Below are 56,874 nucleotides of genomic sequence, written 5' to 3' on the forward strand. Positions count from 1 at the left end.
GTGTCTTACGCGTACTGGCCGGGGCGGCGGCGGCGAGGGCGCGCGGGTCAATCGGGCGACTGTGCTGATCGCGGACCAAAGCGGCGCGAGAACTCGCTGCGCCCAAACACCTCGCGCCTGTTCCGTTGATCCGCTGCGATGCTCGGCACGCTCTACGGCTCGGGCAGGAGGAGCAAAATGCAACGGCAACGGCAACGGCAACGGCAACGGCAACGGCAACGGCAACGGCAACGGCAACGGCAACGGCAACGGCAACGGCAACGGCAACGGCAACGGCAACGGCAACGTCAGAGGTACTGCTTGTAGGTAGCGGGATTCAGTTGACAGTTCCGCAGGCAGGAGGATGCTTGCAGGGTCTCCGTCACCGATGCCTTTGCCATGCCCGGGCTGTTTACCCGCCTTGCCGCCTGTGCGGCCATCGTTGCCATTGTCCTGCTCTGCCAGCCACGGCGGGATGCCCCGGCGGTGACGGTCAGTGCCGGGGTCAACCTGCGGGAGGCGCCGGACGTGCGCGCGGCCAAGGTGGCCGTGCTGCCGGTGGGGACCGAAGTGGAACTGGGCACCTGCCTGGTCGACCGCAGCTGGTGCCGGGTCAGTGCCGGCAGCCAGAGTGGCTGGGCCTCGGCGCGCTACCTGAGCGCGGCCACGGACAATGGCCGCGTGCGCCTGGCCGAATCGGAGGAAGACCTGCGCGTGGCGGTGGAGCCGGGCAGCCGCACGGAGTGAGGCGACCCTTGGCAGGTATGAAAAAAGCCCGGCATGACCGGGCTTTTCAGTACTGCCAGATGGCGTCGGCTTACACGCGGCCGAGCACCAGGGTGGCGTTGGTGCCGCCGAAGCCGAAGCTGTTGGACATCACCACGTCCAGCTTGGCGTCGCGGCTTTCGCGCAGGATCGGGAAGCCTTCGGCGCGTTCGTCCAGGGTCTCGATGTTGGCCGAGCCGGCAACAAAACCGTCGCGCATCATCAGCAGGCAGAAGATCGCCTCGTGCACCGAGGCTGCGCCCAGCGAGTGGCCGGACAGTGCCTTGGTCGAGGAGATCTCCGGCACGTTGTCGCCGAACACTTCGCGCACCGCGCCCAGTTCGGTGACATCGCCCAGCGGGGTCGAGGTGCCGTGGGTATTGAGGTACTGCACGGTCGGGTTGCCGGCATTTTCCAGCGCCTGGCGCATGCAGCGCACCGCACCTTCGCCGGACGGGGCGACCATGTCGGCACCATCACTGGTGACGCCGTAGCCGAGCAGCTCGGCATAGATGGTGGCGCCACGGGCAACGGCGTGCTCGTACTCTTCCAGCACCAGCATGCCGCCGCCGCCGGCGATGACGAAGCCATCGCGGCTGGCGTCATACGGGCGCGAAGCGGTGGCCGGGGTGTCGTTGTAGCTGGTGGACAGCGCGCCCATCGCGTCGAACAGGCAGCTGGTGGTCCAGTGCAGGTCCTCGCCGCCACCGGCCAGCACGATGTCCTGGGCGCCGTGGCGGATCAGGTCGGCGCCGGCGCCGATGCAGTGGGCGCTGGTGGCGCAGGCAGCCGACAGCGAATAGCTGACGCCCTTGATCGACAGCGCAGTGGCCAGGTTGGCCGACACGGTGGAGCCCATCGTGCGCGGCACCATGTACGGGCCGACCTTGCGCACGCCGCGCTCGCGCATCAACGCGGCCGATTCCACCTGCCAGTGGCTGGAACCACCGCCGGAGCCGGCAATCAGGCCGGTACGCGGGTTGCTGACCTGCTCGGGCGTCAGCCCGGCATGGGCCACCGCATCGCGCGCGGCGATGTAGGCATAGGCCGCGGCCTCGCTCATGAAGCGCTTGAGCTTGCGGTCGATCTGCGCGTCCAGGTCGATGTCCACGCGGCCGCCAACCTGGCTGCGCATGCCGACTTCGGCGTGGTCTTCCAGCCGGGTGATGCCGGCGCGCTGCTCGCGCAGGGCGGCCGAGACGGTGTCCAGATCATTGCCCAGGCACGAGGTGATGCCCATTCCGGTGATGACGACGCGCCGCATCAGAAGTTCTCCGTCGAGGTGAACAGGCCGACCTTCAGGTCCTTGGCGGTGTAGATTTCGCGGCCATCGACCAGCATGCGGGCATCGGCCTGGGCCATCACCAGCTTGCGGTTGATCACCCGGCTGATTTCCAGCTCGTACTGCACCAGCTTGGCGTCCGGACGCACCTGGCCGGTGAACTTGACCTCGCCGCAGCCCAGCGCACGGCCGCGGCCGTTGGCACCGATCCAGGTCAGCCAGAAGCCGGTAAGCTGCCACATGGCATCCAGGCCCAGGCAGCCGGGCATCACCGGGTCACCGATGAAGTGGCAGCCGAAAAACCACAGGTCCGGCTTGATGTCCAGCTCCGCACGGATGTAGCCCTTGCCGTAGGCACCGCCCTCATCGCGGATGTCGGTGATGCGATCGAACATCAGCATCGGGTCATTGGGCAGGCGGCCCTTGTCGGGGCCAAACAGTTCGCCTCGTGCACTGGCCAGAAGGTGTTCACGATTGAACGCATGCAAACGGGTCATCAAGGGACAATCCAGACGGTTGGTTCGAGCGAGGAGAATGCGTCAGGGATCCGATTCAATCAATCGTTTCAATTGAACGGTGGCGTATGTTAACCGCTGTTCGCCGCCGTTTAGCGGATGTTTGCGCCGCATCGTTTGGCGACAATTGTAAGGACAAGTGTGCATTTGCCGCATTGAGGCAACATGTTGGCGACATTTCAGGATTGGGCAGTGAACTTCCAGCGCAAGATCATCCATGTCGACATGGACGCCTTCTACGCCTCGGTCGAGCAGCGCGATGATCCGGCTTTGCGCGGGCAGCCGGTGGTGGTGGCCTGGCGTGGCGCGCGTTCGGTGGTCTGCGCGGCCAGTTACGAGGCCCGTCAATACGGCGTGCGCTCGGCGATGCCGGCACTGCGCGCGGAGCGGCTGTGCCCGCAGGCGATCTTCGTGCCGCCGGATTTTTCCCGTTACAAGGCGGTGTCGCAGCAGATCCGGGCGATCTTCCGGCAGTACACGCCGCTGGTGGAGCCGTTGTCACTGGATGAGGCGTATCTGGATGTCAGCCACAGCCCGTGCTGCGGCGGGATTGCCACCGAGATGGCCCGCAGCATCCGCGAACAGATTTTCGCCACTACCGGGTTGACCGCCTCGGCCGGGATTGCGCCGAACAAGTTCATCGCCAAGATCGCCTCGGACTGGCGCAAGCCCAATGGCCAGTTCGTGGTTCCGCCGGGCCGCGTCGAGGCGTTCTTGACCGACCTGCCGGTGGCGCGGATTCCCGGGGTCGGCAAGGTGATGCAGGCGCGGCTGCAGCGGCTGCAGGTCAGCACCGTTGGTGAGCTGCGCAGCCTGCCGCTGGCGCAGCTGGAGGCCGAATTCGGCAGCTGGGGCCGGCGCCTGCACGAGCGCGCGCGCGGCATTGACGAACGTGCGGTGGAGCCGTTCTCGCCGGTGCAGTCCATATCCAGTGAGGACACCTTCGCCGAGGATCTGCGCCTGGAACAGCTGGAGCCGCCGATCATCGAGCAGGCCGCACGCACCTGGGCGGCGCGCGGCAAGACCGAGCGGGTGCCTCACACCGTGGTGCTCAAGCTCAAGACCGCCGACTTCCGCATCCTCACCCGCAGCTTCAGCCCGGAAACGCCACCGGCCTCGCAGGCGGTGCTTACCGAGATCGCACTGGCCCTGCGCGAGCGGGTCAACCTGCCGGCCGATACCCGCTACCGGCTGGTCGGGGTTGGACTGTCCGGTTTCCAGGACCCGGCGCCGATGGCGGTGCAGGGCGAGCTGTTTGCCAGCCCGGGCGAGCGCTGATTTTCCGATCGCAGCTAGACTGGCGGTTTTTTGCAGGAGCGGGACATGGCCATCGATGCGCTGGTGTTCGATCTGGACGGCACCCTGGTCGACAGTGCCGCCGATATCGCCGAGGCGGTCAACCGGCTGTTTGATGCGCTGGCCCTGCCACGGGTGGACGCGGCGCTGGTGCGTGGCTGGATCGGTGATGGCGTCAGCGCGCTGGTGGCCACTGCGCTGGCCCATCAACGCAGTGCGCTGGCACTGGAACAGGCGTTGCCGGTCTTCATGGCCGGTTACCACGATTGCCTGCTGCGCAGCCCGCAGCTGTATCCCGGGGTGGCCCCGGCCCTGGCCAGCCTGCAGCAGGCCGGCGTGCCGATGGCCATCTGCACCAACAAGCCGGTGGAGCTGGTGCCGCCGCTGCTGGCCCACCTGGGCATTGCCGGCCATTTCCCGGTGATTGTCGGCGGTGGCTCGCTGCCACAGCGCAAGCCGGACCCGGCACCGTTGCTGGCGGCGGCGCAGGGGCTTGGCGTGGCCGTGCAGAACTGCCTGATGGTCGGCGATTCGGCCACCGACCATGCCGCGGCCATCGCGGCGCAGATGCCGGTGGCGCTGGTGCGCTATGGCTACCCGCGTGGCCTGGATCTGGAGGCCGTGCCGAGTGTGGCGGTGGTGGATGATCTGCGCGCGCTGCTGCCACTGCTGGGGATCGCCGGGGCGGATGAGCTGCCTGCTGGCCGCTGAGTGCCTGCCCGGTGGCGCTGCTGCGGTCGGGATGGATGCCGGTGTCGGCGTCGTTGCGCTGTCTGCGCTGGCACTGGTGCAGCGCACGGGCGCCCTGGCCAGAACGCGGCCGGCGACTGGCCGCTGCACCGACAACGCGCACTGGCCCGGCATGGCGGTTGCCCCGGGCGGGCGGCACTGGGCAGCACCCTTGCGCGGCTGCAGCGAGGGTCATCGGTGCGGACAGCCGCAGTCGCGATGGTCGGCGCGATAGAATAGGCGCGTTCATCCATCACCGGTGCTTGTTGATGTTGCAGTTGGAAATGCCTTGCCTTGTGCGCGCGCGGCGCCGGGGCGTCCGGTGATTATCGATCTACTCTGCCACGCCGCCACCGGCCGCGACGGCTATCTGGATGGGCGCAAGGCGGTGGCACCGCTGCCCGGTGCGCTGGACGCGCTGTGCCGTGGCCATTGTGGAATCGGCTGGAGTGCGGTGATCAGTGCCCCCGGGCAGGCCTGTGTGGACAGCGCGCAGGCACTGGTGGCCGGTGCCGGCCTGGCCGTCACCGTCGATGCCGACTGGCGCGAGGTGGATTTTGGCGACTGGGACGGGATGCCGATCGATGTGCTCGACCCGGAGCAGCTGGCCGCGTTTTTTGATCCACCGCACGAGGCGGTTCCCCCCGGTGGGGAATCCTGGCAGGCGCGTGATGCGCGCCTGGAAGCGGCATTGGCCCGTCTGCTGGCCAGCGCACAGCAGGTGGATGGGATCAGCCTGCTGGTCGCCCAGCCCGGGCCGGTGCGCTGGCTGCTGTGGCGGCTGACCGGCGTGCCGTTTGAAGCCCTGTGGGGCCTGCGCATTGCCGAAGGCAGCCGCCTGCGTCTGGATGTGCGCTGTGGCAGCGACGGCGCGTGGGCCGAACTGGTCGAGCTGCGGCAGAGTCCGCCACTGCCGGGCTGAGCCCGGCAAGGCCGGCAAGCCGGGTTCAGCCCAGCGTGGCGACCCAGGCGGCGGCAATGGCCTCGATGCCGGCCTGATCGTCGGCATCAAAGCGTGCCGGCAGCGGGCTGTCGATATCGAGCACGCCGACCAGCTGGCCGTTGTGGACCAGCGGCACCACGATTTCCGAGCGGGAGGCGGCATCGCAGGCGATATGGCCGGGGAAAGCGTGCACGTCATCCACGCGCTGGGTCTGGCGGCTGCTGGCCGCCGCACCGCACACGCCCTTGTCCAGCGGGATGCGCACGCAGGCCGGCAGGCCCTGGAACGGCCCCACCACCAGCTCGGTGCCGTCAAAGAAATAGAAGCCGGCCCAGTTCAGGTCGGGCAGGGAATTGAACAGCAGCGCTGACAGGTTGGCCGCATTGGCGGTGCGGTCGTGCTCGCCGTACATCAGGCCACGGGCCTGCTCGAGCAGCTGGGCGTACTGTTCCGGCTTGCCGCCGGTAAGCGTGGAAGCGGTAAACATGGTGGTCGGTTCAGGGTTCTGGACGTGGAGGAGGCTGCGGCAATCGCCCGCCGGGCGGGTCTGGCACCGGCACAGGGTGGGGGCGTGCCTGCACGGATCAAGGGTGCCGGTTGTGCGCGCCGGCAGCATCCTCAGTTCACCGCACTGGCGATGCCGGCACTGACGGCGCTTCTGCCCCAGAGGCTCAGGCAGCGCCCGGGCCGAGGTAGCGACAGCCGGAGGTGCAGGTCTCGAAGATCTCCACCGCGCTGAGCTGTGGCAGGGACGGCTGCAGCTGCTGCCAGATCCAGATGGCCAGGTTCTCGCTGGTCGGATTTTCCAGCCCGGGAATGTCGTTGAGGTAGTTGTGGTCCAGTTGCGCGTAGATCGGCGCAAAGGCGGCCTTGATGTCGCCGAAATCGATGATCCAGCCGGTCTCGGCCGCCGGCTCGCCGCGTACCGCGATGCGGATCCGGAACGAATGCCCATGCAGGCGGCCGCACTTGTGGCCGGCCGGCACGTGCGGCAGGCGGTGGGCGGACTCGGCGATGAATTCTTTGAAGATTTCCATGCCGGCCATTGTAGCGGGGCCGGTGGGGGCGGCTGTTGGTTGCATTTGAAATACTTGTCCATCGCGATGGAGCGATATATATTTCGTTATATCCGTATGAAGCGATGTAATTGGCAGCCCCGGCTGCCGACATTGCCCAATACGGTCCTCTCCCCCGGTCATTGCGCTCTCTCCCCATGCCTGTACACGCCCCCCTCGTGCTGGCGGTCGCCGCCAGCCTCGCTGCCTCTTCCTCCATTGCCCATGCCGCCGACGTGCTGGCCGCTGACGCCGGCCCCGGACGCACCCTGGATGCGGTGCAGGTCACCGGTTCGAACATCAAGCGCACCGACACCGAAACCGCCAACCCGGTGCAGGTGATCGACCGCGAACAGATTGCTGCCTCCGGCAAGCAGACCACCGCCGAGCTGCTGCGCTCGATCTCGGCCAACACCGGTGGTGGCTCCAATGAAACCCAGAACTCGGGCTGGTCGTCGGGTGCGGCCGGCATCGGCCTGCGCGGGCTGAGCAGCAAGAACACCCTGATCCTGCTCAACGGCCGCCGCCTGGCCAACTACGGCTTCCCCAACGGCGGGTTGTCGGACACCTTCGTCAACATCAACGCCCTGCCGCTGGTGGCGGTGGAGCGCATCGAAGTGCTCAAGGACGGCGCCAGCGCGGTGTACGGCTCCGATGCGGTGGCCGGCGTGGTCAACATCATCACCCGCCAGGACTACCAGGGGCTGGAAGTGGGCGGCACTGCCGGCGTCTCCGGCGAGGGCGACATGGGCACCCAGAGTGCCAAGGTGGTCGGCGGTTTCGGTGACCTGGACGCGGACGGCTGGAACGTGCTGTTCTCGCTGGAAGGCTACAACCGTGAGCGCCTGGACCATGACCAGCGCGAGCTGACCGCCAGCGGTGATTACCGCCAGCTGCCCGGTGGCAGCCGCAGCGGTTGGTCGGCCAAGGGCGCCCGCCTGCTGGTCGGTGGTGCCTCGGTGCCGCTGCTCGACGCCAATGGCAACTGCCCTGAAGGCACCGTGCTCACCGCCAGCAAGCCGATTGATGGCCGTAACGGCGATACCTGCGCCTTCAACCTCAATGATTCCTCCACCTTGATCCCCTCGACCAAGCGCTGGCAGGCCTATGTCACCGGCACCAAGCGCCTGGGTGACAACGTGGAAGCGTTCGGCGAACTGCTCTACAGCGACCTGGAAGGCACCTCGTGGTTTGGCTCCAGCCCGTACTTCACCCTGGAATCTGGCCGCTTTGCACTCAATGCCGACACCGGCCTGGCCGAGCCGGTCAGTGCCATCCTGCCGGGCGCCAATCCGTACAACCCCTACGGCGTGGACACCGCGCTGGAATACACCTTCTTCAATTTCGGCCAGACGCTGAAAACCAACCGTTCCAAGGCCTTCCGTGCCTTGGCCGGTTTGCGCGGCAACACCGAGAACTGGGGCTGGGAAGTGGCCGCCTACCGTGCAGGCAGCAGCGAGCGCGAGCGCGTTTCCGGCGGCTTTGCCAACCGCTGGACGCTGGCCGATGCCCTGGCCAGTGGCAGCTACAACCTGCTCAACCCGTCGGCCACCCCGCAGGCGGTGATCGACAGCATCGCCCTGTCCACGGTGCGCCCGGCCGAATCGCGCCTGCTCGGCATCGACGCCAAGGCCACCCGCACCCTGGGTGAATTGACCCATGGCAGCGTCGGCTTTGCCACCGGCTACGAGTTCCGCCGCGAGAACCTGGACTCCTACAATCCGTGGCAGATCGATGCCGGCCTGCAGATCCGCCCGGCCATTGCCGAGGCCCATGGCGTGCGTGATGTGCATGCCGCCTACGCCGAGATCGTGCTGCCGCTGGCCCCGGGCCTGGAAGTGGACGCGGCCGCCCGTTTTGACCATTACGACGACTTTGGTGATGCCTTCTCGCCCAAGATCGGCATCCGTTACCAGCCGGCCGAGTGGGTGGTGCTGCGTGCCGCCGCCTCCAAGGGCTTCCGTGCCCCGAGCCTGTCGGAGAATGCGTCCTCGACGATGATCTCCTACACCACTTCCGGGGTCATCGACCCGTATGACCCGGACCAGCCGGGCCTGCGTGTCAGTCCGACCTTCTTCACCATCGGCAACACCGAGCTGGCTCCGGAAAAGACCCAGACCTTCAATGCTGGCGCCGTGTTCTCGCCATGGGAAGGCGGTTCGCTGAGCGTGGATTACTACCGAATCGAAGTGGACAACGTGATCGGCTCGGGCAACACCACCACGCTGATTGCCGAGAACAACCCGGCCAACGTGCTGCGCGATGCCAATGGCAAGCTGCAGGCCGTCTACAACCGCTACCAGAACCTCTCCGAGCTGCAGACCTCCGGTATCGACATCGAGGCGCGCCAGCGTTGGGACACCAGTGCCTACGGCAGCTTCGGCATCAGTACCGCGCTGAGCCATGTCATTGCCTACGAGCGCCCGCAGGTCATCGGTGGTGCGCTGGTCGATTACGCCGGCTCCAACCGCGGCTCGACCCTGCCCGACACCAAGGCCACCACCACCGCCGACTGGTCGCATGGCAACTGGCGCACCGCCCTGACTTGGTACTACACCGCCGGCTATCAGCAGCGTGCCAGCGCGGCTGCCTCCGCCCTGCAGGAAGACGTGGCCAGCTACAGCCAGCTGGACTTGTATGTGGGCTACACCGGGTTTGAAAACCTGAGCCTGTACGCCAAGGTGCAGAACCTGGGTGACCGCACCCCGCCGTTTGATGCGTCCTACCCGGGTATCCGTGCACCGTATGACTTCGGCCAGTACGACCTGCGCGGCCGCTACGTGACCATCGGATTCGACTACCGCTTCTGATCCAGCCAGCCCCGGCGCACGCAACGCCGGGGCGTTCCTGCATGGCCCGCCCATGCTGCAAGGGGGAAACCTGTGACGTTGTGCAAACACCTGGCCCGCGTGGCCGCACCGGCCGCGCTGGCCCTGGCCCTGCTGGCCACACCGGCGCTGGCCCAGCCCCGTCCGAGCGTGGTCGACCCGGTCGGCTACTACTTCCCGCAAGGGGCGAGGCTGGATCCGGCCATTCCCAGCCCGCAGCAGTTCCTGGGCTATCCGGTCGGCAGCCGCTACACCCGGCATGACCGCCTGGTGGCCTACTTCGAGCAACTGGCAAAGGTGTCTGACCGGGTGCAGCTCGAGCACATCGGCCAGAGCTATGAAGGCCGCCCGCTGCTGCTGGTGACCATTTCCTCGCCCGCCAACCTGGCCCGGCGGGAGAGCATCAAGGCCCAGCGCCAGCAGCTGGTGGACCCGGCCGCGCCGATCCCGGCCGATGCCCCGGCCGTGGCCTGGCTGGCCTACAGCGTGCACGGCAACGAGACCTCCGGTGGCGAAGCGGCGCTGCTGACGGCCTATTACCTGGCCGCCAGCCAGGACGCCCAGACGCAGCATTGGCTGGACAACGCGGTGGTGGTGATCGACCCGGCACAGAACCCGGACGGCCGCGACCGCGCGGCCAACTGGCACAACGCCTGGGGGTCAAGCCCGGCTTCCAGCGACCCGGCTGACCGCGAGCATGTGGAGCCGTTCCCGGGCGGGCGCTTCAACCACTACCTGACCGATCTCAACCGCGACTGGCTGGCCATTGGCCAGGAAGACACCCGGCCGAAGATCAATCACTTCCACCAGTGGTATCCCAACGTCCAGATCGATTTCCACGAGATGGGCAAGGACTCGACCTACTACTTCGAGCCGTCCCCGGAAAGCATGGAGTCGCCGCTGCTGCCCAAGAGCAGCTTCCAGGCCAACCACTGGCTGGCCCGCTTCCATGCCCAGGCACTGGATGCGCTTGGCTCGCTGTATTACACCGGCGAAACCTTCGACAACTTCTCGCCGATCTTCGGCTCCACCTACCCGGATTTCCACGGCGCGGTGGGGGTGACCGTGGAACAAGCTTCCTCGCGCGGCCTGGTGCAGGAATCGGTCAACGGGCCGCTGCATTTTGATTTCACCGTGCGCAACCAGCTGGCCATTGGCCTGGCCAGCGTGCGCGGCGCCGTGGAAGACAAGGATCGCCTGTTCGCGCTGCAGAAGGATTTCTACAAAAGTGCCCTGAAGCAGGCGGCCGATTACGGAGTGCGTGACTGGGTATTCGGTGATGCCAGTGATCCGGCGCTGAGTCGCCGCTTGCTCGATCGCCTGCTGGCTCACCGCATCGAAGTGCGCGAGCTTTCGCGCGAAGTGACCATCGATGGCAAGCGCTACCAGCCGGGCAGCGCCTGGGTGGTGCCGGCGCGGCAGCCGCAGTTCCGTTTGGCCCATGCGATCTTTGAGTTCACCCCGCCGGTGGAAGGTGATGTGTTCTACAACGGTACGTCCTACGCGGTGGCGCCGGCCTATGGCCTGCAGTACGCGGCCAGCCGCTCGGCCTTGCCCGCCGGTGCGGCGGTGACCGCGGTGCCGGCCGCACAGGGCGGTGTCGTGGGTGGTGCGGCGGGCTATGCCTACAGCGTGGACCTGCGTGACTTCGGTGCCTACCGTGTGGTCGGCGACCTGCACCGTGCCGGTGTGCGCCTGCGTGCGGCCTTTGCCCCGTTCCAGACCGGCGGTGATATCGAGCATGGCCACGGGACGGTGGTGGTGCCGGTGGCTGGGCAGGCCCTGGATGCTGCCGCGCTGCATGCGCGCATTGACGAGTTCGGCCGCCAGCACGGCGTGCGCATCCACTCCCTGGCCACCGGGCGCAGCAGCGCCGGTGTGGACCTGGGCAGTGACAACGTACGTGCGCTGCGTGCACCGGCCATCGCCCTGGTGATGGGCGAAGGGGTGAGCGCGCCGGAAATCGGCTCGGCCTGGTTTGCCTTTGACCAACACCTAGGCCTGCCCAGCAGCAAGCTCGAGCCGGCCCAGCTCGGCCGTGTCGACCTGTCGCGCTACACCTCCATCGTGCTGGCCGGGGGCAACTATGCCGCTGTGCCGGAAGCCGCGGTCAAGGCACTGAAGGACTGGGTGGCGGCCGGTGGCTCGCTGGTCACCTGGGGCAGCGGCGCGCGCTGGGCGGTGGAGCAGGGCCTGGCCACCGCGGCGATCAAGCCTGGCGACAAGCCGGCGGTCGAGCGGTTGGATTTCGGCAGCCAGCGCGATGTGTTCGCGCTGCGCCGGGTCAGCGGCAACATCCTCAGTGCCGATATCGACCTGAGCCACCCGCTGGCCTTCGGCCTGCAGCAGCGCGCCATCCATGTGAACAAGGAAACCGGGCTGGTGTTCGAGGCCAATCCCAATGCCTACCTCAACGTGGTGCGCATCGACGACAAGCCGAAGGTCAATGGCTACCTGAGTGCGCCCAATCTGGCCCGGGTGGCTGGCTCCACCTTCGCCCAGGTGGTGCCGGTGGGGCAGGGCAACGTGGTGGTGTTCGCCGATGACCCGGTGCACCGCAAGTACTGGCACGGTACCGAGCGTCTGCTGCTCAATGCCGTACTGTTCGGCAACCACCTCAACCCGATCCGCCAGCGCGGGGAGTAGGGCCGGCGTTGCAGCGGCCCCGGCCGCGACCAGGAACCGCAAAGGCCGGGCATTGCCCGGCCTTTGTCGGTTTTCGTGGTGCCGCCACTTGTTCTGGCCCATGGCCGCGGCCGTGGCCGAGCATGGACGCCGGGCAGGAAACCGGCTGATGTGCATGAAGCAAGGAATGCGATTGTGGATCCTCGCGGGGGCGGTGTTGTTGCTGCCACTGCTGGCCTGTGGCGAGCGCAAGGCGCAGGCACAGACGTCGGTGTCGATCACCCAGACCAATGAGCCGGGCTGCACCCGGCAGCGCAGCCTCGGCCCGCAGGACCCTTTCCAGAACCCGCCGCCGCTCAAGCAGGCCTGCGTCGGGCCTTATCTGCTGGAGATCCCACAGCACCTGTTTTACCGCCAGATGGGCACCGAGTTTGATGGTAGTTTCGGCCTGGTGCTGCAGTATCCGGGCCTGCAGCCGTTCGCGCCGGGCGAGCGGATGAACCTCAAGCTGGACGTGTCCATGCGCACGGTGGCCTTTGATTACCGCTATATCGACCGCATCGAGCTGCACCAGGCCATGCGCAATGCCTATATCCCGATCTGGGGCGACCCAGAAGATCCTTCAAGAACGCTGGAGGGGCGCATCGTCGGCGAGTCGGTATACGGTCTGCTGCCTTACTACGCCGACCTGCCGCGTATCCGTGCCTACAAAGCCCGCCAGGGCATGCGCGCCGATGCTCCGGTGATGAAGGCGGACTGGCACCAGGATTGGTTCATTACCCGCGATGCGGCCGGCGAGGTGGACCGGTTGATCCGCTGCACCTCGCGTGAGGTCGGCGGCACCGGGGTGGTGTTCCGTGATGGGCTGATGTATCGGGATCGCGGCACCCCGTATTCCGAATGCACGCATCAATTCATGCTGCCCGAGCACAGCACGCTGGTGCGCATCACCTACGTAAGGCTCGGACTGAAGGACTGGCAGCAGATCGAGGACAAGGCGCGCGCCCTGTTCTTTGACCACTTGGTATCACCCGTGCAACGCCCGTCGTGACCCGCGGATGGCCTGGATCACCGGCAACTGGCAGCAAGATGTTGATGGTCTGGTGCGACCGTGCCTGCAGGCAGGTTCTGGGCGTTGGCAACAGAAAAGGTGGCGCACGTGACCCCGGCTGAACCCGCAGGACGGGGCATGGCATTGGCGTGAGCCCGTCTTGCCGCAGGCTGGCAACGACAAAGGCCGGGCATTGCCCGGCCTTTGTCTGTTCAGCAGCGTGACGCGTTGGCGCGGCAGCTGTCAGCCGGCGGTGCGCGGACCGCGGTTGCCGCCATTGCCGCTGCTGCGGCCACGCGGGGCGCTGGTGCGCTGGCCGCTGCGCGCGGCCCCCTCACGGCGTTCGCCGCGCGGGCTGCCCGGCTGGCCGGCATGGGCGGAGGCGCCACCGGCACTGCGGCGCTGGCCCGGCTGGGCATCGCCACGGCCGCGGCCGCTGCCTTCATGCCCGCGGCCACGGCCGCCGGCCGGGCGTGGGGCATTGCCGCCGTTGCCGCGGCGCGGTGGACGTTCGCCACCGGCCACTTCGGCCTTGCCCGGTGCGCTGTTGCCCCAGCGGATCGGGGTCTGCGGCACGAAGCCCGGCACATCGCTGATGTCCATGTCCTTGCCCAGCAGGCGCACGATCTGGCGCAGGTACTTGGCATCTTCCTGGGCAACCAGCGAGATTGCCTCGCCGGTGGCGCCGTTGCGGCCGGTACGGCCGATACGGTGCACATAGTCCTCGGCCACCATCGGCAGGTCGTAGTTGATGACCTTGGGCAGCTCGTTGATGTCGATGCCACGGGCAGCGATATCGGTGGCCACCAGCACCGTCACGCGGCCGGCCTTGAAGTCACCCAGGGCACGCAGGCGCTGACCCTGGCTCTTGTTGCCGTGGATCGCGGCCGTCTTGATGCCGCTTTTTTCCAGGAACAGGGCCAGTTTGTCGCTGCCGTGCTTGGTCTTGGCAAACACCAGGGTCTGCACGCGCGAATCCTCGGCCAGCAGATGCAGCAGCAGGTCGCGCTTGCGCGCGGTGTCCACCGGGTGCACGCGGTGGGTGATGGTCTCGGCCACCGTGTTCTTCGGGGTCACCTGGATCTGCACGGGGTTGCGCATGAACTCCAGCGCCAGTTCCTTGATCGGCTCGGCGAAGGTGGCCGAGAACAGCAGGGTCTGGCGGTTCTGGCGCGGCAGCTTGGCCAGGATGCGCTTGATCGAAGGCAGAAAGCCCATGTCGAGCATGCGGTCGGCCTCGTCCAGCACCAGGATCTCGATCCCGGACAGGTCGATCGAGCGGCGCTCCAGGTGGTCGATCAGGCGGCCCGGGCAGGCCACCAGCAGGTCCACGCCACGGCGCAGCACGTCCAGCTGGTTGCCCATGCCGACACCGCCGTAGATCACCGCGCTGGGGATGCGCAGGTACTTGGAGTAGCTGCGCAGGCTGTCATGCACCTGGGTGGCCAGCTCGCGGGTCGGGGCCAGTACCAGCACGCGCGGCTTGCGCGGACCGTTGCCCACGACCTGCGGCGAGGTACCCAGGTGCTGCAGCAACGGCAGGCCGAAGGCGGCGGTCTTGCCAGTGCCGGTCTGGGCGCCGGCGAGCAGGTCGCGGCCTTCCAGCGCCAGCGGGATGGCCTGCTCCTGGATCGGAGTCGGGGTGTCGTAGCCCTGCTCGGCCAGCGCACGCAGCAGGAAGGGCGCAAGGCCCAGCGATTCAAAGGACATGGGAGTTCCAATAGGGGTAACGCTGGCGCCGGATGGCGCAGCGTGTGGGCCGTATGGCCGCGGCCGTGGCAGCGTTCCCGTGAACCGCGCTGCGGGCTGGTGAAGGCAGCCGGCGCGGACGCGCAGCGGCTGGGTTGCGGACGAACAGCGTCGGAGTGGGGGCGGGCGCTGGAGCTTGGGCTCCACGGCGCCGGCGGTCCCGGCAGGGAAACGGACGGCCGTTGCAAACCGGGCAAGTGTACCGGAAGTTGTCCCCTTTCACGACTGCTGCGCTGCAGAGGGCGATTTGCCGTTCATCTGGTTACACTTGAAACCTATTGATCGATCAGGCCGGAGGGGCGATGAAACTGGGTTCGTTGAAGCAGGGTGGGCGCGATGGCAGCCTGATTGTGGTCAGCCGTGACCTGAGCCGTGCGGTGTCGGCCGCTGGCATTGCCGCGACCCTGCAGCAGGCGCTGGACAACTGGGCTACCGCCGCCCCGCAGCTGCAGGCGTTGTACGAGCGGCTGCAGGCCGGCAGCGCCGAGGGTGCGTTCGACCTGGACATGACCGCGCTGGCGGCGCCGCTGCCGCGTGCCTACGAGTTCGTCGATGGCAGCGCCTACCTGCCGCACGTTGAACGTGTGCGCCGCGCCCGTGGGGCCGAGGTGCCGGCCAGCTTCTACACCGATCCGCTGATGTACCAGGCCACCAGCGCCGGTTTCTACGGCCCGCGCGACCCGGTACAGGTGCCCAGTGCCGAGTACGGCATCGACCTGGAAGCAGAAATCGTGGTGATCACCGATGACGTGCCGATGGCCGTGAGCGCCGAACAGGCCGCTGCGCATATCCAGCTCATTGGCCTGGTCAATGACGTGTCCCTGCGCAACCTGATTCCCGGCGAGCTGGCCAAGGGCTTTGGTTTTCTGCAGTCCAAGCCGCGTTCGGCGCTGAGCCCGGTGTTTGTCACTCCCGACGAGCTTGGTGATGCCTGGCGTGACTGCAAGCTGCACCTGCCGTTGCTGACCCACATCAATGGCAAGTGGTTCGGCGCGCCCGAGGCCGGGGTGGACATGCAGTTCAACTTCGCCCAGCTGGTGGCGCATGCGGCCAGGACCCGTCCACTGACGGCCGGCACCATTGTCGGCTCGGGCACCATTGCCAATGAGGACACCGGCAAGGGCGCCTCCTGCTTTGCCGAGCAGCGCGTGGTGGAAACCCTGCGCGATGGCCAGCCCAGCACGCCGTTCATGAACTTTGGCGATGTGGTGCGGATTGAAATGCTCGATGCGCAGGGCAACAGCCTGTTCGGTGCGATCGAGCAGCAGATCACCCAGGTGCCGTCGGCATGACCGCCCCGGCGCTGGTGCTGCATGGTTACTGGCGGTCCAGCGCCGCCTACCGGGTGCGTATCGGCCTGGGCCTGAAGGGCCTGGTCTGGCAGGACCGGCCCGTGCACCTGGTGCGCGATGGTGGTGAACAGCATGGTGCTGCGCATGTGGCGCTCAATCCGCAGCAGCTGGTACCGGTGCTCGAGCACGCTGGCCGGGTGCTGACCCAGTCATTGGCGATCCTGGAGTATCTGGACGAGGCCTTTCCCGGTACCCCGGCGCTGTTGCCGGCCGACCCGGCAGGCCGGGCGCAGGTGCGCGCGCTGGCCCAGCTGATTGCCTGTGACGTGCATCCGCTGAACAACCTGCGGGTGATGCAGTACCTCGGCCGTGAGCTGGCCGCAGATGAGGCCGCGCGTGCCCGCTGGACCGCGCACTGGATGGAGGAAGGCTTTGCGGCGATGGAAACCCTGCTGGCACAGCGCTCGCCGCCGGGGGACTTCTGTCATGGCGACCGCCCCGGGCAGGCTGATTGCTGCCTGGTGCCGCAGCTCTACAACGCCCGCCGTTTCGGGGTGGACCTGGGCCGCTACCCGCGCCTGCTGCAGATCGAACAGGCCTGCCTGGCGCTGCCGGCCTTTGCCGCGGCCGCGCCCGAGGCCCAGCCCGACGCGGTAGCGGTGTGATGTGACAGTCAGGCCCGGCCCCGCGTAAGCGAGGGCCGGGCCAGGACAGATCGCGCTGGCGGCTCGCTCAGAACCCGCTGCCGAACTTGATGCCGCCGGCACCGGCGGGGGCGTCATAGTCGGCATACGGGTCATGTTCGGCATCGGCGCCCTCGGACAGGCGGAACTTCAGCGCCAGGCCGTCGCGCGAATCGGCGGCATTCAGGGCGGCCTCCAGTTCGATCAGGCCCTCCTTGACCATCCGGAACAGGCATTGGTCGAAGGTCTCCATGCCCTGTTCCAGCGAGGTTTCCATCGCGGCCTTGACCTCGTGGACCTCGCCCCGGCGCAGCAGGTCACGGATCAGCGGGGTGTTGAGCAGCACCTCGGTGGCCGGCCGGCGACGACCGTCCACGCCCTTGATCAGACGCAGGCTGATCACCCCGCGCAGGTTCAAGGCCAGGTTCATCAGCACGTTCTTGTGCGCGCTTTCCGGGAAGAAGTTCAGGATGCGCTCGATCGCCTGGTCAGCGTTGTTGGAGTGCAGCGTCGCCAGGCACAGGTGGCCGGTTTCGGCAAATGCAATGGCTGCCTCCATCGTGGTCGCATCCAGGATCTCGCCGATCAGGATCACGTCCGGGGCCTCACGCATCGCGTTTTTCAGTGCGTTGTGGAAGGCATGGGTGTCCAGCCCGACCTCGCGCTGGTTGACGATGGACTGCTTGTGCTTGTGCAGGAACTCGATCGGGTCCTCGATGGTGAGGATGTGCCCGGTCGAGGTGGAATTGCGGTGGTCGATCATCGAGGCCAGCGCGGTCGACTTGCCCGAGCCGGTCGAACCGACCACCAGCACCAGCCCGCGCGGGGACATGATCACGTCCTTCAGCACCGGTGGCAGGTTGAGCTCTTCGATCGTCGGGATCTGGCTCTTGATCGCACGGATCACCATGCCCACTTCGCCACGCTGCTTGAACACGTTGACGCGGAAGCGCCCGGCCTCGGCCACCGAGATGGCCATGTTGAATTCCAGGTCGCGCTCGAACTGCGGCACCTGGCCTTCGTCCATCAGCGAGTAGGCGATTTTCTTGACCATGCCCGGCGGCAGCCCGGTGCTGCCGAGCGGGTAAAGCTTGCCTTCGATCTTGATGTACACCGGCGCGCCGGTGGTCAAGAACATGTCCGAGGCGTTTTTTTCGGTCATCAGCTTCAGGAAGTAGCCGATATCCATGCGCAATGGTTCCCCAATGAACTGCCTGTTGCCGTTGCATGCACGGGCAAGGCTTGACGACAATGGCCACGACTGGACTTCAGCCACGGCTCCCCTAATGACTGTTAGCTTCGCATACTTGTCCCGATCGCTGTGTGCGGTCGCCTGCGCTTTGGCGCTCAGCCTGCCGGCAATGGCGCAGGACGCCGGCGCCGAGCTGGCCGCTGCGGCAGTGGCGGTACAGCGCGCCACCGATGCCGATGCCGACCAGTATGCGTTCGAGCTGATCGCCACGGCCCGCAATGGCCTGGCGGCGGCACAGGCCGCAGCGGCGGATCGGCGCCAGCGCAAGCAGGCGCCCCTGCTGGCCCAGCGTGCGGCGGTGGAGGCCGACCTGGCACGGGTGCTGAGCGAGGAGGCGGTGGCCAATGCCGACCTGCAGCAGCGCCGGGCCGAGATTGTCCAGCTGCAGCGCAGCCTGGGCGGGGAGGGTGCGCGATGAAGCCGGCGCTGCTGTTGTTGAGCCTGGCCCTGGTGTTGCCGTTGTCGGCCCGGGCCGCCGGGGACAATGCACTGGCCGCCGCGCTGGGCCAGCGCCTGGCGGCGCTGCAGGCCAACCCGGCCACGGCCGACCAGGCACCGCTGGAACGGTTGCAGGCCCAGCAGGCGATTGATGCGCTGGACAAGGCGCGCAAGCGCGATCTTGAGCATGTGGCCTACCTGGCCGGCCGTCGGGTCGAGGTGGCCGAGGCCGCCGCGCGTGCCGCCGCCGCCCGGCACCAGGTCAATGCGCTGGACCGCCAGCGCGCCGAGCTGTTGATCGAGGGCAGCCGTCGTGAGGCCGCGCGCGCGCGCGCCGAGGCCGAGGCGCTGCGGCGCCAGGCCCAGCTGCAGGCCGAGGAGGCCGAGCTGCTGCGCCAGGCTGCCGAGGCCGAGCTGCTGGCCCGCCAGGATGCCGAGCTGGCCCTGGCCACCGCCTCGGGCAACCAGGCCGCGCGCCTGAACGAGGCTCAGCGTACTGCCGCACGCCTGGCGCGTGAGGAGGCCGAGCTGGTCTCCGGGCAGCGGCTGCCGGAGTCGAAGTTCGAGACCCGCGGGGAAGTGTTCAGCCTGGGCAGCAATGCCTTTGGCAATGGCAATGCGCAGTTGACCGCTGCTGCGGCCAACCAGCTCAAGGCGGTGGCCGAATATCTGGCCATCACCAACAAACGTGGCCGCATCCGGATTGAAGGCTATGAGCGCGCCGCCGGGGTTGGCCAGCGCCGCGCCGAAGCCATCCGTGATGCCCTCGGGGCGGCCGGGGTGGCGGCCAACCGGCTGCAGGTGGTTGGCCGTACGGCCGCTGCCACCCGTGCCCGTGCCGCCGAGATTGTTATCGCTCCGTAAATCCAACAGGCTGAATCTGCTGGTTTTTCCGTGCGGTCCGGGCGTACTTGAACGTCAGCCCGACCTTCACCCAGGCAACTGCGCGCTGCCCCTTGCAGGCCGGACGGCAGCGGCGTAGGGTCAGTTGTCCGGGCAACATTCCGCTGCCCGGGCAGCGCAGGAGGAGGGCGGCATGGTCACAACGTTGCGTGAAGCGGTCATGTCACGTCCGACCATCATCGATGGTCCGGCCGTCGCCGGGCCTGATGTCGTGGTCTGCTCCTGGTTGTTCCCTCACGCCCTGTGCCATCCGGCCGGGGCGTTGTTGTATCCGTAGACGGAGGTTGATCATGTTTGAAGGGCACCCGCAGGAAACGGTGGACTCGTTGTTGCACAACGATGTGGAGTTTCGTCAGCTCTATCACCGACATCGCAAGCTCAACCGCCAGTGCATGGACGCCGAACTGGGCGTATTGGCCGTCACTGACGCGACGCTGGGCCAGATGAAACGGGAGAAACTGGCGGTCAAACAACGGTTGATGCGGATGTTCGAAGGCAAGACGAGCCATTAGACCGCTGCTGCCGCCAGGGCAGCCGGTAACGGTTGTTGCCCCCATCAGCGCCGGGTGCGAGTGTGATCGCCCCGGCGTTTTTCTTGCTGCGCCCTGAAGCGTGGCTATGACAATTGCGGCTGCGCGGTCGATAATCCACGGTCCAGCCGTTCGTGCGGCGCTCAAGAAGCAGTCATGGCCATCCATTCCTCCGTCCTGGAACTCGTCGGTAACACTCCCATCGTCAAGGCGCGCAATCTCGATGCCGGTTGCTGTGAGCTGTACCTGAAGCTGGAGAGTTCCAACCCGGGTGGATCGATCAAGGACCGCATCGGCATGTCGATGATCGAAGCGGCCGAGAAGCGTGGCGAGCTCAAGCCCGGCGCGACCCTGGTCGAGGGCACCGCCGGCAACACCGGTCTGGGCCTGGCCCTGGTGGCCCAGCAGAAGGGCTACAAGCTGATCCTGGTGGTGCCGGACAAGATGAGCCGGGAAAAGATCTTCAACCTCAAGGCGATGGGCGCGCAGGTGGTGATGACCCGCTCGGACGTGGCCAAGGGCCATCCGGATTACTACCAGGACCTGGCCGCGACGATTGCCGCGCAGACCCCGGGTGCCTACTTCATCAACCAGTTCGGCAACCCGGACAACCCGGCCGCGCATGAATTCGGTACCGGGCCGGAAATCCTGGCGCAGATGGCCGAAGTGGGCGGGCTGGATGCGATCGTGTTCGGCTGCGGTTCCTCGGGCACGATGACCGGGCTGTCGCGCTGCTTTGCCGAGCACTCGCCGCACACCGAACTGGTGCTGGCCGATCCGGTCGGCTCGATCCTAGCCGAGTACATCAACGAAGGCACGCTCAACGACAAGTCCGGCAGCTGGATGGTCGAAGGCATCGGCGAGGACTTCCTGCCGGGCATCTCGGATTTTTCGCGGGTGACCAAGGCCTACGCGATCAGTGACAAGGAAAGCTTCCTGACCGCACGCGAGCTGCTGGAGAAGGAAGGCATCCTCGGTGGCTCCTCCACCGGCACCCAGCTGGCCGCCGCACTGCGTTACTGCCGCGAGCAGACCACGCCGAAGAAGGTGCTGGTGCTGGTGTGCGACACCGGCAACAAGTACCTGTCCAAGATGTACAACGACTTCTGGATGGTCGACAACGGCTTCATCGAGCGCGAAAAGACCGGTGACCTGCGTGACCTGATCGTGCGGCCGTTCTCCCAGCGCGACACCGTGGTGGTCGGTCCGAATGATCTGCTCACCGTGGCCTACCAGCGGATGAAGCTGTACGACGTCTCGCAGCTGCCGGTGATGGATGGCAACGCGCTGGTCGGCATCATCGATGAAAGCGATGTGCTGCTGCATGTCTATGGTGATGAGGCGCGCTTCCGCGACCCGGTGGCCACCGCGATGGTCGGCAAGCTGGAGAAGCTGGATGTGCGCTCACCGATCGAGGCCCTGCTGCCGGTGTTTGATCGCGGCCAGGTCGCCATCGTCACTGACGGTGAGCAGTTCCTGGGCCTGATCACCCGGATCGACCTGCTCAATTACCTGCGCCGCCGCGTGCAGTGATTCCAAATGGCACTGCGCTGCATCGCCGATGGTGATGGAGGGTGGCTGAAATTGAAATTTTGACAAAACAAACTGGACGTCGAACATGAGCAATCGAGTGCGCAAGGCGGTTTTCCCGGTGGCAGGGTTGGGTACGCGCTTCCTGCCGGCGACCAAGGTGGTGGCCAAGGAAATGCTGCCCATTGTTGACCGGCCACTGATCCAGTATGCGGTGGACGAAGCCATCGAAGCCGGCTGCGACACCCTGATCTTTGTCACCAATCGCTACAAGCATGCGGTGGCCGACTATTTCGACAAGGCCTATGAGCTTGAGCACAAGCTGGAGGCTGCGGGCAAGACCGAGTTGCTGGAACTTGTGCGCAATGTGGTTCCGGCCCATGTGCGCACGATTTTCGTTACCCAGCCCGAGGCACTGGGCCTGGGCCATGCCGTGCTGTGTGCCAAGCCGGTCGTCGGTGACGAGCCGTTCGCCGTGCTGCTCGCCGATGACCTGCTGTGGAACCGGCAGGGGAGAGGGGCGCTGGGCCAGATGGTTGACCATGTGCACCAGCACGGGGGCAGTGCGCTTGCCGTGGAGAATGTGCCGGCCGACAAAACCAGCAGCTACGGCATTGTTGATGTCGAGCAGTTTGATGACCGTGTTGGCCGTATCAGCTCCATTGTTGAAAAGCCCAAGCCGGAGGCGGCGCCCAGCACACTGGCCGTGGTCGGGCGTTATGTGCTGGATTCCAGGGTTTTTGATTACCTTGAGAAAACCAGTCCGGGGGCCGGTGGTGAAATCCAGCTCACCGATGCCATTGCACAGCTGCTGCAGTCGACCACGGTGAATGCCTACAAGTTCCGGGGGACGCGCTTCGACTGTGGCAGTCACCTTGGCTTTGTCGAGGCAACGATTCGTTTTGCACTTGAAAATGAAAAGCTCAGTGACAGTGCTGCTGCCGCCATGCAGAAGGCTCTGGATGAACTGGGTGTTGAAGAGCGCTGATGACTTCCCGGCGCAGATTCAATTTCTGAATTTCAAAGGATTAATGTTATGAACCCTGACACCAAGTTGCAGCTTGCCACCCTAGCCATCCATGGCGGGCAGTCGCCGGACCCGAGCACCGGTGCGGTGATGCCGCCGATCTACGCCACCAGCACCTATGCCCAGTCCAGCCCGGGCGAGCATCAGGGCTTTGAGTATTCGCGCACCCACAACCCGACCCGCTTCGCCTACGAACGCTGCGTGGCCTCGCTGGAAGGCGGCAGCCGCGGCTTTGCCTTTGCCTCGGGTATGGCCGCCACCTCCACGGTGATGGAGCTGCTCGATGCCGGCAGCCACGTGGTGGCGATGGATGACATCTACGGCGGCAGTTACCGCCTGTTCGAGCGCGTGCGCCGGCGCACCGCCAACCTGGATTTCAGTTTCGTTGACCTGACCGATCTGGCGGCGTTTGAAGCGGCGATCCGTCCGGATACCAAGATGGTCTGGATCGAGACCCCGACCAACCCGATGCTCAAGATCGTCGACATCGCTGCCGTTGCCGCGGTTGCGAAGAAGCACGGCCTGATCGTGGTGGTCGACAACACGTTTGCCTCGCCGATGCTGCAGCGTCCGCTGGAGCTGGGCGCGGACCTGGTGCTGCATTCGGCCACCAAGTACCTCAATGGTCATTCGGACATGGTCGGCGGCATGGTCGTGGTCGGTGACAATACCGAGCTGGCCGAGCAGATGGCCTTCCTGCAGAACTCCATCGGTGGCGTACAGGGTCCGTTTGATTCCTTCCTCGCCCTGCGCGGCCTGAAGACCCTACCGCTGCGCATGAAGGCGCATTGCGCCAATGCGCTTGCGCTGGCCCAGTGGCTGGAAACCCATCCGGCCATCGAGAAGGTGATCTACCCGGGCCTGCCATCGCACCCGCAGCACGAACTGGCCAAGCGCCAGATGGCCGGTTTCGGCGGCATCGTCTCGATCGTGGTCAAGGGCGGCTTCGAAGGCGCCAAGCGCTTCTGCGAAAAGACCCAGTTGTTCACCCTGGCCGAATCGCTGGGCGGTGTGGAAAGCCTGGTCAACCATCCGGCCGTGATGACCCACGCCTCGATTCCGGTTGAACGTCGCAATGCCCTGGGCATCACCGACGGTCTGGTGCGCCTGAGTGTGGGCGTGGAGGCTGTCGAGGATCTGAAGGCTGATCTCCAGACTGCTCTCTCGTGATGAATCTGAGCGAGGGAATGGGTCGATGAGTATTTCCAATACGGCAGAATTGGTATTCCAGCTCGCCAGGCGCGAGGTTTCTGCGCGTTACAAGGGTTCCGTTCTTGGAATCTTCTGGTCGTTTGTGAACCCGTTGCTGATGCTTTGTGTCTATACGTTGTTCTTTTCGGTGATCCTGAAGGTTCGCTGGGGAGATTCTCCGCAAAGCAGGTCGGAATTTGCAATGCTGCTGTTCGTCGGGCTGATGATGCATGGCTTTCTTGCCGAATGTATCAATCGTGCCCCTGGGTTGGTGGTTGGGAATGTCAATTATGTGAAAAAGGTTGTTTTCCCGATTGGCATCCTGCCGGTGGTTTCCATCTGCTCTGCTCTTTTCCATTGGGCAATCAGCATGGTGGTGCTTGCCCTGGCACTGTTGGTGCTCGGGTATGGCTTGCCGCCGACTTTCCCTTTGATTTTTGTGGTGATGCTGCCGCTGATCCTGTACGCACTTGGCCTGTCCTGGATGCTGTCAGTGCTGGGGGTTTTCCTGCGCGACATCAACCAGGTGGTCGGTGTTTTTTCCCAGATCCTGTTGTTTCTTTCTCCGGTGTTCTTCCCCATCAGCAACATTCCGCTCGAGTACCGCGGGATATTCATGGCCAATCCACTTACCACCCTCATCGAGCAGGGGCGTTCCGTGGTTATTGCCGGTCAATTTCCTGACTGGGGGGCATGGTCGGTGCAGTTGCTGGTTTCGCTGGCTTTCTGCTTTCTGGGGTTTTCCTTCTTCCGCCGGACCAAGGGCGGTTTTGCCGATGTATTGTGAATCGGAGTCTGATCTATGAGCAGGATAAAAAGCTGGCTGTTGCGTCAGCCTTTCTTCTACGCGCTGATGGGCCTGAAATACTATCTCGGCAATAATTTGGTGGCGCATTTCCCCAATGAGCGTTTGCGTTCCTGGTATTTGCGGCGGATCCTCAAGGTTTCCATTGGTCATGACACACATGTCAGCATGCGCTGGTTTGTCACGGGCTATCCAGTAAGGTCGCACGTATCAATTGGCAATAATTGCGTCATCAATCGGGAGGTCTATCTGGATGGGCGTACCGGGGTGATCATCGGCAACAACGTCAATGTTTCATTCCAGACCTGCATTCTCAGCCTGCACCATGACCACAACAGCCCGGATTTCAAGGCGATTGGTGATGTGGTGAAGATCCATGATCATGCCTGGATCGGTGCGCGGGCGGTGATTCTTCCCGGGGTTACCATCGGCGAAGGTGCGGTGGTGGCTGCCGGTGCGGTGGTTGCCCGTGATGTGGCCCCGTACGACGTGGTCGGTGGGGTGCCAGCAAAGAAAATTGGTGAGCGCAACCGCGATATCCAGTACCTGACCAAGTTTTCGCCCTTCTTCGATTCGGATGTATTTGATGAAACCGCAGCGTAAAAAACAGGTCCTGGTGTTCATGCTGGCCCCGTCGCTGCCAGCAGTCAGTGGTGGCGACATCTATGCCGTCAATGCCCTGATTCCTTTCGCGGACCAGGTTGACTACCACTTGTTCTGTTATATCGGTGGTGACGAGGACAGGGAGAAGGTCCGTCAGCACCAGGCACTGTATGACTCGGTTTTCCGCTCTGTTCACTTGGAAATGCGGCCGCTGATGCCATTTCAGCTGCCGAAGGTCCGGCGTGCGCTGAAAATGGCCGTACAGGCCCTGCAGGGCTTGCCCTTCATTGATGCCAGCTATTGCAGCCGATCGGCCGTTGCCGCTGCCCGGCGCCTTGCGCGGGAACACCGGATTGATGCCATCGAGGTGAACTCCGCGCACCTGGCCTTCTTCCGGAAGTTCCTGCCAAAGGTGCCCGGGGTGTTGATCAGCCACAACATCGAAGGTGACATCTTTCCTTTCTGGATGCCGGCCGGCCTGAGTGGCTGGAAGTTGCGTTTCATGCAGTGGATTGCCGAGCGCAGCCGTGCGGCAGCGAAGGCTGTTGAAATCGAAAATGCCTTCGGTTTTTCAGCAATGACCTTCATTTCCGCCAATGACCAGGCGCGGGTCACTGCCGATGTACCCAAATACCTGATGCCGTTGCACTTTGTGCAGAGCGGGGCGGCATATGCCGAAAAGTCCAAGGATGTCTTCAATGTGCTGTGGATGGGCGGCTTTGGCTGGTATCCCAATGCGGAAGGGGTGCGCTGGTTTGCCAGCGAGATCTATCCTTTGCTGCGTGAGCGGCTTTCACAGGCTGGCATTGTTCTGCATTTCTGCGGTGGGAGTCCGCCCGAGGAGTTGAAGGCACTGCACGATGGCCAGCAGGTTCATGTGCATGGGTTTGTACCGGACCTGCAGCAACTGCTGGATGAGGCACATCTGCTGATGGTTCCCCTGCTGTCCGGTGGTGGCATCCGGGTCAAGATTGTCGAGGCGATGTCTGCAGGCATTCCCGTGCTCAGCACCAGCAAGGGCTGTGAGGGCATTGGCGCCACCGACGGTATGGACATCATCGTGCGCGATGACGCGGCCGGGTTCGCCCAGGCGTTGCTTGATTGTGCAGCCGATCGACCGCGCTTGGCCGGACAGGCCGAAGCTGGGCTGGCCTTGATGGCGCGGGATTATTCAATGGAAAAAAGCCTGGATGCCAAGCGCCGGGCATACCGGGATGCCGGAGTAGTGCTATGAGCGATATGCCTGCGATTGCGTCCCGGAGCCCGGTAGTGAGTGTGCGCCATGTCGGCAAGTCATTCCGTATCTTCGACAAGCCGGTACAACGCCTGCTTCTTCCCATCACCAACAGGCTGCGTTCGGCCATTGGCGTGATGCCCCGTCAAGTACATACGTTCCAGGCGCTGGAGGATGTCAGCTTTGATATCCATTCTGGTGAGACTGTGGGCATCATCGGGCGGAATGGCAGCGGAAAGTCGACTTTGCTGCAAATCCTGGTTGGAACGTTGCAGCCCAGTGCAGGCAAGGTCGCGGTGAACGGCCGGGTTTCGGCCCTGCTCGAGCTGGGTGCGGGTTTCAATCCGGAATTCAGCGGGCGGGAAAACGTCTATCTGGCCGGAGCAATCATCGGGCTCAATGCCAACGCCATGGCGGAGTTGATGCCGAAGATCGAGGCATTTGCCGATATCGGTGAATTCATTGATCAGCCAGTCAAGACCTACTCCTCGGGAATGTATGTGAGGCTGGCGTTTTCTGTGGCCATTCATGTGTCTCCGGAAATCCTGGTGGTTGACGAGGCCCTGGCTGTCGGGGATACCGCTTTCCAGACCAAGTGCCTGACCCGCATCCGGCGCATGCAGGCCGAAGGCGTCAGCATCATTCTGGTCACGCATTCGACAAATACCTTGCTGGAATACTGCGACCGCGGCATTTACCTCAAACGTGGCCGGGTGGTTTTGGATGGCGCGTGCAGGGATGTGGTGAAGCGCTATGCCGATGACCTCGTGGATGAAGAAGGTGGCCAGGTTCTTTATGAAAATGCGGTGGCCGAAACGGCTGCCGTAAGCAAGAAGGAAGAACCCCAGACCAGCCAGGAAGGCCCGGCCAGCGAGATCACCGATGTGCAGATCCTGGATGCGCAAGGCAATGTGCGCACGGTATTTGCCTATGGTGATGAGTTGGTCATTCGCTTGGAAATCACGGTGAACCGTGAAATTTCCCTGCCCTGTTACGGGGTGCAGATCAAGAGCGTGGATGACATTGCCTTGTGGGCAGGAACCACGCAGAACATGAATCTGGAGCCGGCTGCAACGCCGCCGGGGCATTACACTTTCCAGTGGCGGTTGACACTGAACCTCGCCGGCAACCGTTATGTGATTGCGCTGGGAGCCGGCGATATCGATTCCGGTGAATACAAGCGGCATTCCCGCGTTCCGTATGCCGGGCATATCGATGTGCTGCCCCTGCCACATGCCGGCCATGGCTGGCTTGCTCCCCACCCACGCTTTGAGGCTCCGGCTCCGGTGCGCGTATGACTGCTAGTGCTGCTCCCTCTTTCCGTGCATTGCTGGTGGGCTTTTACGGCGCGCCCAATGTAGGTGATGAAGTTCTGCTGGATGTGGCGATACATCGGGTACGCGAACTCGGTGGCGAGCCGGTGGTGGCCAGTATCGATCCCACAGTGACCTCCGCGATGCACGGTGTGGAAGCCGTGCAGTTTGCCAATCTGGGCCGGGTGGTTTCCGCGCTTGCGCACTGTGACCTGTTGATCATGGGCGGCGGCGGCATTTTCCAGGATCATCATCCCTTCCACCTGGAAGGGGCCTATCTGCCTTATGCCAATGACATTGCGGGCTATGCGCGCCCATTGCTGGCGGCTGCCCAGTTGGGTATTCCCAGCGTCATCTGGGGGCACGGGGTCGGTCCGTTGCGACGCCCGGACGCTAGGATGCTGGTGCGCGAAATTTTCCAGCAGGCAGCCAGGGTCAGCGTACGCGACCCGGATTCCCATGCATTGCTCACCCAGGTCGGTGTGAACCGCCCGATCCTGGTTGCGCCGGATCCTGGTTGGCTGTTCTCGCATTATCACCCACTGCCCGCAGCGACGGAGGTCCAGGCAGAGGCATCGACACGTGTTCTGGCAGTTGTGGTGCGTGAATGGGCCAAGGGCAGCTGGAAGGAGCCCTTGGCTGCAGCGCTCAAGGCTGTGGTGCCTGCGGGCTGGCGGATCTGCTGGGTGTCGTTCCAGAGCCCGGCTGCCGAATCAGCTGTCATTTCTGATTTGCCCTTGATTGATGAATTGCGTGCAATGGTCGGCGACGGTCATCAAAGCGAGGTGGTCAGCCCGCCAACGCCTGAAGCGGCCTGGGAGCTTCTGGCCGGGTGTGATGCCGTATTTTCCATGCGGCTGCATGCCAGCATCCTGGCCATCCAGGCCGGTGTGCCGACCTGCGGCCTGGAATATGACGACAAGTTGAGCCAGGCCCACCTGATGGCGGGCATGCCGGATAGCATGCGCTTGGCCATCGGCGACAGCTCCGAGCGCTATGCGCGGGCGTTGACACAGGCAATCAATGGCCACTGGGTGCCTTCGCGGGAAACCCTGGAAGGCTTGCAGGATCAGGCGCAGATACATCTGGCCATGCTGGCAGATGCCGCGCAGCTGGCCAGGCCTGCCGTGACCTTTGATGCGGCGCGTATGGATTGGGTCACCGCGTGGCTGGAGCAATCACTGCGTGAGCTGGATGAGGTGAGCCAAAGCAGCCAGCGTGCATACACGCTGCTGGAATACCGTGATTACCAGATCGGCCAGCTTCAGGCAGAGCTGGATCAGGCGCAGGCTGTGTTGCAGCAGCTACGTGCCGAGCACGCTGAAGAAATGGCCGTACAGGCTGCGGCTATGGAAAATGATGCGGCGGCTCGTGTCGCAGCCTTGAATGACACACTTGGGCAGGCACATGCGGCATTGGATGACTTGCATGTGGTGCACCAGGAAGAGGTGGCCGCGCAGGTGGCTGCCATGAATGAAGTGCTGGAATCGAAGAGGGAAGCAATGGAGCGGGCAGAACAGCAGGTGAGCGATCTTGAGCAGCGTCTGCGGGGGGCCGAAATTGCGCTGGCAGACGCGCGTGATGACCTGCACCAGAAGGGGGAGTACATCGCCGACAAGGAGGTGTACATCGCCCAGTTGCTGCAGCAGACGGCCGAGCTGGAGGCTGCACTGAAGCACAGTCAGCAACAGACCGCAGAGGCTCTGGACCTATGGCGGCGGTTGCGCCTTGCCCTGGGAATCGTCCGTCGTGATCTGCTGCGTGCCTTTGCCGCTCCGTTCAAGCTGGTGTCGGTATGGCGTCGTTATGGCTCGAAGATCGCGCTGCAGCAGATCCCGCGGCGGATGAAGACCGTCGGCCAGATCCAGTTGGATCAGGTCGCCCCGGCGCAAGCTTCCGCCGCTCCTGTTGATCAGGTGCGGTACCTGCGTGCCGAGCGCCTGCTGGTGCTGGCGTCGGCTGCTATTGATGCCGGTGGCTGGCCCACACGTCCCCTGCAGCTGTGCCTGGGGGCAGATCGTGCCGGCTTTCTGGCCAGGCTGCACGCAACATCGCCACAGGCCGGCGCAGACGTCTGGACGGCTGATGAAAGCCTGAAGCGTTTGCTGGTCGATACCGGTGCATGGCTGGCACAGGTCAATGGCGCTGCAACCCGGGTGCTGCTGGCCGATTCCAATGAGTCTGCCGTGGCGTTGGCCGAGCAGGCGCACGCCCGTGGTGCTGAAATCATTGTTGATTTCGCCTGCCTGCCGGATGTGCAACACAGTCCGCTGTGGCCGCGCATACAGGCCATGGCCAGCCGCAGCATCCATGATGGCCGTGCACCTTCGGTACCAGGCTTGCCGACGCTGTTGCTGGCAGAGGCCGGCGACAACGAGATCTTTGATTCCTACCGTACCCATCCGAAGCCGTCTGCCTACAGCAACAGCCGTGGCAATGTCCTGGTGCTGGACCTGGCTGGCGGCAGCGACGCATGGTTGAGTGCTGCCCTGGCAGCCCGCCACGACGCACTTTTCCATGTCGCACGGCTTGATGGGCAGTCGCCGCAGGCCGAAGACCGGCGGGTCCGGCCTTTTGCCTGGACGCGCTCGCGTACCGAATTGGCCGGCCTGATGGCGGCGGCCGATGTGGTGGTCCTGCTTGGGCACGATGGCCAGCACCGCGATGAATTGCGCAGGCTGGCCATTGCAGGGTTGTTGCTGGAGCGTCCGGTTGTTGTCCAGGCAGACGGGCTGGAGCTGGAATCTGCCAACCTGCATCAGCTGGATGAGGGCGCACTGGGCTCACAACTGGCTTTGACCGCGGTGGAGGACTACCGCTTTGTTGCATCCAATGCCTGGCTGGGGCGTGCGGAAGTGCTGATGGCGCCGGCCTATCCTGCTTCGGTATCGGTGGTTGTCCTGATTTACAACAACCGTCGCATCATCGAGCGCTGTGTGCGTACCATCCTCGATCACGCAGGTGAGTGGTTGCACGAAATTATTGTTGTTGACAACAACTCGGTGGATGGGGGGGCAGAACTGGTCGAGCAGTTGTTCGCCGATGAGCCCAAGGTGAAGTTGGTGAGGAATGCAGAGAATGGCTGCTCCTCGGGGCGTAATCTCGGCGTCAAGCACTCCACTGGGAAATACATCGCGTTCTTCGATTCGGATCAATGGCTGACTTCGCCCACCTGTTTTGTCGAGGCGGTAAACATCCTTGAGTTGGGTGAGGGTGTGGGCACCATTGGCTGGAATGCAGGCTGGTTTGATGCAACCCGTGACGACCTGGGTGGCCCGATCTCTGACTATCTGCCCAATCGTGGGATGAATGCAGAGGCCCAGATGAAGGGCTACCGCGATGACGTGGGTTTCCTCGGTACCAGCTGCATGTTCATCACCCGTGAGCTGTTCGAGTCCATGGAGGGTTTCGATACCTTCTACGATCCGACGTGCTTCGAAGACACCGACATCTGCTTCCAAGTCAAGAAGGCCGGTTATTCGGTCGCATTTCGTGACCTTGCCGGTGTACGGCACCAGCCTCATCAGACCACCGGGGCAAGCGAAGGCAGTGAGCGCTACCGTAAGCTGTTTGCCCGCAATGCCAACTATTTCCGTGAGAAGTGGAAGGGATCACCGGAGTTTTTTGTTGATCTGAAATCCTGGTACTGAGACGGCGGGAGATGGTTATGCGGTGGCAGGCTGGCAGGCAGCGGCTGCTTGAGTTGGTGCTGATGCTGGCGCCGCAGCTGTACGGGAAATTGTCCGCTCTGCGCGGAAGTATCGGCTCACCGGCACTTCCGCCACCCGGGCGCCCGCGCGTCCTGCTGGTGGACCACGATTTTCCCGAGCCGGACAGGGATGCAGGCTCGCGCGCCATTGCCTGCTTTGCCGGTTTGCTGCGCGATGCAGGCATGGAGGTAGTTTTCTGGGCAGCAAGTACGCAGGCGTCAATGGCTGGTCGCCAGTTATTGCAGCAGCAGGGTGTGGTTGCACTGAGCAGGCAGGATACCGGCAGCCTGCAGCGCTGGCTGCAGCAGGAGGGCTTGCACTTCTGTGCATCGGTATTGAGTCGCCCTTTGATCGCCGCGATGTATTTGCCGGTGGTGCGTGGGAAAGTACCCGGGCCGGTGATCTACTACGGGCATGATATTCATCACCAGCGTCTGTTGGCGATGGGGGCAATGTCCGCTATGGATTTGGCAACGCGCTGGGAGCTGTACTTGATGCGGGTGATAGAGCGCCGGCACTGGCGCTTGGCCGATGTTGTGCTGTACCCATCCAGCGAGGAAGCGGCCTGGGTCAACCGTCATCTGGCAGTCAGCGGTCGGGCCGAAAATGCACAGATGTTCCCTCTGTGGACGGTGGATGCCAGTGCTACGCCGAGGTCATCGGATCCGTCAGGGCGCTCGGGCTTGCTGTTCGTCGGCAGTGCATCGCATCGCCCGAACATTGATGGGCTGGATTGGTTTCTGCATGAGGTTTTCCCTTTGCTGAAGCAAGAGGGAAACGTCCCCATATTGACCATTGTCGGCTCCGGAATGGAGCGGTATCAAATACCGGTGGATGCTGCCGATCGCGTTCGTGTACTTGGGCGGGTTGATGATGCCGATCTTGTTCGCTGCTATGCGCAGGCCCGTGTGGTGGTTGCTCCGTTGCGTTTTGGTGGCGGTGTGAAAGGCAAGGTTCTTGAAGCCATCGACATGGGCGTTCCATGTGTCCTGACAGCGGTGGCGGCACAAGGATTGGATGGAATCGAGCTAGCCCTGCCGGTTGTCGATGATCCGATCGACTACGCACGCTCATTGGAGCATCTGCTGGCTGATGACCAGACATGGAGTAAAGCCTCCGTCGATGCGCTGGAGTTCCTGGCCCTGCGATATGACCACGACATGCATGTGCGTCGCCTGCGTGAATTCATCCTGTGAGTTGAGTGGATGTATTTTCTTGACCGGTAGGCTGGATTTTTCTGGATTTTTCTGGATTTGTGGGTTCGTGTTGGTCTTGGATATGCAGTTGAACAGATTATCTTCTTTTCTTGTTATTTTTAATTTTTAACTCTTGGATGCCCCTGGAGGAGATGGCACGACGCCCGGTTGTCATCGAGGCTTACGGTGATTCCACCACCTTGGGGGCGCAGACTGTCAATGGATTGTTGACAATCACTAGTAAAAATGAGGCTCATCGCAAGATGCCGGGGAAGGTGGCGCGGATTTTCAGGAAGAAATATTCCTGATCTCGGTAGCCGTAGGCGCGGCGTTTGATGACCTTGATGGTGTTGTTGATGCCTTCCACGATGCTGGTGTTGAGCCGGTGCCGGCAGCGGGACAGGATTCCGTGCAGATAAGCCTTGAGCTTGTGCGCGAAGTGCACCAGGGCCGCAATGCCGCTGCCCTGTGCCTGCTGCAGCCAGTGCTGCCAGGCGCGCCGGGCCCAGCCTGGATGGCGGTAGAACCACAGCCGCTTGAGCTCATCGCGCATCAGGTAGGCGGTGAGCAGGGGCTGGTTGGCCTGCAGCAGCTCGTCCAATCGCACCCGCTGGGGGTGTTCAAAGTTGCGGCGATTGCGCAGCAGCAGCCAGCGGCTGGACTTGATCACCCGGCGCGCGGGCTTGTCGTGGCGCAGTTGATTGGCCTGATCCACGCGCACCCGGTCGATCACTTCGCGGCCGTACTTGGCCACCACATGGAACAGGTCGTAGACGATTTCGGCATTGGGACAGTGGGCCTTGATCTCCAGCTCGTAAGCGGTGGTCATGTCGATGGCCACCGCCCGGATCTGCCCGGCAACGCCGGCAGGCAGCTGCTCGAAGAAGGTTCGCGCAGTCCCGCGTGAGCGACCATTGCCGACCCACAGCACCTGGCGGCTGATCGGATCGACCACCACCGTGGCATAACGATGTCCCTTGTGCAGGGCGAACTCATCCATGGCCAGGTAGTGGATCCGGCTCCAGTCCGGCGCGGCCACGCTCTGCCGCAGCCAGGCCTTGTCCAGCGCCTTGACCGTATGCCAGCCGAGCCCGAAGAAGCGCGCGGTGGCCAGGATGTTGCTGGAAGCCAGCAGCTGGTTGACCGCCTCGGCCAGGCGGTTGGTCACCCGTTGATAGCGCCCCAGCCAGCTCAGCTTTTCCAGGCGCGGCCCGCCGCACTGCTCGCACCATACCCGTCGGCGCGGCACCACCAGGGTTACCTGCAACGCCATCAACGGCAGCTCCCGGACCCGGCGCAGACTGGTTTCATGCACCTGCCGGCAGCGACTGCCGCATTGCTCGCAATGCATCCTGCGGGCCGTGGGCACAAGGTGGATGGTGACTGTCCGGCTGCCGTCGCTGGGCCAGACGATGCGCTGTACCCGGTAGCCTTCCCAGCCGCCAGCGCGGCAATCATCTTGCGATCCAGCATGATCTCTCACCCTTGAGCTCTGAAATCAGGCCTCAAGCGTAAGCGCAACCGCGAAAAGCTCCACTCTGATCTGCGATGAACCAAAAATGAACCCCGCAGGCTCCAAGATATGCTGCAGGAGCGCTTTGGTGGTCACGTATATGTGATCAATTACGGAGTTGGTGGAACCCAGTCTCATCAGCTGTTGAATGGGACCGAGGGCAGGAAAAAGCCTTGGGGGCTGCAGATGAAAGGTTCTGCGGCAGATATTGTCCTTATAAACTATGCATTGAATGATCATTTTTACAACGCGAAGCCTGCACCTGGCCTGTTCCAGGCGACCCCAGAAACGTATGCGCAGATAATTCGGGATCTGGTGCAGATCGCGAGGGGCGAAGGCAAGTATGTCATTTTGCAGGAGCCTAATCCAACCGTGTATCAGCCCGGGGTTGGGAATCTGTACCGATTCGTGACCGCCTTGCGCGAGGTCTCCAAGGAATTGGATGTTCCGTTGGTTGCACAATACGACGCACTTCAGGAAGTCGCAGGTTGGAAGGGGATGCTCAGTGACAGTGTGCATCCAGGTGAGCTGATGTACGAGCTCAAGGCTGCAAGAACGTTCGAGAGGCTGGTGCTTTTAGTTGAGGCCGTATTGGCAGACGAGTGATCCCGGATCGTTCGGAGTGCTGGTTGCAGGGTGGGCATAGCTGTATGGCCACGGCTGGCAGGCAATGTTGATGGTCATACGCCGCAATCAGTATTATTTACTGGAATGCGAACGGCTTTTCCGTGATGTTCTTCTGGTTGTTGTAATCAGAAGATGGAAAAGGCATATGCCATGCTTGCATGGATTGCTGTAGTCCGGCCTGCTGGCGGCAGGCCGGATACTCACATCATCACTCGTACGTCAGAATCCAGAGTGGATTGAAAGGGCGTTGCAGGCATGGGCTGGAGCAGCTGCAGCTGCCTGTCTTAGGAGACGTTTTCCTCGATCTTGGCAGATATCAGATTGATCTCGGGGCATTGCTGCGGGGCGCAGTTATTGATGTGGAAGTCGATGGAGACGGGCTTGCCGGTTGTTGCCGAGCCTATGTCATCCGGGATCGGAATGATGACGGTTGTCGCTCCATCAACTTCAACGTTCGTACGCGTGCCCATGCTCGACTCAAGCTGCACCGAGGCAGCCTGATTGCTGTTCATCGTCAGGCTGACGGCGGACTTGGTCAGTGGCGCTTCCGGTGTCTTGAAGCGAATTGTTGCGTTCCTGGCGTTGGTCCGGGTACCGGCCGTGCTGTCAAACTTCCAGCCGCATGAGATGTAGCTCATGGCCAGCCCCGTCGAGGAAAAGTCAATTTCCTCATCGACCGGCATGGTATTCAGGGTGGGGAGAAGCTGGTAGTTGTTGATCTTCAGCTCGGCTCCCGGCGAGGCGTAGGCGCGCACCTCGGCGAGATTGACATCCGTTTCGAAAAAGTAACGGGCAACAGCAATTTCGCCGGAAATACGGTCATTGATGGATACCTGGTCGTATCTTTTGTTTCCGTATTCGGAAACCATGTCAATCCAGGAGCCTTCGGCGTTTGAACTTTCTCCATTTATATGCAGAGTGTATTCGCCTGCGCACAGATTCTGGTGTGGGCCATACAGGATGATCCCCTCCCTGCCGGTAGAGATGATGGACTCATTCACTACCGAACCATATACCGTGTCCTGCTCCATGAAACCGGATTTGATGATGAAATCCTTGCGCAGCGAGCTGTACGGAATTGAATCAGCTGCCTGGGCGAGAATTCCTGACAATGAGTTGATCTGCTCCTCCTCCGGCAACAGGGCTGCCTTCGGGGCACCGTCAGTGTCTGACCAGATACACCAACTGGCGGGGTCCTGATCGATATCGAAAGCGACGCAGCGATCGACAAGGGTGATCCGATCCCCCTGATTCTTCATTTCGATGTCGGAGTGGATGCCGCGCGTTCCCACTTCGGTTATCCGGCCGGCAGGGTCAGAGACGAAAATCGCCGGCGGCGTATATTGTTGGTCGCCGATATGCAGTTTGTTCGAGGCAAGCCTGATGCCATCGTTGATGTCGCCGAGGGCCCACAGGGATTTTGAGTAATTCAGCACTGCACGCATGCTGGGCGCTTCATGGTTGTCCGCAGCGCCTTCGTAAGTGATGGACGGCTGCCGGGTATTGCCCGGAAGCTGGGATCTTGAGAACGCAATCGCATTGCCACCATGCAGGAGGTCAAGCAGGGTGGCAGCCGTGTCCAGGGTTGATGCCGGTGCATCCACCACTTGCGCCTGCTGCTGATTGTCAAAGATCATCACCGTGTTCTTCCTGGGGTGATTGCTCAGGATTTCATGGACGTCATTGGGCATTGCTACATGATCAGAGACGATTGCCAGGACCGTGTTGTCCATGTGCGGGCTGGAGAGCACTTTTTCAGCGAAGGACGCAACAAGACGATCCGAACAGGCGACGGCATCAAGCAAGGACTTTCTTGCCCCGGCGCCCTGGTAGTTGATGTCGAGACAGCTGTTGGCAATATGTCCACTGGGGTGGTGGGTATCCAGGGTCAGGCCGACCAGTGCGAATGGGCTGCCCGCATCGGAGAGCTGGACAAAGTCCTGCCACATGCGTTCAAGCAGGATGTCGTCATGCACGCCCCAGGATGAAAAATGCTTTTCAGCAATATCCGAATTTTTGAAATCGGACTTGTCAATAATGGTGTGGAAGCCGTGGTCCTTGAGGAACTGCCCCTTGCCGGCGAACTCGGACGTTGCCCCGCCGACGAACTGCAGGTGATAGCCGTTGGTGGCAAGGATGTCGGTAAGACAGTTGGCCTTTGGCATGAACCGGCCGATGCTGCCATAGCCATTGGCATCATTGTTCAGTGACAATGGCGTACCGCACAAAGAGCTGACCATGCCTGCAATCGTCCAGGTACCGCCAGGGCGGGAATCCACGTTGACGAAGTCGAGGCTGCGCTTGCGTAATGAATTCAGGTTCGGGGTAAGACCTGGAAATACGTCTTCGTTATAGTAGGTTTGCTCGAAACTTTCCAGATAAAGGACGACAAGGTTTTTCTTCTTGCCTATTTTTCCTGTTGGCTCGATGAAAGATACGGCTGCGTTTTCGATGTCCTTTCCTGAAAAGCTGCTTGCAGCAAGCCTGGCTATGTCCCGGGTCAGGGGATTGGCCGCTGTAATGGCAGCAAGTGCGAGATAGAAGATGGTGGACGACCTGCGCTGGCTGATCAGCTGCCGGCGGCAGATGTAAACAGAAAATGCTGCGGTTGCGAGGATATAGGCGACCAGTGGCGCTATTTTCCAGGTGAATTCACTGATGCCGGCGCCCGATACGCCTGTGTGCATGTGGTAAAGTACCGAGTCGTCAATGCCGTTTCCGCTGAGCTCGTTGATGAATATCCAAGCAGCAGTGAGAAGTGATGCGGCTGCGGCAATCGATACTTTTGTTATCTTTCTTGATCTGCTTTTTGCGGCAATGATTGATATCGCGCTGTAAATGCAGAAGGAAATAAGTAATGCTATTTTCATAAGGTGATTCTTGATGAAGTTTTTTTCGATTCTTGCCGTTTTGCTTTTTTCAATGGCATGGGGGGCTAATGCTTCCGGCCGATTGAGTTCTGATGGTTTTATCCTTGTGGCGCATGCCGCTGGCGCAGTTGATGGAAATGCTTACACCAATAGCCGGCAGGCAATTGATTTGTCGCTCGATACTGGTTTTTCCTACCTGGAGTTGGATTTTTCCAGATCGAAGGACGGGCAGTGGTACTTATTGCATGATTGGCCCTCATGGGCAAGCCGGACCGGGTATCAAGGCGAGTTGCCACCTGTTGCCAATGATGTCGTGCAGCGGCTGGGTGGCTATGCAGCTGCGCCGTCCATTCATGGGGTGAAGTCGTCCTACTCGACTGTTCCCTTGGGCGATCTTCTGCGCATCCTGGACCAACGCAGTGGGTTCAAGGTCGTCACTGACACCAAGACTGACGAAGATGCCATGCTTTTGCTGGAATCAATTCCAGAGCAGTACAGGGAGCGGTTCATCTTCCAGACATACAGCCTTGACGGCATGCGGCAGATGGCTGGCCTGCTTGGTGAGCAGAGGGTGATCCTTACTGCGTACCAGCTCCATGACTGGTGGCGTTGGGATGGGTTCAATGAAGAATTCCTGGCTGCCCTGCGCGCTTATCCGAAGATGTTTGCAGTTACCGTGCCGCTTTCCGTTGCTTATGAAAAAGAGAAGCTGGGTCGGTTGCTTTCAGTGGGGATCCCGGTTCTGGTGCATGGGCGGCCGGATGAAATCAACAGTTACAACCTGCCGCGGCAATTGATGGAGCGGGGTGTTTCCGGTGCTTATGTCGATTGACTCCGGGAAAACCGACCGATAAAAAAGCCAGTCACGAAGGACTGGCTTTGGTTGCAACCGGAATACTCCGGTCAGATTGCCGCTTCAATCTCGGGCAGCAGGGTAAACAAATCCCCCACCAGACCGATGTCGGCGATCTCGAAGATCGGGGCATCAGCATCCTTGTTGATCGCAACAATGGTGCCGGCATCCTTGATCCCGGTGAGGTGCTGGATCGCGCCGCTGATGCCCACCGCCACGTACAGCTCCGGGGCGATGATCTTGCCGGTCTGGCCGACCTGCATGTCGCTGGGCACGTAGCCGGCATCCACGGCGGCGCGCGAGGCGCCAACGCCGGCACCGAGTTTGTCGGCCAGCTTGTAGATCACTTCGAAGTTTTCGGCCGAGCCGACACCGCGGCCACCGGAGACCACACGCTTGGCGCTCTGCAGGTCCGGGCGGTCGCTCTTGCCCGAGGTCAGCGAGACAAAGCGGGTGTGGGTCGGCAGGGAGGCATCCACGTTAATCGCTTCGATGGCGGCATTGCCACCTTCGCCAGCGCTGGCCCAGGAGGCGGCACGCACGGTGGCCACCACGGCCTGGTCGGCCGGCACCTTCACGGTGATGATCGCGTTGCCGGCGTAGATCGGGCGCTGGAAGGTGTGCGCATCGATCACCGTCATCAGGTCGGAGACCTGGTTGACCCCGAGCAGCGCGGCCACGGCCGGCATCAGGTCCTTGCCGGTGGTGGTGGACGGGCCGAACACATGGCTGTAGCCGGCAGCGGCCTGGGCGATCTGCGGGGCCAGCTGCTGGGCAATGGCATGTTCGTTGGCCGGATTGGCGATGGTCAGCACGCGGCTGACGCCGGCAATCTGCGCGGCCTGTGCGGCCACGGCGGCCGGGTCGGCGGCCAGCACCAGCACGTCGACCTGGCCACCCACCGCCACGGCGGCGGTCACGGTCTTGGCCACGGCGGCATTGAGCTGGCCGTGCAGGTGTTCGGCAATGACAAGTACCTTGGACATCACAGCAACCCCTTCTGCTTCAGTGCGGCCACCAGTTCGGCGGCGTCCTTGACCATGATCCCCTTGGAGCGCTTGGCCGGCGGGGCATAGGCGGTGGTTTCAAAGGTGTCGGCGGCTTCAACGCCCAGCTCGGCCAGCTGCAGGGTCTGCAGCGGCTTGGTCTTGGCCTTCATGATGTCCGGCAGCTTGATGAAGCGCGGCTCGTTCAGGCGCAGGTCGGTGGTGATCACCGCCGGCAGGTCCACTTCCAGCACTTCCAGGCCGGCGTCGATCTCGCGGGTCACCGTGGCCTTGCCGTCGGCAACCACCAGCTTGGAGGCGAAGGTCGCCTGCGGACGGCCCCACAGCGTGGCCAGCATCTGCCCGGTCTGGTTGGCGTCATCGTCGATGGCCTGCTTGCCCAGCAGCACGATGTCCGGCTGCTCGGTTTCCACCAGCTTGAGCAGGGTGCGCGCGGCGGTCAGCGGCTGGATCGCCGCATCGGTGACCACGTGGATGGCGCGGTTGGCGCCCATCGCCAGGCCGTTGCGCAGGTGGGCCTGGGCATCGGCCGGGGCGATGGTGGCCACGACCACCTCGCTGGCAATGCCGGCATCGCGCAGGCGCAGGGCCTCTTCCAGCGCGATTTCATCAAACGGGTTGGGCGAGAGCTTGACGCCGTCGGTGACCACACCCGATCCGTCAGGCTTGACCTGGATACGGACGTTGTAGTCCACAACGCGCTTGTACGCGACGAGGATTTTCATCTGGTACGACATCCTTCTTTGCGGGGTTGTCCGGGCCTTGCGGACCGGTTGAGGGGGTTCATTCTAGCGGGCACCTCCTGTCCGTGCGACACCGTATGGATAGCCGTGCTGACAGGGGAGTGCTGAAGTATGGATCTTATCAAATGTCCGGACAAAGTTTTAAGCCGGCAAACCCCGCATGGCGGCAGACTGACCCGGTCGGCTATGCTATGCGGCTGTGCGCCTTTACCGGTGCGTCTTCAGTGAACAGATCATGGCAACTTGGTTGGTCACCGGCGGTGCCGGTTTTATCGGTGGCAACTTCGTCCTCGAAGCGGTGACCCGTGGAGTGAAGGTCATCAATCTGGATGCACTGACCTACGCCGGTAACCTGCAGACCCTGGCCTCGCTGGAGGGCAACCCGGCCCATGTCTTCGTCCATGGCGATATTGGCGACCGTGAGCTGGTGGCGCGTCTGCTGGCCGAGCATCAACCCGATGCGGTGCTCAATTTCGCTGCCGAAAGCCATGTCGACCGCTCGATTGACGGCCCGGGTGCCTTCATCCAGACCAATGTGGTCGGCACCCTGGCCCTGCTGGAGGCGGTGCGTGATTACTGGAAGACGCTGCAGGGCGAGGCGAAAGAGGCCTTCCGTTTCCTGCATGTGTCCACCGACGAGGTCTACGGCACCCTGGGCGATACCGGCAAGTTCACCGAAACCACTCCGTATGCTCCCAATTCGCCGTATTCCGCGTCCAAGGCTGCCTCCGACCACCTGGTGCGGGCCTTCCACCATACCTACGGGCTGCCGGTGCTGACCACCAACTGTTCCAACAACTACGGCCCCTACCACTTCCCGGAAAAACTCATTCCGCTGGTGATTGCCAGGGCGCTGGCTGGCGAGCCGCTGCCGGTCTACGGCGATGGCAAGCAGGTACGCGACTGGTTGTTCGTGTCCGATCACTGCGAGGCGATCCGCACCGTGCTGGCCAAGGGCCGGGTCGGCGAGACCTACAACGTCGGTGGCAATGCCGAGAAGCAGAACATTGAAGTGGTGCAGGCGATCTGCGCGCTGCTGGACCAGCGCCGCCCGCGTGCCGACGGCCAGCCGCGTGCCAGCCAGATCACCTACGTGACTGACCGCCCGGGGCACGACCGCCGCTATGCCATCGATGCCACCAAGCTGCGTGACGAGCTGGGCTGGGAGCCGTCCTGGACGTTCGAGCAGGGTATTGCCTTCACCGTGGATTGGTACCTTGAGAACCAGGCCTGGGTAAACGGCGTACTCGATGGCAGCTATCGCCTGCAGCGTATCGGTACGGAGGGCTGAGCCATGACCACGAGCACGAGCACGAGCAAGCGCAAGGGCATCATCCTGGCCGGCGGCTCCGGCACCCGGCTGTACCCGATCACCAAGGGCGTCAGCAAGCAGCTGCTGCCGATCTATGACAAGCCGATGATCTATTACCCGCTCAGCGTGCTGATGCTGGCCGGGATCCGCGAGGTGCTGATCATCAACACCCCGCACGAGCAGGCGCTGTTCCAGGCCCTGCTGGGCGATGGCAGCCAGTGGGGCATGGACATTCAGTATGCAGCCCAGCCCAGCCCGGATGGCCTGGCCCAGGCCTTCCTGATCGGCCGTGACTTCCTGGCGGGCCAGCCCAGCTGCTTGGTACTGGGCGACAACATCTTCCACGGCCACGGTTTGACCGAATTGCTGGCCCAGGCCGATGCGCGTGAAAGCGGTGCCACCGTGTTCGGCTACTGGGTCACCGACCCGGAGCGCTACGGTGTGGCCGAATTCGATGCCGCCGGCCGCGTGGTTGACCTGGTCGAAAAGCCGGAAAACCCGCGTTCCAACTATGCGGTGACCGGCCTGTATTTCTACGATGGCAAGGCCAGTGATTACGCGGCCGAGCTTGTTCCCTCGCCGCGTGGCGAGCTGGAAATCACCGATTTGAACCGGCGTTACCTCAGTGAGGGCCAGTTGCACCTGCAGCAGCTGGGCCGTGGCCATGCCTGGTTGGACACTGGGACCCATGCTTCCTTGCTGGAGGCCTCCAATTTCATTGGCACCATCCAGACCCGTCAGGGCCTGCAGGTGTGCTGTCCGGAAGAAATCGCCTTCAACCAGGGCTGGATCAGCGCCGGGCAGCTGGAGCAGCTGGCCGCGCCGCTGAGCAAGAATGGTTACGGCCAATATTTGCAGGCGCTGGTGCGCCGGAGTGGCAAGGCATGAAGGTCATCCAGACTTCCTTGCCGGGGTGCGTGGTGATCGAGCCGGCGGTGTTCGGGGACGCCCGTGGCGCGTTCTATGAAACCTTCAACGCCGAGCGTTTTGCCGAAGCCGGATTGCCGACCCATTTCGTGCAGAGCAATGTTTCCACTTCCAGCCGTGGCGTGCTGCGTGGCCTGCATTACCAGTGGCCGCGGCCGCAGGGCAAGCTGGTGACCGTGCTGGAAGGCGAGGTGTATGACGTGGCAGTGGACATCCGCCGCGGCTCGCCGACCTACGGTCGCTGGGAGGCAGTGATCCTATCGGCGGAAAACAAGCGCCAGTTCTGGATTCCCGAAGGCTTTGCCCATGGCTTTGCCGTGCTTTCCGAGCGGGCGGTGTTCAGCTACCTGTGCACCGATGTCTATGTGCGGCAGGCCGATGCCGGTATTGCCTGGAACGATGCCCAGCTGGCGGTGGACTGGCCGGTTGCCGAGCCGCAGCTGTCGGACAAGGACCAGCGTGCGCCCTTGCTGGCTGATGTCGCTGAAGATCGCCTGCCGGTATACCAGCCATGAAGGTGTTGCTGTTTGGTGGCAACGGCCAGGTCGGTACCGAGCTGCGGCGGGCGCTGGCACCGTATGTGGAACTGGTGGTCACCACACGCAGCGGCATGATTGATGGTGTTGAATGCGAGGCAGCCGATTTTGACCGCCCGCAGGCTGTGAAGGCCGTGCTGGAACGTGTGCAGCCGGAGTTGATCATCAACGCCGCTGCCTACACGGCCGTGGATGCCGCCGAGACCGATGCCGAGGCGGCCTGGCGTGCCAATGCCGAAGCGCCGGCGCAGATCGCCGGCTGGTGCGCACAGCACGGCGTGCCGCTGGTACATTACTCGACCGACTACGTGTTCGATGGCCAGGGCAGCCAGCCTTATCGCGAAGACGATGCCACTGCGCCGCTGGGTGTGTACGGGCAGAGCAAGCGCGCGGGTGAGGAGGCCATCATCGCTTCCGGTGCGCCCTACCTGATCTTCCGTACCGCCTGGGTCTATGCCAGTCATGGCAGGAACTTCCTGCGCACGATGCTGCGCCTAGGCGCCGAGCGCGAGCAGCTGGGCGTGGTTGCCGACCAGATCGGCAGCCCGACGTCGGCGGCCTTGATTGCCGACACTACCCTGGCGGTATTGCAGTCTGGCCAGTTGAGGTCCGGCATCTGGCACCTGACCGCCAGCGGCCAGACCAGTTGGCACGGGTTTGCTACCGAGATCTTTGCCCAGGCCCATGCGCAGGGCCTGTTGGCCAGCACGCCGCTGGTAGATGCCATCAGCACGGCTGAATATCCTACGCCGGCCAAACGCCCGGCCTGGTCAGTGCTGGACAACCGCAAGCTGCAGCAGGATTTTTCCATCACCCTGCCGGACTGGGAGCAGGAGCTGGCGGCGGTACTGGGCCAGATGAGCGTGACAGGCAAGGCCTGAGAGGCTTGCCTGTGAGCGGAAAGCCCCGGCTTTGCCGGGGCTTTTGCGTTTTTCAGTCCTTGCCGAACAGGTCGCGGGTGTAAACCTTGTTCACCACATCGGCGATGTCATCGGTGATCCGGTTGGCCACGATCACATCGCTGACCGCCTTGAAGGCTTCCAGGTCGTTGATCACCCGCGAGTTGAAGAACTCGTCCTGCTGCAGTACCGGCTCGAACACCACCACCTCGATGCCCTTGGCCTTGATCCGCTTCATCACCCCCTGGATCGAGGAGGCACGGAAGTTGTCCGAACCGGCCTTCATGATCAGGCGGTAGATTCCGACCACCTTCGGCCGCCGTGCCAGGATCTGGTCGGCGATGAAGTCCTTGCGGGTGGCATTGGAGGAGACGATCGCGGCGATCAGGTTCTGCGGCACGTCGCGGTAATTGGCCAGCAGTTGTTTGGTGTCCTTGGGCAGGCAGTAGCCGCCATAACCGAAGGACGGGTTGTTGTAGTGCTTGCCGATGCGTGGGTCCAGGCCGACGCCATCGATGATGGCGCGGGTATCCAGGCCCAGGGTCTGGGCATAGGAATCCAGTTCGTTGAAATAGGCCACGCGCATGGCCAGGTAGGTGTTGGCGAACAGCTTGATCGCCTCGGCCTCGGTGGAGTCGGTGAACAGCACCGGCACCTCGGTATCCAGCGCACCTTGCTGGAACAGGGCGGCGATCGCTTCGGCCCGCTCGCTGCGCTCACCGATGATGATCCGGCTCGGGTGCAGGTTGTCGTACAGCGCACGGCCCTCGCGCAGGAACTCCGGCGCGAAGATGATGTTGTCCGTGCCCAGCTGTTCGCGCAGATTGCGGGTGAAGCCCACCGGGATGGTGGACTTGATCAGGATCGTGGCCTGGCGGTTGACCGCCAGCACCTGGGCAATGACCGCTTCGACCGTACTGGTGTTGAAGTAGTTGGTCTGCTCGTCGTAATCGGTGGGCGTGGCCACGATCACCAGGTCAGCCTCGGTGTAGGCCGTGGTGGCTTCCGTGGTAGCGCTCAGCTGCAATGGCTTTTCGGCCAGATACTGGCTGATTTGCGCATCCTCGATTGGCGAGGTGTGCTGGTTGATCAGCGCCACCTTGCCGGCATCGATGTCCACTGCGGTGACGCGGTTGTGCTGTGCCAACAGGATGGCATTGGACAGCCCGACATATCCGGTACCAACAACGACGATGTTCATGCTTCAACCCATGGCTGGCGCACCTGGGATGCGCGTGAGGCAGGGTGCCGGGAATCAGGCACGCCCGTAGGTGTCCTCGAAACGGACGATGTCATCCTCGCCGAGGTAGCTGCCGGACTGCACTTCGATCAGTTCCAGCGGCAGCTTGCCGGGGTTGCGCAGGCGGTGGGTCACCCCCAGCGGGATGTAGGTGCTCTGGTTTTCGGTGAGCAGGATGACGTCATCGCCGCGGGTAACCTCGGCGGTACCGCTGACCACGATCCAGTGCTCGGCACGATGGTGGTGCATCTGCAGGCTCAGGGTGCCGCCGGGCTTGACCGTGATCCGTTTGACCTGGAAGCGCTCGCCATGGTCGATCGAATCGTAGGCGCCCCAGGGGCGGTAGACCTTGCGGTGCCAGTTGGCCTCGGGCCGGCCTTCGGCCTTGAGCCGGGCGACCACGTCCTTGACCTGCTGGACCTTGTCGGCATCGGCCACCAGAACCGCATCGTCGGTCTGCACCACGATCACATTGTCCAGGCCGACCATGGCGATCAGATGTTCGCCATAGGCATAGCTGTTGCGGCAGTCAATGGCGATCACATCGCCGCGGGTGGCATTGCCATCGGCATCACGGGGGGAGACATCGCGCAGTGCCGACCATGAGCCGACGTCGCTCCAGCCGGCGTCCAGGGCAATCACCATGGCATCGGCGGTCTTCTCCATCACCGCATAGTCGATGGAATCACCGGCAATGGCAGCAAAGTGCTCCTTGTCCAGGCGGGTGAAGTCGGCATCGCGTACGGCTGCGGCGAAGGCCTGGCGGCAGCCGGCTGCCATCTCCGGTGCAAAGTGCTCCAGCTCTTCCAGGTAACGCGAGGCACGCAGCAGGAACATGCCGCTGTTCCAGAAGTAATCGCCGCTGGCCACATAGTCCTGGGCGGTGGCCAGGTCGGGCTTTTCGACAAAGCGCTCGACCGGCCGCACATCGTCGTTGCCCTGCGCCTTGATGTAGCCGTAGCCGGTTTCCGGGCCGCTCGGCACGATGCCGAAGGTGACCAGCTTGCCGTTGGTGGCGGCAGGTGCGGCCGCCAGCACTGCCGCATGGAAGGCTGTCGTGTTGGTGATCACGTGGTCCGAGGCCAGCACCAGCAGCAACGGGTCGCTGCCATCGGCAATGGCTTCCAGTGCGGCCACGGCAATGGCCGGGGCGGTATTGCGGCCGACCGGCTCCAGCAGGATGGCCTGCGGCCGCGCGCCGACCTGCAGCAGCTGTTCGGCGGCAACGAAGCGGTGGGCTTCGTTCACCACCACGATCGGGGCCTGTGTGGCCAGGGCGGCGACCCGCTCCCAGGTGGCTTGGAGCATGGTCTTTTCATCGGCCAGCGGCAGGAACTGCTTGGGGTAGGATTCGCGCGACAACGGCCACAGGCGGGTGCCAGAACCACCGGAAAGAATGACTGGCAAAATCGGCTGCATGGAAATCTCCTGGATTAGGCTTTGAGCAATTGCTGGATCTGTTCGGTGCGCTGCTGCATCAGTGCGGCATCACCCCGGGCTTCGACATTCAGCCGCAGCAGCGGTTCGGTGTTGGAGCTGCGCAGGCTGAAACGCCAGTCGCCGAAATCGGCACTGATGCCATCGGTCTGGTCGACGGCTGGCTGCAACGGGGCAAAGGCCGCCATCACCCGGGCGATGGCCGCAGCGGCATCATCGACCTGGAAGTTGATCTCGCCACTGCAGGGATAGGCGGCCATGCGGTCTTCCACCAGCTGGGCCAGGGACTGGCCGCTGGTGCTGACCAGGCTGGCGATCAACAGCCAGGGGATCATGCCCGAATCGCAGTAAGCGAAATCACGGAAGTAATGGTGGGCGCTCATTTCGCCGCCATAGACGGCATTTTCCGCGCGCATCCGTTCCTTGATGAAGGCGTGCCCGGTCTTGCTCTGGATCGGCTGCCCGCCCAGGGCCTGGACCATGTCGACGGTGTTCCAGGTCAGGCGCGGGTCGTGGATGACCTTGCCGCCGGGTTCCTTGGCCAGCAGGGTGGCGGCGAGCAGGCCGACCAGGTAGTAGCCCTCGATGAAGCGGCCGCTGTGGTCGAAGAAGAAGCAGCGGTCGAAATCACCGTCCCAGGCAATGCCGAAGTCGGCCCCGTGTTCGAGCACCGCCTGGGCAGTGGCGGCACGGTTTTCCGGCAGCAGCGGGTTGGGAATGCCGTTGGGGAAGTTGCCGTCCGGCTCATGCTGCAGGCGGATGAATTGCAGCGGCAGGTGCGGAGCGAGCAGGTCGATGATCGAGCCGGCCCCGCCGTTGCCGGCATTGGTGACGATCTTCAGCGGTTTGAGCGCAGCCACGTCCACGTAGCCGAGCAAGTGGGCGATATAGGCCGACTTGTCCGGATGGGCCTGCATCGGTGCCGGGCCGTCGATGGCAGGGGCCGGCATGGCCAGGACCTGGTCGCGGATCTCGAACAGGCCGGTGTCGCCACTGATCGGCCGGGCGCCTTCGCGCACCAGCTTCATGCCGTTGTAGTCCATCGGGTTGTGGCTGGCGGTCACCATCACCCCGCCGGCGGCCTGCAGGTGCGCGCTCTGGAAGTAGACTTCCTCGGTGCCGCACAGGCCGATGTCGATCACCTCGCGCCCGGCCGCGTGCAGGCCATCGGCCAGCGCCTGCTGCAGCTGCGGGCTGCTCAGGCGGACATCGCGGCCCAGCACCACCGGGCCGGCATCCAGCTGGGATGCCAAGGCAATGCCGATACGGGTGGCCAGATCTGTGTTGAGTTGGTCGGGCACACGGCCGCGGATGTCATATGCTTTGAAGGCAGGGTGATTCATGCACATTCACTTTGGGATTGCAGGTGCCAAGTGTAGCTCGCACAAGCTTTACCAAGGCGTGGACGAGTGGACGAAAGTACAGCAGGTGGGGTGCCTGGCGATGGCTAGAATCCCCTGACAACCTTTTTGACGAGTACGGCCCATGACCGATGCTTCTTCCGCCGGCGCCATGCGCAAAGGCAAGTTGTACCCCGACGCGGCCAGCGCACTGGCTGACCTAGTGGCCGATGGCCAGACCCTGGCGGTAGGCGGGTTTGGCCTGTGTGGCATCCCGGAGGCCTTGATTGCCGCCCTGCGCGACACTGGGGTGAGCGGGTTGACCGCCATTTCCAACAATGCCGGTGTCGATGGCTTCGGCCTGGGCCAGCTGCTGGCCACCCGCCAGATCAAGAAGATGATTTCGTCCTATGTGGGCGAAAACAAGGAATTCGAGCGCCAGTACCTGTCCGGTGAACTGGAGCTGGAATTCAACCCGCAGGGCACCCTGGCCGAGCGCCTGCGCGCTGGCGGTGCCGGCATTCCGGCTTTCTTCACCGCCACCGGCTACGGCACGGTAGTGGCAGATGGCAAGGAAACCCGTCAGTTCGACGGCAAGCACTACGTGCTGGAAACCGCCCTGCGTGCCGATGTGGCCCTGGTCAAGGCTTGGAAGGCCGACACCGCCGGCAACCTGGTGTTCCGCAAGACCGCACGCAACTTCAACCCGGCCTGCGCGATGGCCGGCAAGGTGTGCGTGGTCGAGGTCGAGGAGCTGGTCGAGGTCGGTGCGATCGACCCGGACCAGGTCCACCTGCCGGGTATCTATGTCCATCGTATCGTGGTCAATTCCACGCCGGAAAAACGCATCGAACAGCGCACCGTGCGTGCGGAGGGCAACTGACCATGGCTTGGACCCGTGATGAAATGGCCGCCCGTGCGGCCCGTGAACTGACCGATGGTGCCTACGTCAACCTGGGCATCGGCCTGCCGACCCTGGTGGCCAACCACATCCCCGAGGGCATGGATGTCTGGCTGCAGAGCGAGAACGGCCTGCTCGGGATCGGCCCGTTCCCGACCGAGGCCGAGCTGGATGCCGACCTGATCAATGCCGGCAAGCAGACGGTGACCGCGCGTGCCGGGGCCAGTTACTTCGGCAGCCACGACAGTTTTGCGATGATCCGCGGCGGCCATATCAACCTGGCCATCCTCGGCGCGATGCAGGTCACCGACAAGGGTGATATCGCCAACTGGATGGTACCGGGCAAGATGGTCAAGGGCATGGGCGGAGCGATGGACCTGGTGGCCGGCGTGCAGCGCGTGGTGGTGCTGATGGAGCACACCGCCAAGAATGGCGAGCACAAGATCCTGCCCGAATGCACCCTGCCGCTGACCGGCGTGGGTGTGGTCAACCGCATCATCACCGATCTGGCAGTGTTTGATGTCACCGCCGAAGGCCTGAAACTGGTCGAGACAGCGCCGGGTGTAGGACGTGAGGAGCTACAGGCAAAGACCGGCGTTGCCTTCAGCTGAGCCAGGCTGCAGCCACAGGCCGGGCGGTTTCCCCGGCCTGTGACAGCCCTCCCGCGCAGACCAGCGTGCAAGGCTGGCGCGGTGTCATCACCGTTTACTTTCCGGGCAACTGTAGCGTGTCAATGCACTGATAACCGGCCTGCTGCGATGCCAGACAGAGAAGTGATTCCAGTGCCCCGGTACTGTTGCCATCGTGCCCGGCATTGCCGGCTTCAAACATTGAACGCGGCAGATGGGCATCCAAGATCGGCCTCAGGGCCTGCAGGCGTACCCAGAACATGCCGCCGGCAATGACATCGAGCGGGGTGTGGTCAGTTTCCGTCAGGCCCAGACGTACCGACAGTGAGTTCAGACGATCGGCCTGTGTGTGGCCCAGGGGAGGGCATGGTTTGAGCTGCCCCTCCGGGGCAACCATGCCCAAGGCCGGATTGGCCTGGAAGGCGGCAAAGACCTGCTGCGTCGGTTGTGCTGCGAGCAGCCGTGGGATCATCTGCCTGCCTTGCCCGCGCTGGCGAGTGTTGTCGGCATGCAGCTTGAGTACCACCTGCTCGCCTTCATCAAGCAAGCGTCCGGCCATTTCCAGGAACGGCAGGATGTCGCGGCCTTGCCCGGGCACGGTGTAGGTTTCGATGCCCAGGCTGCTCTGCGCGGTGATCGCATCGATTCGTTCGCGCTGCTCCTTGGTGGTGGTGACCACCACCCGCCACGGCAGGCCGGCAGCCTGCAAGGCAGCAAGCAGGTTGGCCAATTCTTCGGCGCAACTGGCATGGATGACGGCACAGGGGCGCATCGGCACACTGTCTTGAGGCGGGGCTTGCAGTGCCTGCCGGGTGGCCTGCAGCCAGGCATGCCCCAGCCGGGCATCCGGCTCCAGCACCGCGCCTTCGGCCCATTCGTTCCACGCGTTGATGAAGACCAGGCGCTGGTTGGCCGGGGTTTCCTTGAGCCGCTGGTGGATGGTGGTATGAAGCCAGTCACGGTAGCCACGCGGTGAGGCGTGCAGGTAGATGCGGCCCTTGCCCGAGCGGCGCGCTTCGTTGTCCCAGCCGGGGTTCACGCCGGGGTACAACGTGTAAGAAGGCAGGGGGCGGGCGGCGATTTCGCTGGCCAGTTCGCGCCAGTCTCGCACGTCACCCCGGAAGTCGGGGTTGATCAGGCGTTGGCGGCCACCGATGTCCTGCGGGTTGCTCATGTTCGGCGGGAACTCGACGGCGGCATCAAAGCCGATGTCGCGAGGATCCGGGCGCTCGAAGCCCTGGACATAGGCCAGGTGGATTTCTCCGATGCCGTTGTCGCGGCACCAGGTGCGCCAGCGTGCGGCCGTGGCCCGCGCATCGGGCAACAGGTGGGGTCGGTAGACCAGCAGCATCGGCTTGCCATCCACCTTCAGTGCGCGGCGGTCGCGCAGGTAGTCGGCAACGTGGGCAATGAAGGCCAGGTCATCTTCGGCGCTGTGCTGTTGGGCGATCAGGATGTCGTGGTCACGCCCGTCCCAGCGCCGGGCCCAGTTCTCGTTGGCCCAGCACAGGCAGAAAGGCAGCTCGATGCTGGCATCGTCCAGCCATTGGCGCAGCGGCACTTCCATCAGGGTGCGGCCGCTGAACCAGTAGAAGTAGAAGCAGAAGGCGCCAATGCCGTACTCGGCCGCAAGGCGAGCCTGGTCACGCATGACCTGGGGGTTGCGCAGATCATAAAAGCCCAGGTCGGCCGGCAGCCGGGGTTGGACGTGGCCTTCGAACTGGGGCAGGGCCCGGGTGACGTTGCGCCATTCGGTGAAGCCTTTCCCCCACCAGACGTCGTTTTCGGCAAAGGTGTGGAATTGCGGCAGATAAAACGCCACCAGGGTTGCCGGCATCGGTTCGGGCAGTTCCCCCAGCTCATGGGCAACATGGCCGATGGCCGGTTCGTCGGCCCGCAGGCGCAGTTGCTGCCGGGTATGGCCGTTCTTGTCGACTTGGCCCTGCTGTGGCTGTGGGACCCAATGTCGGGCGCGTGACAGTACGAGCGTGCGCAGACGGTCACGTTGGCCATCAGACAGGGGCAGGGAGCGAAAGACGGCGCGGCCGAGGTGGTAAACCTGCCGGCGCAGGTGGGAGATCAACAGGTTCATCCAGACACGGCTGACAGAAAAGGGCGGTGGCCGCTGATCATGGCAGGCCACCGGGTCCTATTCTCGGGGCAGCCGCCGCCATGGGCAAATGTACTGCCCGCGGCCCTTGCGTGTGGTGCACGGGGAGCGGACGCGGGATGGGCTCGGTCGTTGCCGGGTCAGCCCGGCGGCTTGCCCGGACCAGCATGCATCATTGCTGATGGGTTGAGTCCGGCAGACTACCGGCGTGTTGCTGACCCTGCTGCAGGCTCCATCCCGCAATCTGCTGGCTGATTCGGCCCAGTGCCTGTTCAAAGGCCGGGACGACCTGCTCGATGGCCGTGCCTGCAGCCGGTACGGCCTGGCTGAAGGTGTGGCTGCCGACCAGGCGCTGGCTGGCGCTGTGCAGCAGCTTGGCATTGACCACGATGGTTGCCTGCGGGGTGGCATGGCCGGCGTAGTCGGCCTCGAAGCGGCGGATGTCCAGCAGCAGCCGGTAGTCGGCGCGCAGGCCGCTGCTCAGCCGGGCCACGCCGGGGGCCTTGCCCGAGTCCTCGAGCACGCGCAGCACGCTGGTTTCCAGCAGGTCGGTGGCCGGCATCGACCAGGTGGCGCCGCGGTAGACCTGCAACTGCTGCGCCTGCGGTCGTACCGCGATGCGCGGGCTGTCGAGCATGCGCTCGGCGGCGGGTTTGGCAATGCCCAGCTGCCAGTCCACCTGCGGCCACTGCGCACTGCTGCTGTCCAGTTGGGTGGTCAGCGGGGTGTAGACGGTGATGTGCCGGGGCTTGCCGCCGCCGAGCAGGGCGCAGCCGGCCAGCAGGATCGGCAGGCACAGGGCGGACAGGGTCTGCTGGATCTTCATTGTGGGTCGAACTCCTTGGGGGTTTCGCGGCCCATCAGGTAGCCGGCTGGGTTGTTTTCCAGCCGTTCGGTCACCTGGCGCAGGTCGCCGATCAGGCCGCGCAGCTCGGTCAGCGTCGGTCCGAGCTGGCCCAGCCCCTCGTTGGCGAAACTGTTGATCGCCGCCCGGTTCTCGCCCAGGATCCCATCGGCATTGCCGGCGGCCGAATCGAGTTTGGTCAGGGTGGTGTCGAGCTTGTCCAGCAACGGTGGCAGCTGCTGGACCAGGTCGCGGTCCAGCCGGCCGATGGCGGTATTGGTGGTGTCCAGGGTGGTTTCCAGTTTGCGTGCGGCATCACGTGCGCTGATCAGCAGTGCCTGGGTGCCCTGGTCGCGGCTGGCCAGGTTGCCACTGATCGTCTCCAGGTGCTGCAGGGTGGTGCTGATGCTGGCGACATTGGCATCGGACAGGATCTGGTCCATCCGTTCGACGATGCGGTTGGCCGTGGCCGAGATGTTCTGCAGCGCCGACGGGGCGGTGGTGATCTGCGGCACTGCCTGCCGGCTGCTGTCGACCAGGCGTGGTGCCTGCGGGCTGCCGCCGGTGAGCTGGATGATCGGCGGGCCGGTCAGGCTGCTGATCGCCAGCTTGGCCTGGGTATCGGTCTTGACCGGGGTGGAGGCATTCAGGCGCAGCTGGGCGATGACCTTGCGCGGGTCACGGGGATCCAGTTCCAGGTCGGTGATCGAGCCGACTGCGATGCCGTTGTATTGCACCGGACTGCCGACACTCAGGCCGGTCACCGCTTCGGTGAACACCACCCGGTAGAGCTGCCAGTTGCGCTCGGAGGAAAACTTCGCCGCCCACAGGCCGAAGCCGAGCAGGCCCAGGGCGCTGAGCAGGGTGAAAACACCGATCAGGACGAAATTGGCACGGGTTTCCATCATCAATCCTTCTTCTGTGCTGCCTGCTGCGCGGCGCGCGCGCGCGGGCCATGGAAATAGTCCTGCACCCAGGGGTGGTCGAGCTGTTCGATCTGCGCCAGCGGTGCGCAGGCAATCACTTTCCTGTCGGCCAGCACCGCGACCCGGTTGCAGACCGCATACAGGGTATCCAGATCATGGGTGATCACCACCACGGTCAGGCCCAGTGCCTGCTGCAGGGTGAGCACCAGCTGGTCGAAGCCGGCCGCACCGATCGGGTCCAGCCCGGCGGTAGGCTCGTCCAGGAACAGCAGCGGCGGGTCCAGCGCCAGCGCCCGCGCCAGGCCGGCGCGCTTGCGCATGCCACCGGACAGCTCGGCGGGCAGCTTGTGGAGCGCATCGGCCGGCAGGCCGGCCAGCTTGACCTTGAGCAGGGCCAGTTCGTAGAGCCAGCGCTCGGACAGTTCCGGGTGGTGCTCCTTCAGCGGCACCTGCACGTTCTCGCCCACGGTCAGGGAAGAAAACAGCGCACCGTCCTGGAACAGGATGCCGGTATTGCGCTGGACGTGGTGGGGGTCGTCCTGTGGCCCGGGCGGTACCTGTGCGCCCAGTACCTGGATGCTGCCGGCACTGGGCCGGCGCAGGCCGACGATGCTGCGCATCAACACCGATTTGCCGCTGCCCGAGCCGCCGACAATGCCGAGGATCTCACCACGGTGGACTTCCAGATCCAGCCCGTCATGCACCAGCTGGCTGCCGAAACGGTTGACCAGGCCACTGACACGGACCACGACCTCGGGGGCCGGATCCGGTTGGATGGTCGGATGCGCGCCAGTCATCGCTTACCAGTCCATCTGCATGAACCAGATCGCGGCAAAGGCATCGAGCACGATCACCAGCGAGATGGCCTGTACCACGGAAGCGGCGGTGCGTTCGCCCACCGACTGCGAGCTGCCGGTGACCTTCAGGCCCTCCAGGCAGCCGATCAGGGCAATCACGGTGGCAAACAACGGCGCCTTGGCCAGCCCGACCAGCAGGTGACGGACCTCGATGGTGTCATGCATGCGGGCCAGGTACATCTGCGGCGGGATATCCAGCGCATACGCACCGACGGTGACACCGCCGGCCAGGCCGGCGATCATCGCGATGAAGGTCAGCAGCGGCAGCATCACCAGCATTGCAATCAGCCGCGGCAGCACCAACAGGTCGATCACATCCAGGCCCAGCGCCCGCATCGCATCGATTTCCTCGCGCGACTGCATCGCCCCGATCTGCGCGGTAAACGAGCTGGCGGTGCGTCCGGCCAGCACGATGGCGGTGAGCAGCACGCCGAACTCGCGCAGGAAGGCGATGTTGACCAGTTCCACGACAAAGATCTCGGCGCCGAAATCACGCAGGATGGTGGAACCGAGAAAGGCCACCACCGCGCCGACCAGGAACGACAGCAGCGCCACCAGCGGCACCGCATCCAGGCCGACCTGCTCCATCTGCGCCACCGTGGCGGTGACCCGGAAGCGCCTGGGCTGGCTGATCAGGCGCGCCAGTTTGGCCAGGTTCTCTCCGAGAAAACCGATCAGCGCGATGATGTCGTGGTAAGTGCGGTATACGGCCTGACCGAGGCGGGCCAGAGCGGCGTTGAGGCCATAGCTGCGGGTGCGGCCGGGACGGTCCTCGGCCACCTCGTCGATCGTGCACAACAGTGCCTGGTGACGGGGAGCTACCAGCAGCTGCCCGGTGTCCAGCTGGTTTTCCTCCAGTACATGCAACAGCTGCAGCACCCCGGCCGAATCCAGCGCGCTGACGCCACGGGCGTCGATCTGCTTGAAGGGCGCGCCCGGATTGCGGCTGGCCTGTTGCATGGCGCTGACATTGACCAGGGTCCAGCGCCCGCGCAGGTGCAGCGTGCCCTGTGCATCGAGCGTGGTTTCCGGCAATGGGTTGGCAGCAGGATCATTCACCGCACAAGCATAGCGGCTGTTTGTCTGCCCGGCAGGTGAAGTGCGGGCCCCTGGTACGGGATAATCTGCCGCATGTCATCCAGCCCAGCCTCCGTCCATCAGGCCACCTACGCCCAGCGCGTTGCGTTTGTCTGCGAAATCGCCGCACGCCTGCATCGTTACGGAACCACCGCGCAGCGGTTGGAGGCGGCGGTGGTGGCCCTGTCCCAACAGCTGGTGCTTGATTGCGAGCCCTGGTCCAGCCCGACCGGGTTGATCCTGAGCTTTTCCGACCCGACCAAGGCGATCGGCTCCTCGGACATCACCCGGGTCATCCGTCTTGGCCCGGGGGACAACGACCTGCACAAGCTGGCCGCTGCCGACCGGATTGCCGAGGCGGTGGCCAATGGCCAGATGAGCATCGCCCAGGGGCATACCGCGCTGCGCCAGCTCGACCTGCCGATGCGCCGGCGCGACAAGGCATTCATGGCGTTTTCGTTTGGCCTGACCTCGGCGGCGGTGGCCGGGCTGTGGCGGCTGCCCTGGCTGGATATCGCCACTGCCGGTTTCATCGGCGTGCTGATCGGGGTATTGACCCTGTATGCCGACCGCCGACTGGCCACCCGCGAGGCCAGTGAGGCACTTTCGGCACTGTTGGCCGGTTTTGTGGCGGTGCTGGTGGCTGCCTTCATCGGGCCGTTGAACCTGAATTCGGTGATCATTGCCTCGCTGGTGGTGTTGTTGCCCGGTCTGATGCTGACCAATGCGGTCAACGAGCTTTCCAGCCAGCACTGGATATCGGGCACGGCACGTTTTGCCGGGGCATTGACCATCGTGCTCAAACTGACCGTCGGGGCGGTCATTGCGGTCACCGTTGCCGGCGCGATCGGCATCGAGCCGGTGGTGCGCGCGTGGCGGCCGCAGCCGGACTCGGTGGAATGGGCCTCGCTGCTGGTGGCGGCGATTGCTTTTGCGATGGTGTTCAAGGCCAGCCTGCGCGATTGGCCGTGGGTGATCCTGGCGGTATTTGCCGGTTACAGCATTTCCACCTATGCCGGTCGTGCCTGGGGCGTGATGGCCGGGATTTTCCTCGCCGCGATGCTGCTGACGGCCGCAGGCAATCTGTTCGGGCGGGTTTTAAGGCGCCCGGGTGCGATCGTACGCCTGCCTGGCATCATCATCCTGGTGCCCGGCAGTACCAGCCTGCGCGGGGTAATGGACCTGGTCCAGCGCCAGGACGTGGTGGCCGGGCAAAGCGCTTTTGTCGCGGTGCTCAGTGTGGTCATGGCCCTGGTGGCCGGCTTGTTGTTCGGCAACCTGTTGTTGCCCGCACGCAAGAACCAGAACCTGTAAGGGGAAAATAAAAACGCCGGCAATGCCGGCGTTTTTTCTGCAGCTGCAATCGTTTCTGCCCGGGGGGCAGTGTGATTGCGGTGGCCTGCTCAGATCAGGAAGTCTTCCTTCTTCCTGCCCTTGGCAAGATAGGCGGCCATCCAGCGCGGCGGTTTGCCACGGCCGGTCCACTGGTTGTTGGCATCGGCCGGATCGCGATATTTCGGCGCGACCACGCCGGTCTTCTTGCCCTTCTTCGCGGCCTTGGTGCCCGCGGCCTTCTTGGCGACCTTGCCCGGCTTGCGGCCGCGCGGTGCCGGAGCGGGAACATCAACGCCATACAGTTCGGCAATCGAATACCCCGATTCGCGCAGGATCTTGTTGATCTGGGCGCGGACCTTGGTCACGG

The 56,874-nt window shown here is 63.6% G+C and carries 48 protein-coding genes and 2 pseudogenes (1 of these 50 only partly in view); 31 read left to right on the forward strand and 19 right to left on the reverse strand.

The genetic code is table 11. The features are described 5' to 3' along the window. On the forward strand, positions 1-310 hold a 310-nt coding region (locus ABB25_RS14860), incomplete at its 5' end, for a hypothetical protein (protein ID WP_211259315.1). 68 nt (positions 311-378) lie between these two features. Next, the gene (locus ABB25_RS10800) at positions 379-726 is read left to right on the forward strand and encodes an SH3 domain-containing protein (RefSeq protein WP_057666687.1); all 348 of its coding nucleotides are present in this window, start codon (positions 379-381) and stop codon (positions 724-726) included. A 70-nt stretch (positions 727-796) separates the two neighbouring features. Here the strand turns inward: ABB25_RS10800 and fabB are convergent, their stop codons facing one another. Then, positions 797-2,008, reverse strand: a complete 1,212-nt coding sequence (gene fabB, locus ABB25_RS10805) for a beta-ketoacyl-ACP synthase I (RefSeq protein ID WP_057666690.1) — start codon at positions 2,006-2,008, stop codon at positions 797-799. Beyond that, positions 2,008-2,523: a 3-hydroxyacyl-[acyl-carrier-protein] dehydratase FabA gene (gene fabA / locus ABB25_RS10810; RefSeq protein ID WP_057666691.1), complete on the reverse strand. Its 516-nt coding sequence runs from the start codon at positions 2,521-2,523 to the stop codon at positions 2,008-2,010. The genes fabB and fabA overlap by 1 nt, the downstream gene beginning before the upstream one ends. A 183-nt stretch (positions 2,524-2,706) precedes the next feature. On the opposite strand from fabA, the gene dinB reads away from it, so the two are divergent. From dinB to ABB25_RS10825, 3 genes are all read left to right on the forward strand, one after another. Next, positions 2,707-3,819, forward strand: coding sequence for a DNA polymerase IV (gene dinB, locus ABB25_RS10815; protein ID WP_057666694.1), 1,113 nt, complete (start codon positions 2,707-2,709; stop codon positions 3,817-3,819). 45 nt (positions 3,820-3,864) lie between these two features. Further along, on the forward strand, positions 3,865-4,548 hold the full coding sequence (gph, locus tag ABB25_RS10820; protein WP_057666695.1) for a phosphoglycolate phosphatase: 684 nt from the start codon (positions 3,865-3,867) through the stop codon (positions 4,546-4,548). Positions 4,549-4,888: 340 nt separating this feature from the next. Then, positions 4,889-5,488 carry a histidine phosphatase family protein gene (locus ABB25_RS10825; RefSeq protein WP_057666697.1) on the forward strand — a complete coding sequence of 200 codons (600 nt, stop codon included), beginning with the start codon at positions 4,889-4,891 and terminating at the stop codon, positions 5,486-5,488. 25 nt (positions 5,489-5,513) lie between these two features. Here the strand turns inward: ABB25_RS10825 and ABB25_RS10830 are convergent, their stop codons facing one another. Together ABB25_RS10830 and queD are read right to left on the reverse strand one after the other, a co-directional pair. Then, entirely contained in the window at positions 5,514-5,996 is a 483-nt protein-coding gene (locus ABB25_RS10830) for a GAF domain-containing protein (RefSeq protein WP_057666700.1), read from the reverse strand. Positions 5,997-6,180: 184 nt separating this feature from the next. After that, positions 6,181-6,555, reverse strand: coding sequence for a 6-carboxytetrahydropterin synthase QueD (gene queD / locus ABB25_RS10835; RefSeq protein ID WP_182621476.1), 375 nt, complete (start codon positions 6,553-6,555; stop codon positions 6,181-6,183). Between the two features lie 167 nt (positions 6,556-6,722). Between queD and ABB25_RS10840 the strand changes: the two genes are divergently transcribed. The 3 genes from ABB25_RS10840 (at position 6,723) to ABB25_RS10850 (ending at position 13,068) form a co-directional block, all read left to right on the forward strand. Beyond that, complete coding sequence (locus ABB25_RS10840; protein WP_057666701.1) at positions 6,723-9,374, forward strand: TonB-dependent receptor plug domain-containing protein; 2,652 nt, start codon at positions 6,723-6,725, stop codon at positions 9,372-9,374. Positions 9,375-9,446: 72 nt separating this feature from the next. Continuing rightward, positions 9,447-12,038 (forward strand): M14 family zinc carboxypeptidase, encoded by a 2,592-nt coding sequence (locus tag ABB25_RS10845; protein WP_425477331.1) that lies wholly within the window; start codon positions 9,447-9,449, stop codon positions 12,036-12,038. Positions 12,039-12,204: 166 nt separating this feature from the next. After that, positions 12,205-13,068 carry a hypothetical protein gene (locus tag ABB25_RS10850; RefSeq protein WP_244477810.1) on the forward strand — a complete coding sequence of 288 codons (864 nt, stop codon included), beginning with the start codon at positions 12,205-12,207 and terminating at the stop codon, positions 13,066-13,068. Between the two features lie 243 nt (positions 13,069-13,311). Here ABB25_RS10850 and ABB25_RS10855 read toward each other — a convergent pair whose 3' ends face one another. After that, positions 13,312-14,778 carry a DEAD/DEAH box helicase gene (locus ABB25_RS10855; protein ID WP_057666704.1) on the reverse strand — a complete coding sequence of 489 codons (1,467 nt, stop codon included), beginning with the start codon at positions 14,776-14,778 and terminating at the stop codon, positions 13,312-13,314. Between the two features lie 341 nt (positions 14,779-15,119). Between ABB25_RS10855 and ABB25_RS10860 the strand changes: the two genes are divergently transcribed. Both ABB25_RS10860 and maiA read left to right on the forward strand, forming a co-directional pair. Further along, complete coding sequence (locus ABB25_RS10860) at positions 15,120-16,109, forward strand: fumarylacetoacetate hydrolase family protein (RefSeq protein WP_057666706.1); 990 nt, start codon at positions 15,120-15,122, stop codon at positions 16,107-16,109. Further along, a complete protein-coding gene (gene maiA, locus ABB25_RS10865) occupies positions 16,106-16,774 on the forward strand; it encodes a maleylacetoacetate isomerase (RefSeq protein ID WP_057666708.1) in 669 nt (222 codons plus the stop codon). Before ABB25_RS10860 ends, maiA begins: the two co-directional genes overlap by 4 nt. 67 nt (positions 16,775-16,841) lie before the next feature. Here maiA and ABB25_RS10870 read toward each other — a convergent pair whose 3' ends face one another. After that, a complete protein-coding gene (locus ABB25_RS10870) occupies positions 16,842-17,981 on the reverse strand; it encodes a PilT/PilU family type 4a pilus ATPase (protein WP_057666710.1) in 1,140 nt (379 codons plus the stop codon). Positions 17,982-18,078: 97 nt separating this feature from the next. On the opposite strand from ABB25_RS10870, the gene ABB25_RS10875 reads away from it, so the two are divergent. The 12 genes from ABB25_RS10875 (at position 18,079) to ABB25_RS10930 (ending at position 32,524) form a co-directional block, all read left to right on the forward strand. Beyond that, positions 18,079-18,462, forward strand: coding sequence for a DUF4398 domain-containing protein (locus tag ABB25_RS10875; RefSeq protein WP_057666711.1), 384 nt, complete (start codon positions 18,079-18,081; stop codon positions 18,460-18,462). Further along, positions 18,459-19,346, forward strand: coding sequence for an OmpA family protein (locus ABB25_RS10880; RefSeq protein ID WP_057666712.1), 888 nt, complete (start codon positions 18,459-18,461; stop codon positions 19,344-19,346). Before ABB25_RS10875 ends, ABB25_RS10880 begins: the two co-directional genes overlap by 4 nt. 329 nt (positions 19,347-19,675) lie before the next feature. Beyond that, entirely contained in the window at positions 19,676-19,897 is a 222-nt protein-coding gene (locus ABB25_RS10885; protein WP_057666795.1) for an HP1242/YdcH family protein, read from the forward strand. A gap of 174 nt (positions 19,898-20,071) precedes the next feature. Then, positions 20,072-21,448, forward strand: coding sequence for a pyridoxal-phosphate dependent enzyme (locus ABB25_RS10890; protein ID WP_057666713.1), 1,377 nt, complete (start codon positions 20,072-20,074; stop codon positions 21,446-21,448). 85 nt (positions 21,449-21,533) lie between these two features. Next, positions 21,534-22,433 (forward strand): UTP--glucose-1-phosphate uridylyltransferase GalU, encoded by a 900-nt coding sequence (gene galU / locus ABB25_RS10895; protein WP_057666714.1) that lies wholly within the window; start codon positions 21,534-21,536, stop codon positions 22,431-22,433. Positions 22,434-22,481: 48 nt separating this feature from the next. Continuing rightward, a complete protein-coding gene (locus tag ABB25_RS10900) occupies positions 22,482-23,642 on the forward strand; it encodes a cystathionine gamma-synthase (RefSeq protein ID WP_057666715.1) in 1,161 nt (386 codons plus the stop codon). 25 nt (positions 23,643-23,667) lie between these two features. After that, positions 23,668-24,450, forward strand: a complete 783-nt coding sequence (locus tag ABB25_RS10905) for an ABC transporter permease (RefSeq protein ID WP_057666716.1) — start codon at positions 23,668-23,670, stop codon at positions 24,448-24,450. Positions 24,451-24,465: 15 nt separating this feature from the next. After that, entirely contained in the window at positions 24,466-25,071 is a 606-nt protein-coding gene (locus ABB25_RS10910; RefSeq protein WP_057666717.1) for an acyltransferase, read from the forward strand. Then, positions 25,055-26,305 carry a glycosyltransferase gene (locus ABB25_RS10915; RefSeq protein WP_057666719.1) on the forward strand — a complete coding sequence of 417 codons (1,251 nt, stop codon included), beginning with the start codon at positions 25,055-25,057 and terminating at the stop codon, positions 26,303-26,305. Before ABB25_RS10910 ends, ABB25_RS10915 begins: the two co-directional genes overlap by 17 nt. Then, entirely contained in the window at positions 26,302-27,603 is a 1,302-nt protein-coding gene (locus tag ABB25_RS10920) for an ABC transporter ATP-binding protein (protein ID WP_057666721.1), read from the forward strand. Before ABB25_RS10915 ends, ABB25_RS10920 begins: the two co-directional genes overlap by 4 nt. Continuing rightward, positions 27,600-31,268, forward strand: coding sequence for a polysaccharide pyruvyl transferase family protein (locus tag ABB25_RS10925; protein ID WP_083488267.1), 3,669 nt, complete (start codon positions 27,600-27,602; stop codon positions 31,266-31,268). The genes ABB25_RS10920 and ABB25_RS10925 overlap by 4 nt, the downstream gene beginning before the upstream one ends. A gap of 17 nt (positions 31,269-31,285) precedes the next feature. Then, complete coding sequence (locus ABB25_RS10930) at positions 31,286-32,524, forward strand: glycosyltransferase (protein ID WP_160319433.1); 1,239 nt, start codon at positions 31,286-31,288, stop codon at positions 32,522-32,524. 253 nt (positions 32,525-32,777) lie between these two features. On the opposite strand, the pseudogene ABB25_RS10935 reads toward ABB25_RS10930, so the two are convergent. Next, a pseudogene (locus tag ABB25_RS10935) lies at positions 32,778-33,997 on the reverse strand (ISL3 family transposase). Between the two features lie 100 nt (positions 33,998-34,097). On the opposite strand from ABB25_RS10935, the pseudogene ABB25_RS10940 reads away from it, so the two are divergent. Further along, positions 34,098-34,643 (forward strand): annotated as a pseudogene (locus ABB25_RS10940) (SGNH/GDSL hydrolase family protein); the annotation flags it as partial. 305 nt (positions 34,644-34,948) lie between these two features. On the opposite strand, the gene ABB25_RS10945 reads toward ABB25_RS10940, so the two are convergent. Beyond that, the gene (locus ABB25_RS10945; RefSeq protein ID WP_083488271.1) at positions 34,949-37,534 is read right to left on the reverse strand and encodes a sulfatase-like hydrolase/transferase; all 2,586 of its coding nucleotides are present in this window, start codon (positions 37,532-37,534) and stop codon (positions 34,949-34,951) included. 13 nt (positions 37,535-37,547) lie between these two features. On the opposite strand from ABB25_RS10945, the gene ABB25_RS14585 reads away from it, so the two are divergent. Continuing rightward, on the forward strand, positions 37,548-38,366 hold the full coding sequence (locus ABB25_RS14585) for a PI-PLC domain-containing protein (protein WP_152981187.1): 819 nt from the start codon (positions 37,548-37,550) through the stop codon (positions 38,364-38,366). A gap of 71 nt (positions 38,367-38,437) precedes the next feature. Here ABB25_RS14585 and ABB25_RS10955 read toward each other — a convergent pair whose 3' ends face one another. Continuing rightward, positions 38,438-39,373 carry an electron transfer flavoprotein subunit alpha/FixB family protein gene (locus tag ABB25_RS10955; RefSeq protein WP_057666732.1) on the reverse strand — a complete coding sequence of 312 codons (936 nt, stop codon included), beginning with the start codon at positions 39,371-39,373 and terminating at the stop codon, positions 38,438-38,440. Continuing rightward, positions 39,373-40,119, reverse strand: coding sequence for an electron transfer flavoprotein subunit beta/FixA family protein (locus tag ABB25_RS10960; RefSeq protein WP_057666734.1), 747 nt, complete (start codon positions 40,117-40,119; stop codon positions 39,373-39,375). Before ABB25_RS10960 ends, ABB25_RS10955 begins: the two co-directional genes overlap by 1 nt. A 253-nt stretch (positions 40,120-40,372) precedes the next feature. On the opposite strand from ABB25_RS10960, the gene rfbB reads away from it, so the two are divergent. From rfbB to rfbD, 4 genes are read left to right on the forward strand one after another with little or no spacing between them, the layout of a single operon-like run. Further along, positions 40,373-41,428, forward strand: coding sequence for a dTDP-glucose 4,6-dehydratase (gene rfbB / locus ABB25_RS10965; protein ID WP_057666797.1), 1,056 nt, complete (start codon positions 40,373-40,375; stop codon positions 41,426-41,428). A 3-nt stretch (positions 41,429-41,431) separates the two neighbouring features. Next, on the forward strand, positions 41,432-42,337 hold the full coding sequence (gene rfbA / locus ABB25_RS10970; protein WP_057666736.1) for a glucose-1-phosphate thymidylyltransferase RfbA: 906 nt from the start codon (positions 41,432-41,434) through the stop codon (positions 42,335-42,337). Next, entirely contained in the window at positions 42,334-42,891 is a 558-nt protein-coding gene (rfbC, locus tag ABB25_RS10975) for a dTDP-4-dehydrorhamnose 3,5-epimerase (protein ID WP_057666738.1), read from the forward strand. The genes rfbA and rfbC overlap by 4 nt, the downstream gene beginning before the upstream one ends. After that, positions 42,888-43,793 (forward strand): dTDP-4-dehydrorhamnose reductase, encoded by a 906-nt coding sequence (gene rfbD, locus ABB25_RS10980; RefSeq protein ID WP_057666739.1) that lies wholly within the window; start codon positions 42,888-42,890, stop codon positions 43,791-43,793. Before rfbC ends, rfbD begins: the two co-directional genes overlap by 4 nt. 52 nt (positions 43,794-43,845) lie before the next feature. On the opposite strand, the gene ABB25_RS10985 is transcribed toward rfbD, so the two are convergent. From ABB25_RS10985 to ABB25_RS10995, 3 genes are read right to left on the reverse strand one after another with little or no spacing between them, the layout of a single operon-like run. Next, entirely contained in the window at positions 43,846-45,012 is a 1,167-nt protein-coding gene (locus tag ABB25_RS10985; RefSeq protein WP_057666741.1) for a nucleotide sugar dehydrogenase, read from the reverse strand. A 54-nt stretch (positions 45,013-45,066) separates the two neighbouring features. Continuing rightward, a complete protein-coding gene (locus ABB25_RS10990; RefSeq protein ID WP_057666743.1) occupies positions 45,067-46,470 on the reverse strand; it encodes a mannose-1-phosphate guanylyltransferase/mannose-6-phosphate isomerase in 1,404 nt (467 codons plus the stop codon). Between the two features lie 14 nt (positions 46,471-46,484). Next, entirely contained in the window at positions 46,485-47,831 is a 1,347-nt protein-coding gene (locus ABB25_RS10995) for a phosphohexomutase domain-containing protein (RefSeq protein WP_057666745.1), read from the reverse strand. A gap of 142 nt (positions 47,832-47,973) precedes the next feature. Between ABB25_RS10995 and ABB25_RS11000 the strand changes: the two genes are divergently transcribed. Both ABB25_RS11000 and ABB25_RS11005 read left to right on the forward strand, forming a co-directional pair. After that, positions 47,974-48,711 carry a CoA transferase subunit A gene (locus tag ABB25_RS11000; protein WP_057666747.1) on the forward strand — a complete coding sequence of 246 codons (738 nt, stop codon included), beginning with the start codon at positions 47,974-47,976 and terminating at the stop codon, positions 48,709-48,711. Between the two features lie 2 nt (positions 48,712-48,713). Beyond that, positions 48,714-49,340, forward strand: a complete 627-nt coding sequence (locus ABB25_RS11005; protein ID WP_057666749.1) for a CoA transferase subunit B — start codon at positions 48,714-48,716, stop codon at positions 49,338-49,340. A gap of 94 nt (positions 49,341-49,434) precedes the next feature. Here ABB25_RS11005 and ABB25_RS11010 read toward each other — a convergent pair whose 3' ends face one another. The 5 genes from ABB25_RS11010 to ABB25_RS11030 all read right to left on the reverse strand — a co-directional run bounded on the left by ABB25_RS11010 (position 49,435) and on the right by ABB25_RS11030 (position 55,154). Beyond that, entirely contained in the window at positions 49,435-51,450 is a 2,016-nt protein-coding gene (locus ABB25_RS11010; protein ID WP_057666751.1) for a glycoside hydrolase family 99-like domain-containing protein, read from the reverse strand. A 190-nt stretch (positions 51,451-51,640) separates the two neighbouring features. Beyond that, positions 51,641-52,294 (reverse strand): ABC-type transport auxiliary lipoprotein family protein, encoded by a 654-nt coding sequence (locus tag ABB25_RS11015; RefSeq protein ID WP_057666753.1) that lies wholly within the window; start codon positions 52,292-52,294, stop codon positions 51,641-51,643. Continuing rightward, the gene (locus ABB25_RS11020) at positions 52,291-53,217 is read right to left on the reverse strand and encodes an MlaD family protein (RefSeq protein WP_057666756.1); all 927 of its coding nucleotides are present in this window, start codon (positions 53,215-53,217) and stop codon (positions 52,291-52,293) included. The genes ABB25_RS11015 and ABB25_RS11020 overlap by 4 nt, the downstream gene beginning before the upstream one ends. A gap of 2 nt (positions 53,218-53,219) precedes the next feature. Then, a complete protein-coding gene (locus ABB25_RS11025) occupies positions 53,220-54,035 on the reverse strand; it encodes an ABC transporter ATP-binding protein (protein ID WP_057666758.1) in 816 nt (271 codons plus the stop codon). 3 nt (positions 54,036-54,038) lie between these two features. Beyond that, entirely contained in the window at positions 54,039-55,154 is a 1,116-nt protein-coding gene (locus ABB25_RS11030; protein WP_244477811.1) for an MlaE family ABC transporter permease, read from the reverse strand. Between the two features lie 72 nt (positions 55,155-55,226). On the opposite strand from ABB25_RS11030, the gene ABB25_RS11035 reads away from it, so the two are divergent. Next, positions 55,227-56,486, forward strand: a complete 1,260-nt coding sequence (locus tag ABB25_RS11035) for a threonine/serine exporter family protein (RefSeq protein WP_057666762.1) — start codon at positions 55,227-55,229, stop codon at positions 56,484-56,486. 89 nt (positions 56,487-56,575) lie between these two features. Here ABB25_RS11035 and ABB25_RS11040 read toward each other — a convergent pair whose 3' ends face one another. Beyond that, a protein-coding gene (locus ABB25_RS11040; RefSeq protein ID WP_057666764.1) for an H-NS histone family protein crosses the window boundary here: on the reverse strand, positions 56,576-56,874 show its 3' portion. It continues 103 nt past the right edge of the window; 299 of the gene's 402 nt are visible here — the last part of the coding sequence; its start codon lies beyond the right edge, outside the window; it ends in the stop codon at positions 56,576-56,578.

The sequence above is a fragment of the Stenotrophomonas koreensis genome (assembly GCF_001431525.1).
Classification (GTDB): Bacteria; Pseudomonadota; Gammaproteobacteria; order Xanthomonadales; family Xanthomonadaceae; genus Stenotrophomonas; species Stenotrophomonas koreensis.

Bases quoted from the DNA above. Each gene is read 5' to 3' on its own strand.
- rfbD (WP_057666739.1), top strand. From the start codon at position 42,888: ATGAAGGTGTTGCTGTTTGGTGGCAACGGCCAGGTCGGTACCGAGCTG.
- ABB25_RS10955 (WP_057666732.1), bottom strand. From the start codon at position 39,373: ATGTCCAAGGTACTTGTCATTGCCGAACACCTGCACGGCCAGCTCAAT.
- gph (WP_057666695.1), top strand. From the start codon at position 3,865: ATGGCCATCGATGCGCTGGTGTTCGATCTGGACGGCACCCTGGTCGAC.
- ABB25_RS10885 (WP_057666795.1), top strand. From the start codon at position 19,676: ATGTTTGAAGGGCACCCGCAGGAAACGGTGGACTCGTTGTTGCACAAC.
- ABB25_RS11010 (WP_057666751.1), bottom strand. From the start codon at position 51,450: ATGAACCTGTTGATCTCCCACCTGCGCCGGCAGGTTTACCACCTCGGC.
- maiA (WP_057666708.1), top strand. From the start codon at position 16,106: ATGACCGCCCCGGCGCTGGTGCTGCATGGTTACTGGCGGTCCAGCGCC.
- ABB25_RS10905 (WP_057666716.1), top strand. From the start codon at position 23,668: ATGAGTATTTCCAATACGGCAGAATTGGTATTCCAGCTCGCCAGGCGC.
- fabA (WP_057666691.1), bottom strand. From the start codon at position 2,523: ATGACCCGTTTGCATGCGTTCAATCGTGAACACCTTCTGGCCAGTGCA.
- ABB25_RS10850 (WP_244477810.1), top strand. From the start codon at position 12,205: ATGCGATTGTGGATCCTCGCGGGGGCGGTGTTGTTGCTGCCACTGCTG.
- ABB25_RS14585 (WP_152981187.1), top strand. From the start codon at position 37,548: ATGAAGTTTTTTTCGATTCTTGCCGTTTTGCTTTTTTCAATGGCATGG.
- ABB25_RS10985 (WP_057666741.1), bottom strand. From the start codon at position 45,012: ATGAACATCGTCGTTGTTGGTACCGGATATGTCGGGCTGTCCAATGCC.
- ABB25_RS10800 (WP_057666687.1), top strand. From the start codon at position 379: ATGCCCGGGCTGTTTACCCGCCTTGCCGCCTGTGCGGCCATCGTTGCC.
- dinB (WP_057666694.1), top strand. From the start codon at position 2,707: ATGTTGGCGACATTTCAGGATTGGGCAGTGAACTTCCAGCGCAAGATC.
- ABB25_RS10840 (WP_057666701.1), top strand. From the start codon at position 6,723: ATGCCTGTACACGCCCCCCTCGTGCTGGCGGTCGCCGCCAGCCTCGCT.
- ABB25_RS10915 (WP_057666719.1), top strand. From the start codon at position 25,055: ATGAAACCGCAGCGTAAAAAACAGGTCCTGGTGTTCATGCTGGCCCCG.
- ABB25_RS10880 (WP_057666712.1), top strand. From the start codon at position 18,459: ATGAAGCCGGCGCTGCTGTTGTTGAGCCTGGCCCTGGTGTTGCCGTTG.
- ABB25_RS11000 (WP_057666747.1), top strand. From the start codon at position 47,974: ATGACCGATGCTTCTTCCGCCGGCGCCATGCGCAAAGGCAAGTTGTAC.
- ABB25_RS10830 (WP_057666700.1), bottom strand. From the start codon at position 5,996: ATGTTTACCGCTTCCACGCTTACCGGCGGCAAGCCGGAACAGTACGCC.
- ABB25_RS10930 (WP_160319433.1), top strand. From the start codon at position 31,286: ATGCGGTGGCAGGCTGGCAGGCAGCGGCTGCTTGAGTTGGTGCTGATG.
- ABB25_RS10925 (WP_083488267.1), top strand. From the start codon at position 27,600: ATGACTGCTAGTGCTGCTCCCTCTTTCCGTGCATTGCTGGTGGGCTTT.
- ABB25_RS10860 (WP_057666706.1), top strand. From the start codon at position 15,120: ATGAAACTGGGTTCGTTGAAGCAGGGTGGGCGCGATGGCAGCCTGATT.
- galU (WP_057666714.1), top strand. From the start codon at position 21,534: ATGAGCAATCGAGTGCGCAAGGCGGTTTTCCCGGTGGCAGGGTTGGGT.
- ABB25_RS10960 (WP_057666734.1), bottom strand. From the start codon at position 40,119: ATGAAAATCCTCGTCGCGTACAAGCGCGTTGTGGACTACAACGTCCGT.
- ABB25_RS11035 (WP_057666762.1), top strand. From the start codon at position 55,227: ATGTCATCCAGCCCAGCCTCCGTCCATCAGGCCACCTACGCCCAGCGC.
- ABB25_RS10890 (WP_057666713.1), top strand. From the start codon at position 20,072: ATGGCCATCCATTCCTCCGTCCTGGAACTCGTCGGTAACACTCCCATC.
- ABB25_RS10875 (WP_057666711.1), top strand. From the start codon at position 18,079: ATGACTGTTAGCTTCGCATACTTGTCCCGATCGCTGTGTGCGGTCGCC.
- ABB25_RS11025 (WP_057666758.1), bottom strand. From the start codon at position 54,035: ATGACTGGCGCGCATCCGACCATCCAACCGGATCCGGCCCCCGAGGTC.
- ABB25_RS10945 (WP_083488271.1), bottom strand. From the start codon at position 37,534: ATGAAAATAGCATTACTTATTTCCTTCTGCATTTACAGCGCGATATCA.
- ABB25_RS10990 (WP_057666743.1), bottom strand. From the start codon at position 46,470: ATGCAGCCGATTTTGCCAGTCATTCTTTCCGGTGGTTCTGGCACCCGC.
- fabB (WP_057666690.1), bottom strand. From the start codon at position 2,008: ATGCGGCGCGTCGTCATCACCGGAATGGGCATCACCTCGTGCCTGGGC.
- rfbC (WP_057666738.1), top strand. From the start codon at position 42,334: ATGAAGGTCATCCAGACTTCCTTGCCGGGGTGCGTGGTGATCGAGCCG.
- ABB25_RS10910 (WP_057666717.1), top strand. From the start codon at position 24,466: ATGAGCAGGATAAAAAGCTGGCTGTTGCGTCAGCCTTTCTTCTACGCG.
- ABB25_RS11015 (WP_057666753.1), bottom strand. From the start codon at position 52,294: ATGAAGATCCAGCAGACCCTGTCCGCCCTGTGCCTGCCGATCCTGCTG.
- ABB25_RS11005 (WP_057666749.1), top strand. From the start codon at position 48,714: ATGGCTTGGACCCGTGATGAAATGGCCGCCCGTGCGGCCCGTGAACTG.
- ABB25_RS10900 (WP_057666715.1), top strand. From the start codon at position 22,482: ATGAACCCTGACACCAAGTTGCAGCTTGCCACCCTAGCCATCCATGGC.
- ABB25_RS10855 (WP_057666704.1), bottom strand. From the start codon at position 14,778: ATGTCCTTTGAATCGCTGGGCCTTGCGCCCTTCCTGCTGCGTGCGCTG.
- rfbB (WP_057666797.1), top strand. From the start codon at position 40,373: ATGGCAACTTGGTTGGTCACCGGCGGTGCCGGTTTTATCGGTGGCAAC.
- rfbA (WP_057666736.1), top strand. From the start codon at position 41,432: ATGACCACGAGCACGAGCACGAGCAAGCGCAAGGGCATCATCCTGGCC.
- ABB25_RS10920 (WP_057666721.1), top strand. From the start codon at position 26,302: ATGAGCGATATGCCTGCGATTGCGTCCCGGAGCCCGGTAGTGAGTGTG.
- queD (WP_182621476.1), bottom strand. From the start codon at position 6,555: ATGGCCGGCATGGAAATCTTCAAAGAATTCATCGCCGAGTCCGCCCAC.
- ABB25_RS11020 (WP_057666756.1), bottom strand. From the start codon at position 53,217: ATGGAAACCCGTGCCAATTTCGTCCTGATCGGTGTTTTCACCCTGCTC.
- ABB25_RS10870 (WP_057666710.1), bottom strand. From the start codon at position 17,981: ATGGATATCGGCTACTTCCTGAAGCTGATGACCGAAAAAAACGCCTCG.
- ABB25_RS10995 (WP_057666745.1), bottom strand. From the start codon at position 47,831: ATGAATCACCCTGCCTTCAAAGCATATGACATCCGCGGCCGTGTGCCC.